This is a genomic window from Levilactobacillus humaensis (genome assembly GCF_024345185.1).
Taxonomy (GTDB): domain Bacteria; phylum Bacillota; class Bacilli; order Lactobacillales; family Lactobacillaceae; genus Levilactobacillus; species Levilactobacillus humaensis.
In genome coordinates this window covers 1-54,144 of record NZ_BROB01000004.1, presented here as the reverse complement: position 1 = coordinate 54,144, position 54,144 = coordinate 1, and the positions used below count along the sequence as shown (strand labels likewise).

Here is a 54,144-nt window from a genome sequence, read left to right as displayed (position 1 = left end):
TCCTGAAATAATTGGACCCACGGCTAATGCCGACCCCATGACGAGTCCGGCCATCCCCATCACCGCACCACGCTGATCTTCTGGGGTAATGCGCAACATGACTGTTTGATACGAGGGAAACATGATCCCCACGGCCATGGCCTCCATCACTCGGCCTAGCATCATCAGGCCAAAGCTAGGGGCAAGATAAATAATAAAGGTCCCGATATCGAATAAGGCCAAAACACTCACAAACATAACCGGAAAGCGAACATTGTTAAGCATCCACGGACTGATCGGCATCATCACCACCATCACCAGCATAAATCCTGTCGTTAGCCACTGAATCGTTGATGCTGGCACGTTAAAGTACCGCATCAGCGTCGGGTAGGCCGTCGACAAGGACGACTGACTAATCGACATGGTAAAGGTCCCCGCCAGCAACGTCCAAATAAACGCCAGGTGATTGTATGGCTTCCCCTGTAAATCAATTGCCTTCTCCATTCACTCACTCCCACTTCTCTACTTTAGAAACATTATCAACTAATAGTTATCGTAGTCCTTTTCTCATTCTCTGTAAACCAACGTGCCCCATGATCGGTCTAAGCAATCGAGTTACTTATGGGGTAAACTTTGGTACAATAAATGTAATTGGTGTTTGCGAACCTGTGAGCACAATCATGACACGATAAAGAGAGGGTAAAGTATGGACTTAGTAGCCTATTTACATGACGAAATTAATTTTCTAACCGAACAAATGAACCGCGCTAAAGACGAAAAGGACAACGCCATGAACTTCCTTTGTGACGCTCGAATCACGGAAGCTAAGCGAATCTTGACCCAAATTGATAACGGAACAATTGACCGGTTAACCGCTGAATAACGGTGACTTCCACCGGGAAGCACCTCACAAACGAGTTTGGGACAATTGTCTCAGACTCGTTTCTGCCGTCAACCCGATATGAAAGGAACTCCGAGCGTATGCGGACCATCATCGACGAACTGATCTTTATCGGCTTATTTGCCCTGCTGGCCTGGCTGGTCTATTGTTTCGTGACGGACTTCAAGTTCACCCTACTCGGCCTCTTAATCCTGGTCGCAGCCCGTTTGATTAAAACCCACTTCTTTGATAAGTAACCATAACGCTTTCCAGTATGACTGGGATCAAAGACTCGGTTCGCCTAAATAACAAATTAGGTGTAAATTAGTATTGTATGAAAATGTCTGGTTCCAAGTCGTCAGCTGACATTTACGGACTTATTCGCACGTCGGCAGCAACTTGATTTCAGTGAACACAGACGAAATTTTTGAGGAGGTAACACGTTGATAACCATTAAATCAGCACGTGAAATTGAAAAAATGGCGGAGTCCGGAGCCGTTTTAGCCGGTGTCCACAAGGGACTACGCGACATCATCAAACCCGGAATTTCCAGCTGGGAAATCGAACGGTTTGCCAACAAGTATATTGAAGAACACGGTGCCACCCCTTCCGAAAAGGGCTTTGAAGGCTACAAGTATGCCACCTGTGTCAGTGTCAACGACGAAGTGGCCCATGCCATTCCTCGTAAGGAACTCTTACTCAAGGAAGGCGACATTGTCGCAGTCGACATGACCGTCAACCTGGACGGCTTTGAAAGTGACTCTTGCTGGACCTACGCGGTTGGTAAGATCAGTCCAGAAGCCCAACACCTGATGGACGTCACCAAGAAGTCCCTGTACCTGGGGATTGACCAAGCCATTGTCGGCAACCGGATCGGTGACATTGGTCACGCTATTCAAGCCTACACGGAAGGTCAGGAACACATGGGAGATGTCCGTGAATTAATCGGTCACGGGATTCAACCTACAATGCACGAGCAACCAAACGTTCCTAACTACGGTGAAGCCGGTAAGGGACTGCGGTTACGGGCCGGAATGACCATCACCATTGAACCCATGATTAACCTGGGAACTTGGGAGATTGCCACTCGCCAAACCGCTGACAAGTCTTGGGATTACTACGTTACGGCCGATGGCTCTCTGTCCGCCCAATACGAACACACCTTGGTCATCACCGATGATGGTCCTAAGATCCTGACCTCTCAAGGCGATGAGATCGACAAGAAGTACCAACTTTAATCCTAAAATCTATTCAGACTTTCAATTAAGAGTGAGAATCAGTTTTGATTCTCACTCTTTTGTTTTACACTGAAGATAATCAAAACGAATCGTCTTAGCCAGGAGGTAACAACAAATGACCTTAACCAATCAAACATCGGAGGATACCGTTCAAACAATCTTCGACCACATCGCCCCACAGTATGACCAGATGAATGGCCTCATTAGCCTGGGAACCCATCGCATCTGGCGTAAACGCGTCATGGACCTGATGACTGTTCGACCCGGAGACTTTGCCCTCGATCTCTGTTGTGGCACGGGTGACTGGACATTGTCCCTCGCCCAAGCAGTCGGCCCTCGCGGCCAAGTCGTGGGCTTGGACTTCAGCTCGGTCATGCTGCAAGAAGCCACCCACAAGGTGCGATCAGCGGGTCTGCAAGACCGGATCACCCTGCGTCAGGGCGATGCCATGCATCTGCCCTATCCGGACAACAGTTTCAACGTCGTCACGATCGGTTTCGGTCTGCGTAACGTCCCCGACGCCAACCAAGTTCTCCGGGAAATGGCTCGGGTGGTCAAGCCTGGTGGCCAGGTGGTCTGCCTCGAAACCTCACAACCTGACAACCGATTGGTGCATGCCGGCTGGCAACTCTACTTTGGCCACGTCGTTCCCATGATGGGCCGTCTGGTTCATCACTACCAAGCCTACAACTACCTCCAAAGCTCGACACATCGTTTCGTTTCCGTGACCGAATTGGTAGCGATGTTTGAAACGGCTGGGCTGACACAGGTTCACTATGAACGCTTCAACCTAGGTGCCGCGGCGGTGCATTTTGGAACGAAACCTTATCGCTAAAAAAAACTCAGTAAAATAGGCTCGAATCTCTACTATCCCTCGAAAAAGGATGATAAAGATTCGAGCCTATTTTAAGTCCTACTTAGTCGTAGAAAATTTCATATATGACGCCTTAATGTACTCAGCCTCGCCATTCTGCTTATGAACGGCGATAAACCCATTATTATCTGGGTAATCAATTTTAAGTATTTTTTTGCCATCAACCTTGACTTCGTAAATATTAGAATCTAAAGTTGTGGCCCCTGCAGAATATTCAAAAGATGTAATTTCATCCATCATTATCAGCTCCCCTTGAAGAAAGCTTACCCCTCACAACCAGTTAGTTCAAGTTGAAAAATAGTCTTTCTTGCACCAACTCACTGGACGAAAAAGCTTAACTGTTTCCGGAGGTCGTTTGAAATGAAAGTCATTGATTATTTTTAGACGGAGGAGGACAGGGATGGAGCCAGCCGTGAGAGTACTGTTAGACCGAGTACTTTTCTCGGCCTAACAGTACTGGCGACTTTGAAGACGTGTGATCTTCGCGGCTTCAAATCGAGCAAGAAGCCCATGAGGCCGAAGTATCCCCACAGCAGCGTAATCCCTGGCATCCGTAGGCGGCTAACAACCAACAGCTCGCTTATTTCCAACCGTGTCCGTCGCGATCCCAGTCACGCTTGCGACTGCCGGAGACAAAGGGATTGCCGGCTACGGTAAAACGTAACGGGCGGTCCTGCCAACTCCCGGCGGATACGCCGACGCGCGACGTTGCCGCGACTTTCCGTGGAATACGGGTCGCGGTTGGCGTAATCGTCAGGTTCTGAGCCCCCAACATCGTGCGGTTCAGATCCTTGGACTGAATTCCCAAGGCGGCCATCAACTTACCGGGACCATTCGTCACATCTGGCACCGGCTTGTCACGGTTCTGTTGCATCAGATCGAGACCCTCGTGGGGTTCAATCCCACGGATCAGAATTCCTTGAGGCGTTCCCTCGGCTTGCGTGGCCACATCGAACATGTAATAGCCCCGCAGAATGTAAATGTAGATCGTTCCCGGTGCATCGTAGAGCGCCGCATTGGCCGCGGTGTATCGCCCGTTAAAAGCGTGGGCCGCCGTGTCCTGTTCCCCGAGATAAGCCTCGGCTTCCACAATCCACCCACTCATGGTTCCAGCTGGGGTTTGATAGACCAATTCATGCCCCAACAAGTCCTGGGCAATCTGGGGCGTTGGCCGTCCCGTATAGAAATCCGCTAATGCATCTGACATCATTTACCTCCCGTTTGCTATGTTAGAATGGGACCATGGAGATGATTCCTTATGGCAATTAAGTGTGAAAGAATTTATACGAAGCCCGCTGATCTCAACGGGTATCGGGTCTTGGTCGACCGGCTTTGGCCACGTGGCATCTCAAAGGCGAACGCGCAATTGGCCTCATGGGAAAAAGAAATGGGCCCCACGACCGACCTACGGAAATGGTTCAACCATGAACCCGAAAAGTTTCCAGAATTCAAAAAGCGCTACGTGGCGGAAATTGAAGCCAACGAAGCGCTACCGGCCTTCTTGGACTTGATTGCGGGACAACTCGCCGACCAGGATGTGATTTTATTATACGGCGCCAAAGATGAGGAACACAACCAAGCAATTATCCTAAAAGAATTCCTACTTAAACATCTGGCAGGTCGAGTGCCTGCCGCACGGCTGACAGACTAAGGTCGCTGGTACTGGCAACCATGACGGTCGCGCCGGCCAAGGGATTCTGATTAATCCCAACCACACGACAACCGGCGGCCACAGCCGACTGCACCCCGGTCACCGTGTCCTCAAATGCCACGCAGTCTTCGGGAGCGCGGTCAACCAATTTCACGGCGGCAAGATAAACATCCGGCGCGGGCTTGCTGGCCTTGAGTTGCCGGGCATCCACGATATGAGGGAAAAAGGGCCGCAGTCCCAAGTGGTCAATCTCACTGGCGGCATTGGTCGAGGCCGAAGCCACGGCCAGGGGATAGCCCGCCTGCTTCAACTCCTGCAGAAAGACTGTAATGCCTGGCAAACAATTGGCTGGGGTCAGAGCGGCCACATACTGCTTGTACAGCGTGTTTTCATGATCCGTGATCACTTGTCGCTGACTGGCATTAAAGTCCTCCTGTCGGCCCACAGAGGCCAATATAGCCCCCAGTGAGTCGTCCCGACTCATTCCTGGTAATTTAGCAGCTAATGCCGCCGTCCAAGGAATCGCCAATTCGGTGGCAATCGTCTGCCATGATCGCAGGTGATACTGCCACGAGTCGGCTAAGACCCCGTGGAGGTCGAATAGGAATCCTGGTCGTTGTGGTGTTGGCATGTGCTCTCCCCCTAACCGTTTTCTGACCTCATTATAACTGATTCTAAAATGGTTCACTGCCTAAAACGAGGCAGTGAACCATTATTTGTTTATCGAATGACAATAACTGAAACATCAGACTTTTTCGCCAAGCGTAACCCGATGGCACCGGGACGACCGTGACTAGCAAAGTCAACGTCGGCTCCTGAAACGATCAGGTCAGGCTTGAATTCTGGAACAATCTTTTGAAGAATGACGTCATCGACATCGCCACCCTCACCAACGATTGACCGAACATCTTCGACTCCAAAGGCTTTCGCTCTATTGGCGTAGTCTTGCACGATGGCCTTCAGGTGATCGCGCTTTTGGTTGAGTTTGTCGGGCATCAGTGACTCATAAATACTGATATCATTGTTCTCAAGCACGGAGGCAATCCCCAGATGAGCCTGATAGTCCCGGGCCATCGTCAACGCGAACCGGAAAGCCCGGCTCGTCGACGGCCGGTCGTCCTCGTCAATCGTGATTAATATCCGCCGGAAAAATAGTGGATTATTACTTTCGTCTGCCATAAAACCCCTCCTGCAATGATTGGTAACACGAGCCCATTGTATCATATCTGACAGGAAAGAAGCCGCCTGTCCCGTAAAATTTTAGCCAGGGAAATCTATGCAATAACTAAACCTTTTCATTCTAAACTAGCTAGTGTATGGTTAATTTAGATCAGCAATCACATCACGTTCCCACCCCATGGAGGTGCCCGCAATGCCAACCGAAACCGACTTCAAGTCAGCTGCTAGTATCACATCCATTCGGCTGAAATGGGACGCCTTCTACAATACCGATGACGAGAACGACAACAATTTTGCGAAAAACTTTGATACGACTTTGAAATTAAAGTAGCTTCCTCTTAACTAGCTTGAAACGAAAAGAGTCACCAGTAACCTTTCCTTTGCGGAGAGGTGCTGGTGACTCTTGGTTTTGTTAGATTTACTTTTAGATCGTGAGTTTGCCGAGAGTTGTCAGACGGAAGGGAGCGGCTCTCGCCGTCCAATCCCGGTACTGGCGGCCTCGGAAACGTGTTCGCTCGGGCTGCCCCCTCCGCTTAGCCCCGATCAGCACCCGTTCGGCTTCGCCAAACAGGCACCGGTCGACGCTAATGCTCAGGGTCAACCGCCCTCGCTCACACTCTACCTCGCGTGGTCCGGCGAAAGAATCATTGGTCCGCGAACCGCACGTGGCAATTCGACGGTAATCCGACGAACAACCACCGGTTGAGGCACGACCACCGGTGCCGTCTTTGGCTTGGCAGCCAACATGTGCCAGATTGAATGTAACAACAGCACACAGACAAACATCAGTGGAAATCCAGCAATCGTGGAGACCGTTTGAACGGTCTTAAAGCCCCCAACCATCACAATTCCGAAGGAGAAGAAGATGAAGACAACCACCCAGATCATCCGATTCCAACGACTTGGTTCTTCACCGTCATCCAAGTGAAGACTGGTAAAGGATGACACAATGAAAGCAGATGATGAAATCGTCGTGGCCAAGAAGATGAAACAAGAGATACAATACAACGCTAAGATAATCATCTTAAATGGCAATGTCGCAATCACCGTGGCAACCACGGCGGCTTGACCCTGCGTGTTTAAGATGTGGACCAAGTTAACGGCTCCGGTACGTTGTAACCACAGGGAGTAACCCCCAAAGATCGCGTAGAAGCTCATGCACCCTAAGGCCCCATACGTCAACATCCCCACGAGGACTTGACGAATCGTCCGGCCTTTAGAAATCCGGGCAATGAAGAGTCCCATGACGGGCATGTAGGAGAGCCACCAACCCCAGTAGAAAATAGTTTCCTGCTGAGCGGTACTGTCTCCCCCATTGGGTAAGGTGTTGGTCGACATGGCCACAAACTTCTGAGCCATTAAACCAATACTGTTCGTTTCAGAATTTAAAATATAAACTGTGGGTCCAATAATTAAAATAATCGCTAATAGCCCCAGCGCCGTCCAAATATGAGCGGAACTTAAGCGGTTGATCCCACCATTTAAACCATGGAAGACCGTGACCGCAAACAGAATAAATAGAATCACAAAGAGTTCAATTTTTAGCATCAAATTATCTTGAACACCGGTAAGCCGGCTTAAAACCTTGGAGATAATGGGGATTTCCATCCCAACGGATGAACCAATCCCGCCCATGATACCAAAAACCACCAAGAAGTCCACGACGTGCCGCGCAATGACCTTGCCCTTGCTGTCACCTTGAAGACTGGTGATAGCGGCACTAACTCGTTGAACCTTAGCGTGCTTGACGTACAACACGTAAGCAATCGCAATGGTGGCTGGCGCAAACATCATCCAAGCCATTGGACCCCAGTTGAACTGCCCCAACATGTGTGCTGCGCTGTAAGCTTCTCCGGAGAAAGGCTTCAGTCCAAACGCAGGGTGTTGTAAGTAGCGCAATGGGTCCACGATGGACAGCATCAAGATGCTGGCATCGATCGCCGTAGCGAAGACCATGGACCCCCACTGGAAGTTGCTGTAGTGAGGCTTGTCCTCTGGGTCACCAAGTTTTACTTTACCAAATTTACCAAATGCCAAATACATAAAAAATAAAAAGTTGACCACGTACACCATCATATAGGCCCATGACATGCGAGTATCAATCCAATTCAAGATGGAGCTCAGAGTGGCTTGTAATTGGCCACCGCCTAAAATGAATAACAATGACGCGAGTATAAATAACACGATGGTTGGTACGAATACTAACTTATCAATATTTTTACGCGCTAAAATAAATAATCCTCCTCATTTGATTCCTGAGAAATCCGGTGGACTCTCAGCGGCATCGATTCAGAAGAGATTGTACGAAAAAAGCGCTGTTCCCAGGTCGTCTTACGAGCCACCTGTACAGCGCCTAACGGTTGTATACAAATTGCCTTCGCAAATCTCTTAAAGCGATATCCACAATCCATTATACGCGGAAGCAATGATTAGTAAAATCTAGCACTACAATAAGATTTTTAAATAGAAGTTAAAGCGGTTACACGCCCTATCATGATAGGAATCTAAGAATTTGATTAGAATTTACGTCGAGGGCGATTTCGACTAGTCGCCGAGCTTATCTGCCCAACGTGCCTTCGCAGCGGCATTTCCAGCTTCACTGTTGTCAATTTTCTTAATCGCCCGAGCCGGATTACCCACGATGACCACGTTATCCCCGAAGGATTTCGTGACGACCGAACCGGCGCCGACGACCACATTATCTCCCAAGGTAACCCCAGGAAGAATCGTGACCCGACCGCCCAAACAGGCATTGTTGCCGATAGTAATGGGCGCACCCATCTCAACGTCATTCTTCCGCGCCATGGCGTTCAAGGGGTGAACTGGCGTGTAGAGGCCAATGTTTGGACCAAAGTAGCAGTTTTCCCCAATTGTAATCGGACAGGTATCTAGGAACGTCATATCATAGTTCCCGTAGAAATGATCCCCGATGTGGATGTTCCAGCCGTAATCAAACTTGAACCCCGCCTCAACGAAGAAGTCATCCCCGGTATCTTCGATTAATTTCCGATAACCGTCGTTTCTTTCTGCGTTGTCATCCAGCTGATTGACTGCCCGTAATTGCTTACGCGCCACCATCCGCCGTGCGATAAGTTCCTTGTCAAATTGTTCGTACGGTTGTCCCGCCGTCATCTTTTCTCGTTCCGTTGCCATATCTTGAATCACTCCTCTTGCGTTTCATGATAACACGCGAGTGGCCTGGCCCCCAAATCGGTTCGCAGTGGCGACCAGTGTCTGATACCCAAACGCGCTCACGACAAATAGCCTTTGGGTACCAATCTGTTGTCCTTGATTCTTCGCGAAACCTGTCGTTGCTCGCAGCTATTCATTTCAAAGTAGCATGCTTCGATTGTCCATCACTACCTCAGGCGGCCAATCCGCCTCTACAAATGCAAAGAATGGCCTGAGACTTTTGTCTCAGGCCATTCTTGCGCTCCGAACATCTACGGTCGAAACGTGTGACAAAAGGCAGTCAACTCCGCTTAACCCCGATAGACAAATAATCCAAGACCGGGATTATTCGCCTATCGACGTTAATGCTCATTGACTAACCGCCTTTTGTCACACTCTCTCACTAAAATTCTTTAATTATCCAATAACATCGGCTGTTCACGCAAAATCCAGGTAATCCCGTAGGCATCAACGACCTGTCCCATCTTGCCGCCAGCGGTCTGTGTCGTAAACGGACTGATAACCTTGACATCCGATTTAAGTAGATGTTGATACAGGTCGGTCAGAGCCTTAACGCCTTCGGAATCCTGTTCATCCACCGCAATCATTAAGGACACCAAGGTTGATGAAGTCGGTTGACCCATCAATGCATCAGCACACTGAATATCTAGGCCCATGACCCGAAAGCCCCCACTCATGGTCATTTCGGCCAAATTCATGGTTGGTTCCAGCCCAAATTGTTCAACCTCACCCGCTGTCGGACTAACCCGATAGGCATCGGTTGCACCAAACACCTGCTCATAGTAGGTGATGGCCTCTTTCGCGTTTTCAAATTCCAGATACGGAATTAATTTTGCTTGCATCATCGGTACCCCATTCATTGACTTAATTTTTTAAACCCATGACTAGGACTGGCAGACCAGTCTAGTCCCCCAAATTAGGTTATCCGCATGTAATCCTTAGGTCTCATTATACCCTTAATTATCAAGAAATGGAAAATCCTGTAAGCTACGGCTCAGATCGGCCACAGATTGGGCCGTCGTTTGGCCGTGTTTCGGCGTCGTTGTCGCCTTAGTCTGTGGCGTCACTGGGGCCTTCACTTGCGAGTGATTCCCGCCACTCATTCGATCCATCGTTTCATTCAACAAGTGATCGACAAAAACGTTTCCTTGGTTCGTCGCATGGCCCTTCGTCCACTGATAACTCAAGTGTGCGAATTGGGGTAACAACCGGTCAACCTCTTGCCATAATTCAGCATTGGCCAACGGCCCCGCACTCCGCTTCCAACCACGACGTTTCCAGCCGGCCAACCAGCCTTGCGTCACAGCATTTAGCACATAACGCGAGTCCAGAACAAAGCAAATCTTCTGATCGGCCACACCCAGATCAACCAGATGTTGCAGGGCGTTTTGAAAAGCCATGATTTCCATCCGATTGTTGGTCGCGCCGAACTCACCATCGGATCCCTTCTCCACGCGATCAGGTAACTCGATTCGATAGGCCCAAGCAGCCTTATCCTCAGCACGGACGTGTCCGCCGGCAACGTTGCCCGTGTTCCGCGACCCACCATCCGTGTACACAGTAATGTCCGCATCTGCCGGGCTCGTCGTTGGCTGTGTTGCCTGACGCCGCTTAGTGGTGGGCTTGGTTTCTGCCTGTCCCTTCATGAAGGCATTGGCCTCGGCCGCTGTTGCAAAACTCTTGTACTGAGCCCCGGAAAAGCCGCTCACCTGGCTCTGGGTCTCTGGCCAAGTTCGATAGATACCCGGCTTCTTTCCTTTGCGCACCGCATAGTATTTCTGTGCCACCTAAATCCCTCCGCTTTCAAACTAATCTAAGCTAGTTTACCATACTTTACCCACAATCCTGTAAATCCACAATTGCCAAGTTTATGGTGCCGTTACCATCCCCGGTGTCTTGCCTGAAAGTTTCTGAAAATTCAACGATCCTTAAAAAAGGTTAATTTAAAAGCTTAAATTGTTTTCATAACTTTTATATTATGATAACCTAGATAGTGTGAGTATTGGCCGGAGACTGTCAGTACCTGTATTTTTTTCAATTATTTAAGGGGGTTTTTGATGAAGAATCCAATCCACGCTTCACTTATCACCGTCGACCAAGCCCGCGCAATGCTCAAGGATCAGCGAGAACAACGTGACGAACGTTTTCCCAAGCTGTCCACCTCCGGCCAATACATTTTACCTGATTACCGGATGACCAGAAAACGCGAGGCTTTCAAGATTCGGCGTCACACGTTCCTGAAGAAACATTACCGTTCCTACGTTGCCTTTGATTCCGACAACGGCCAGACCCTTTGGATTCACAACTTTTCCAGTTTATCCGAAGCTTGTTTCTGGCTCAACATGGGCTTGAAGCCCAACGATACGGACTCTGCCAGTTCCTACAAGGAATGGAAGACCCATCACGTTGACGAACTTGAAGCTCTGAAGGCCGAATTACGCGACATGAATCAAGCCAAGCGTAAACCAGCGGCACCTGCCGAACCGGCCAGTGTCATTACTGTTAAAAAAACTAAACGCACTCGTAAATAGGTGCGACTCAGACAAGCGTTCCGGAATTTTTTCCGGAACGCCTTTTTTGACTAAAAAACGACCTTCCCCGCCGTCAGGCAGAGAAAGTCGTCATTAATTTAAGCTTAAAGGTCTAAGTGAACCTGCTTCGGGTCGGTCTTCACGATCACCTTACCATGGTGAATCGAGTAGAGGACTTCGGAACGTTGGTTCAAGGCGTTGTAGAAGTTATCATTGTTCATGATGACCAAGTTAGCTGGCTTGCCAACGGTGATGCCATAGTGGTCACCTACGTGCATGGCCTTAGCCCCGTTAGTTGTCACGAACTTGTATGATCCATTGATGTCATCGTAACCCATCATCTGGGTCACATGGATTCCCATGTGCAACGCATCCAGCATGTTCCCGTCACCCATTGGGTACCAAGGATCCTTGATATCATCTTCCCCAAAGGCCACGTTAACGCCGGCAGCGTTCAATTCCTTCACGCGGGTCAACCCACGACGCTTAGGATAGGTGTCGAAACGACCACCTAAGTGGGTGTTAATCAGTGGGTTAGAAATCATGTTGATGTGTGACATCTGTAAGAGACGCATCAGTTTGTAGGCATAGGCATTGTTATAAGACCCCATGGCCGTGGTGTGGCTGGCCGTCACTTGGTCACCCAAACCGGTTTCTAAGGCTAACGTGGCCAAAGTCTCCAGCCCACGAGAGGCCGGGTCATCAATTTCATCACAGTGGGCGTCGACCAACTTGCCATACTTTTGAGCGAGTTCAACGGCGAAGTGGAGGGATTCCACGCTGTATTCACGAGTGAATTCAAAATGCGGAATAGCCCCGATAACGTCGACACCCAACTTAGCAGACTGTTCCATCAGTTCTTTCCCATGTGGGAAGGAGAGAATCCCCTCTTGAGGGAAGGCCACTAATTGTAATTCAATAAAGTCTTTAACTTCATCACGAACCTCAATCAAGGCTTTTAATGCCGTGAGGTCAGGGTCGGTGACGTCCACATGAGACCGCACGAACTGCACCCCATGTGAGGCCTGAAGTTCCAACGCTTGGCGTGAACGGGTCTTGACGTCTTCAATACTGAGCGTCTTCTTCCGTTCTGACCAAATGCGGATACCGTCGAATAAGGTCCCGGATTGGTTCCATTCTGGGTCACCGGCCGTCATGGTACTATCCAAATGAACGTGAGGGTCAACAAATGGTGGCAAAATCAATTTACCGTGCGCATCAATCACCTGTTCGTGATCTTTTGCCGTTAAATGATCAGCAATTGCCGTAAACTTGCCATCCTCAATGCGAATATCTTGTGGTTGTGTTGCATTTTCGATAAGACCTTGTTGAATTAACATGGGCGTTAATCGACCTCCTACAATTCTATTTTCACCTAATAAAAACCTGGGATCGTCATGCCCAGCCCCAACAACGTGGCGTCCACCACCAGCCCCAGAATGAGGGCAATGGTGATCACCGTTGATGGAATGAGGCTCCAAGCGGACCCCCGCTTGGCGGCACGACTTAACCCTATTAAGCTTATCACAGTTAATCCGATCCCGATCGATAAAGTCACGGGTTCGCTGGAAAAAATTTGATATCCCGTCGTCACCGATCCCACGATCGCATACCAGCTGACAACGACCCCCATGACCCACCAAAAAGCCAACTGTCGCAGGGCTTTAGACATGGTCCTCACTCCTCATAGATTTATTTATAGAGGGACTTAATAGCGCGCTTACAATCACTTATGCTATGCTAGACCCATTCTTAAAACACTGGAGGTCTCACTCTTATGGTCAACTCATTTCCACAAGCCCTCACCATCGCTGGGTCTGATAGCGACGGTAGTGCCGGCATGCAAGCCGACCTACATACTTTCTTTGCCCGGCACGTCCACGGTGCCTCAGTCATCACCGCCTGTGTCGCCGGTAACTCCTATGGTATCCATGCTAGTATCCCCATGCCAACCGACTTCATTGACCAAGAATTTAAGGACCTCGCCGACGACTACCACATCAAGGCCGCTAAGACCGGGATGTTGGCTGATTCCGAGTTGATCCATAACGTTGTTAAGAATTACCAGGCCGCCGACTTCGGGCCCCTAGTCGTGGATCCCGTCATCATGACTAAGCATGGTAACCAACTCCTGGAAGAGAGTGCCTTTAACACGCTACGGACCGAGCTGTTGCCACTCGCTACGGTCCTCACGCCTAACTTCTACGAGGCTCAGAAGATTGCCGAAATGACGATCAACAACGATGCTGACATGGAAGAAGCTGCCCGTAAAATGCAAAAGATGGGCGCCAAGAATGTCATCGCCAAGGGTAGCCATGCTAAGGAAAACCAGACACACGTCAAGGACTTCGTGCTGTTAGATTCCGGCGAGAACTTCTGGTTGAGTGAACCTTACCATGAGACCGACCGCGTAAACGGTACTGGCGACTCCCTATCTGCTTGCATTACCGCAGAACTCGCCAAGGGGACTCTGATGAAGGATGCGATTATGATTGCCAAGCAATTCGTAAATACCGCCATCGGTAATCCCGTTGAAGTCGGCCACAAATTTGGCCCCATCAACCACTGGGCCGCGATGGAACAAAACCTTTAATAATGAACGCGCTACACTGGGTCACGACATCAGTCGTGGCTCTTTTATTTTATCATCATACCCTTTACCACTGATCGGGGCTCCAGGTGCGGCCATCGACCTCACCCCCGAGTTGGTCCGCTCGCCGGTCCTGCTCGGCAATGAGTTGTTTTAAGGCTAGCCAGAAGGCGCGATCGGTAAACTTTTCCTGTTGCTGGGCCAATTGATCAATTTGTTCGTTTAACCACGCTGCATTCTCAGTCATCACTCTGCTCCTTTATGAGTGCCAGGGTATCAGCCAACTGGTCCAGGTCGGCACTCTTCTGCTCGAAGACGCTGGCAATCAATTTGCCTTTGGCCTGCTGGTCTGCTGGTAACCGATCAATCATTTCCGGTAATCTTTCAGCAAACCAAGCCTGACGAGAGGTGAGGCTGTCTGGTTGGGCTTGCGTCAAATAACGCTGATAGCGAATCACCAGTTGAAGCTTTTCACTTTCATCGAGATACCCAAATTGATGAATAGCCAGGGTGGGCAACCAGATCATCTTAGCCCGCTGCGCTACCGCCGCGAGTGGCGCCAATGCGGCGTCCAGGGTAATCCCCTCAGCGCCACCCCGTTGAAAAGCCTTACCCGGCATTCCTGTCGTGACCACCACGCCGAGTTCCTTCCCCGCGAGTGGATACCGGTGATCGCCGTAAACAAACTTTCGGGTTAACACCGTGTCCTCCCATTGCTTGAGGCTGGCTGGAGCGGCAAACCAATAGAGGGGAAACTGCAGAATGACCCGATCGGCTTGACGAAGTCTCGTCTGTTCCTGGTCGACGTCAATGACTTGTTGGCCGTCCAACCACTCCCAATCGATCCCTGTGGCCGGTAGACTTTCCTTTAGAAACTGTTGACTACTCGAATCTGCCAGATGGGGATGAGCTACCAATACTAACGTCTTCATTGTCGTGCGAACGCCCTTTCTGTCGTGTACTTGATTGTAGCCCCACTTTATCACAAATCCTCTTTATTTAGGGACCTGAAGCCCGTCTCATCCAATAATCTAGCCATGCTAGTATGGGTAACTCTAGCCGCTTTCGTAAAACTGCGTATAAGAAAAGTGACCGGAATAATGAATCCAGTCACTGCTAAATGAAAATTTAGTTAAATCAAACGACGGTCAGAATCGTCAGGTAACTTGCTTCGGGTAGCGAGATGCTTACTATTCTTTCGGAATGCCTCTCGGTTGTTGAGATACAACTGACCACCTGCCGCTAAACCAATAATAAATAAAATAATAACTAGTGCACGCATAGCAATTCCCCCCGTCTACTTTTAGGTTACAGTTATATTATCGTAATGTTACAGGAACATTGCAAGCCGTTTTGCCCAAAAATTAAAAATTCTTGAGATTTTATCAGGCTAGTAAGTTAAGCCTGTAAACCTGACCAGGGGTTGGCCGTCAGAAGCAATTCCTAACAGTAATTGACAGGTTGGGTTGGCTTCTCTATAATTAAGAAGTTGTCGAGCAGACTTCCATTAGGTCGCAATAGCTCAGCTGGATAGAGCAACGGTCTTCTAAACCGTAGGTCGAGGGTTCGAATCTCTCTTGCGACAGTAAGTAGCATATTTACTGATTGCCATTGGCTGCAAAACACCGGTATATCAGCATTCTGTATTTTTACTAAGTCAGGTAAAAGCATATAAAATAGAAAAAAGTCGGTCAAATGTCGGTCAAAAAACCTGGGCGGGTAGAATACATAAAATTAAGAGACACTCACAAAGTTTGTGAATGTCTCTTTTTTTAGTGTAATCTTATCTAAACAATAATTGTATTTCTTTTAACAGTGCTCGTGTTCTGCTACATCATTAACGGCGGCCGAAATTAATCATCGACCTTTGCCAGCTGTGAATGGCATCGCCACAGTACCCCTATATCGATAAAATAAAAACGCTCACCATCACTGGTGGGCGCTATTTTTATTTGGCGTTCCGTTCTACCATCTTCAGGTATCTCTTATAGGCTTCAGGATTAGACTTCTTCAGTTCTGCCACTGATTTGGCCAGTGAGGCTTCCACTTCATCATCATGCTCGCTTAGATATTTCTCGTCTTCCTCTTTAGATTCTCTTTCAAACTGCTCTAATTTTTTATCGAAGTCATCCACACCGCTTTGAATGGCAATCAGATCATCTAGGACTGAACCGGGTGTTGCCCCCACCACTTCAGCCACAGCGAAAATAATGTTCATCTTAATCTCGCTAACGTCTGGCTTGTCAACCGCCCGATTGAGTTGGGTTTCACTCACGTCACTCGCCTGGGCGACCTGATAGCGCGTAGTCCCGTGGGCGTATAGATAGCTGTCTAGCACGCCTTTGTTGTCGGCCCAGTATGAGTCTAGCACATCGGATTCACTCATCCCTTTATCTGAAAAATAGGCCAGTGCCGCTTTCTTTGCATCGCCATCTCCGGCAAGTACATCCAGTGCCTTCAGTCTTGCTTCAATATCTTCCATCTAATATCGTTCCCTTCATTAAAAGTAGCAGCTTCCCGAATCGGGGTCTACCAGCATCTGAGCCTCAATCGCATACATCTTTTTTTCCAACTTCGTTCCTCGCATCCGGCCAGACACAGTATAGGCAACATTTTTCGGATAGCCGTGCCGGTACCACATATCGCTTGGATGAGTATCCAGCTCGTTCCCGTCCTTGTCCAGCATCACAATGTAGTGTCTGTCATAGTGATTGGCCGCGTATGTAATCTTTTTGGCCACATCTGAAATGACAACCTTATATTCATCGAAATAACGGAGTCTGTTTTCCCCTCGATGCAGGTCTTTACCTCTGCGAATAAAATAAACTGCTTTTCGTGCGGCCACCTCACGCTGAAGGCCAAACTCACTCCTATAAATCCGATAGCGTGGGGCTTTTCCTGAGTGTTTTTTCATCACTATTGCCATGACTGCACCTCTCTTCCATATCTACATACTACACCTAATGTGTAGTAATTACAACACGAAACGTGTACTAAAAAAAGATGCCACCTTTCGGTAGCACCTTTCCATTTCTAGTAGTATCCATTGGCCTCATCATCAATCATGTCTTGTGCTTGGCGGTAAGTCATGTGGCTACCTCTGTGCCCTACAACCGAGTAAATAGTACCTTCTGGTTCGTGGTGGCCATTGACGTACCACATGCCTGTTGGGTGGGTTCCTAAGCTGTGACCGTCCTTGTCAAACATGGTTGTGTATTCCTTCGGGGTGTCGTTAACCTCGCGGGCGATTCTACGTGCGGCGGTAGTAATTTCGGTGTTTTCGTTTGTCATGATGATTTCCTCTTTTCATTTATTTTTTTCTTTCTCTCTATGTCTACATACTACACCCTACGTGTAGTAATTGCAACACAAAATGTGTAGTATTTTAAAATAAATAAAAAAAGCCCCACGCCGTTAGACGTGAGGCCATACATTGTTGACTACTTCAATTTCTTTACTAGGCTCGCGTTAGCCGTGATATACATCCCGTTGGCCAGCTTCAGACGGGTAATCTTACCGTACTTCACCACCTTGGCGATATCGAACACCGTGCCCTTCTTATAGTGGTTTTCCTTACGTTTGAAAGCCGTATCGTAGTAGCGGTTGATGCCGGCCCGTGCCTGTACTTGCTTAGCGGCCTTTAGATAAGTTTTCTTCTTGGACTTAGCCTTAGACTTATCGCCAGTCTTAGCATACTTATCCCAGGTAGCCTTGCTACCATAAAAAACATTGAAGTCTAGGTTGCCACCCCATCCACTCAATTTTCCGGCGCTTGTGTACTGGAAAATAGCAATGGTTTTCCAATGCTTGACCGAACCATACATACTCCGGGGATGGTAGCCACTAACTCGGTTGTAATTATTGTATTGAGCGATCCACAGGCCGTAGTTTTTAGCTACTGGGGACCAGTTTAAGCGGTTTTCGTCAGCCAACCCCATATAGATTAGGGGCCGAACTCCGGTCTGCTGGTAGACGTAATCTAACCACGTTTTAGCCCAGGCCACACCTCGGTTGACCGCTGACCCTTCAAAATCTAGTACCAGAATAGCCTTACCAACGGACTTCTTAGCTTTCGATAAGAAATACTTGGCTTCAGCCACTGCACTACCACCCTGCGCGAAATGGTAGATCCCTAGCTTCTTACCCGCTGCTAGTGTCTGTTTGACTTGAGTACCATACTCCGGGTTTAAGTAGTTCGTTCCCTGGGTAGCCTTCACGATAACGAAACTGCCACCAGCCTTACCAACCTTATAACCAGCCTGATAGCTTGCTACATCAATACCATTGAGTGCCATTATTTTTCTTCCTTTCCTGTGTCTTTAGCCATTTTCTCGAATCGCTGTTTTAAAAAACTAGGGATGGGGAACCCCATTACCTGCAAGTTTTCCAGGATTGAAATAGCATATTCTGCGATATAAAAAAGTACCACAGCATTCGATACTGCATCGAACTGTAGCACATCTAAAATCGGATAAATTGTAATCACTAGTAAGATGATTAGTAGGTGTTTCGCTAGGCCACGTAGCCCGCGTGAGCTATCGGCCTTCACTTTGCTACGGTGAGTAAATGACTTGACGATCCCCGTGAGTAGGTCAGCCATGACCGCCCACAAGAAAACTTCAATGTAATAATTATTTACCATACTACTTGCGGCTGTGATTACTAGGTCCCAGCCGAACGGCGCTTGTGGGGGCATTATGATGCACCTTCTTCAACAAATTTATAGAACTCAATGGTAGCAATCTTAGCTTGCGTGTCACTAATCAGTTTGGCCACTTGTGCATCATAATCTTTAAAATCAGCATCGGTGCCACTGATATAGGCGGCAATCTTATCACCAAATGCTTTTACGTCAGAACTTAACTTCCCCATATTGGCATCGTTTAAATCCATCAATTTTTGAACCAGATCGTTGTAGGTGTCAATCTGTTCTTGTGACACATCGGAAACATCGCCAGAAATATCTTTGTAAACAAATAAATCTAGATTGCCAGTAGTGGTACGGTCACCACCCTTAGTGAGTGAAAAATACGCATTCTTATAACGGCCCCCAGCATTAGCCACTGACCCGCTGAAGGTGTACTTAAATTGGCCCGTAGTGGCGTTGGTGATCGTCACATGGGCATCGGTCACACTACTGCCATCCGAACTAATTCCCTCAAACGCCATAGAGTACCCAGTCAGGTCAAACGCCACGCCATCTTTTACGATTGTTCCCTCGATAGAATCGATATTGGCGTCGCCAACTCGAATGAAATTGATGGGGCCTGTGTTGGGTCGCTTGTTTAAATCTAGTTTTAAATTAATTGCCATTATTTTTCAGCCCTTTCTAATGCCTCGATGAGTTCCAAGTAAGCCGTGGCGGCTTCCCCAGTTAACTCCTCATCATAATTTTTCAAAATTTTCAGTAAGTCTTCCGTATGGTTGACGTAAGTACCGCCTTCAATCTCGGTGTCCTGAAGTAGCAGCCGAACACGCTCCCGCTGGTACTCACCTCGCTTAGATGCCCGGATAGCATATTGGCCATCGGCGTTAACGTGAACAGGGTTTTCCTTGCTTATTGGTTTCGTTAAGTCTTCAGGTTCACCATACTCGTTGACAAGATCCATCTCACTGTCACTGAGGGACTCACCAGCCTTGGTCAGTAACTTCACAAACTTCGATCGGGCGATAGAGTCAACACCCTTTAGTTTCAGTGATTGAAGCAAATTCATACTCGGTAACAAATACTCGTTCTTTAATGTAAGTTTCATAATTCCCTCCATTATTTAAGATTAACGGTTATCCATTCCTTGATTGAACCACTAGATCCAATTGAGGTGGGGATGCACAGCGTGTGGCCATACAGCTGGGTGCCAACGATCCTCACATGGCTATATGCTGAATACATCCCGTGATCTAACATATAGAGTTCATTGCCACCTAGTGCCATCCCAACATGGCCACCATCACGCCCAATGGAAGCATAGGTATAGTCATTAAAAGAAATGGGGATAAATTGGATGTGCGCCGCCACTCCGGGGACAACCAAATCACCATACATCGTAATTTGTTTTTGGAACTCTACATTATCACTAAATGTAAATCCGGCTGATATTCCTACTTTCGATGCCGCAGAACTCGTAAGCCATGTAAATACGGTATCAAACGTGCTACTAGAACTGCTCTGTTGATGGCCCCATGCCATGTAATCGCCATGTGGTAGCAAGTCGAATGTTAATCCGTCTACATCACTGTGGCCATCGTACGTATTTGCGTGTATAAAACCAACATTATCACCAGTCAGATCGTTAGAAACATACATTCCATCTGGCAAAATTTGCAATGAAAGTTTTCCACCCGTGTACATATTAATTGCGTTTCTTGAAAGTTGCATGCTATCCAGCTCGCCATTCAATCCCACCAAAATTGACCCAGCGGCAATCTTATCAGCAGTGATTGACCCGGCCTTAATTTCGTTAGCCGTGATAGAGTTGGCCACCAGCTTGTCAGCACTAATTGACCGGGACACGATACTGTTCCCGTTCAAATTAATTACGTTGACGTTCGCGGCGTTGAAAGTCCCATCTACTAAGCTGCTAGCATCATGGCCAGAAATATCGCTGGCAACCTCTTTCCACGCGCTGTCTGTCCACATCCACATGATGACATGACTACCCACTTGTTGGTACCACAAATCGCCTTCCTTGGCCCCCACAACGTCAGTTGGCGGGTTATCGGTTGACCAACCCACGGTGTTACTGTTGTTGGCCGCCTTCATAACCGTGGTTTTATCAATCACTGTGATCTGATTAGCGATGTTATCAATCTTGTGTTCAATATCCGTGCCGCCCCGTAAGGCCGCGCTCGAATAGTAAGACTGTGTGAGATACTCCTGCGTGCTAGGTCGCCATGTGTACCCAGTCATCCGGGCCTTGACGTGTAAGCCATCCTCATCGTGGATAAAGGTAGCCGTGTCGCCGGGGTATACTCGGCTGAAAATCCCGCGGCCCTTGTATTCCTCGGTGTCCTCCAACATCACGACGTTTAATTCATACTGCTCGCCCGGCTGGTCAATGTGGTTATCGCTAAACTCACGCGATGCCGCGGCCCGCAACGCATCTAACGCCTGATCCATCGGCAAGGCGTCAGCATCGGTTGTATCATCCCCATCGGCAGTCACTGAAGTGGTGTCAATCGCCTTGATATCTGAATATTCGATCTTGGCGATTCGGGGGGATGAATAATTATCAATTAGCGGGCTGTCCACATACAGCTCCGGTAAAAATAGCCCATTGTAGCCTTCAGGCATCACCCGGGTAACTGTGTCAGTGAGATCTGAAGTCGCTTTGTACCCCAGCAGATTCTTTCCGTTGCGGAAAACCACACCTCTATCTGCCCCCAGTTTGGCCACGTGGTTGAAATGGAAGTTGTCCCATTCGTACTCGCCGCCCCACCGGGACAGGATCGTATTGTCATCGGTACCAATCAGGGCCGCAATCACACTCATCCGCACAATACGCGCGTTAGCGGTATTACCCACCGTTGACTCGTAGGAAAATTCATGAGGAAACTGCGTCTGCGTCATGAGTTGAGCGATAGCACCATCGCCATTCTTCCCCACGATGTTGATATCTTCCACAAAATTCTGCATCAAATCCCAGAAAATGTGGTAGGCGTGCACGGTAAGCACACCCATCGACTTTTCAACTGAATTAATTCTGAAAGCCTGGTCATCGTAGCCAGGCACGGGGGCCGTCACAATCATTTCATTTTCAATGGATAACCCGTGCTTCGCAAATAGTGGGTAATCGAATTGAAGATCGTATTGACTGTTAACGGCCCAGGTAACCGTGTCGTTAGTAACGGCATCCAGTACCCGCCCATTGTGGCCTTGAAAGTCTCTCTCATCTCGTCCATACAGTTGAATCATAGCCATCGCCACCTCCCTTCAATTGTGATTTTACTTGCAGTTCCCAGGTCAATTTCATTATTGCCAGGTGGCAGTACCGGATAGGCTCCGTCTAGTTGTTCGTCGTAAATTGTGGCATCGTCACCATGCACAACAGTTTTCTCCCAGCTATCAACCGTCAGGAAGTCAGATACCTTTAGCAGTGTCAGCACCTCGCCATTGACGGTAAATTTAACTGTTCCCGAACCGTACACAGAAAGTAGCGGCTCGGCATCCACCGTCCCAGGGTTGAAAACTTGGTTGCTCGTACCAGTCAGTGTCACCGGGTCAGCATCGCGATACCAAAACGGGTCTAGTGTGAAAGTAACCGGAACGGTTCCCACCAGTTCGATATCCCCGGGGGATGCCGCATCCACACTGACCTGCTTCACCATTCGGTAGAAAGGCCGGTCATCAGAAAACTTCAGCCGCTTAGCGTTAAGCACCCAGGCATTCAAACGACGCAGAATATCATTGAATCCCTGTTGGCCAGTCAATCCATCGACTAGCAAAGGCACCACGGTAAAGGTGCACTTTACTTCCACGTCTTGCCAGCCTTGAAACTGCGTTAAGTTACCGTGAGTGCTCCCCGGTACCATCGTCGTGACTACATTTCGCTGGGCGGTCGGGATATCCGGTTTGCTGGCCAGAATAATTCCCTGCGATTCGTTGCCAATTTCATCTAAGAAAATTTGCATTAGAAACTTCGCCTCCCTTTGCTAAATCCGGCGGTCACGTCTTGCTGTTTCAGATAGCCACTCATATACGGGCCACTAATCTCGGCAAACGTCCTACCATCAATATTTAAGATAATCGGTTGTTGGGAACCACCGCCCATAGCGGCGGCGATACCCTTACCAATTCCGCCCAGTGTTTCGGCGTTAAGTGGTATTGCGGCTTCAGGGCCATCATCACCGGCACCTTTAAGCTGGCCACCGGAACTACCAAAGATTGTTGGCTGTGTGAAAATACCACCCTTTGCATACCAGTCAACTCCAATGTGTGGTACCGAAGGTGGCTTCAAACTAAATGATCCATTCAACCTAAAGTGAGGCATCGGCGGCATCTCAAATCTTGGAAAGCGTAGGTGCAACCCGCTAAACCAACCTTTAATCTTATTAATAATTCCAGAAATCGTATTGGCAGCGGCCTTGATTGGTGCTGTCATGGCAGACTTAATCCCATTCCAAACACGTGAGGTCACTGACTTAATGCCGTTGAAAACAGAACTGGTAACCGATTTAATCGAATTCCATACAGATTTAACGGTGTTTTTAATGCCGTTAACCACTTTCGTGATAGTGCTTTTAATCGAATTCCAGACACTTGAAACCACCGATTTAACAGCTTTGAAAACAGAACTAGTGGTACTCTTTACAGCATTCCAGGCAGTCTTAACCACGCTCTTAATTGAATTAAGAACCTTTGTAATAACACTCTTAATCGAATTCCAAACACTCGATACTACCGACTTAACAGCTTTGAAAACATTAGACGTTGTAGACTTTACGGCGTTCCAAGCGGTCTTAACAGCCGACTTAATCGGCTTTAAGACGCCATCAATTGTCCTCTTAATGGCATTCCACACGGTACTTACCACGCTTTTCACTGCGTTGAAAACTGTACTGGTTACTGATTTAATTGCATTCCATCCAGCAGATACACCAGATTTAATTGCATTAACCGCAGCCAATACTGGGGTCTTGATACCATCCCAAACAGTCAGGATGACACCTTTAATGATTGCCCAGGTTTCCCTAGTAATCCCCAAAATAACGTTCCAAGCAACCGTGATAATCCCTTGAATTACTGAAACTACGGTCATAATCACGACCTGAATTGCTTCAAAAACCGTTGTCACCACACCTTTAATTGCATTAAATACTGTGCTAGTGACTGTCTTAATAGCATTCCATGCTGTGGTGAAAATAGTTTTAAACAGGTTCAACGTTGCTTGGAAGTATGTTTTAATTCCGTCCCAGACGGCCGTAGCCACTCTGGCAATGCCTTTCCAAATACCTGAAAGAAAGTCCTTAATGCTATTCCAAACATTAGTAGTGACCTCTTTAATCTGTTTCCAGTGAGTCACAATGGCAACAACTAGGGCTACCACTGCGGCAATTGCAAAGACCCAAGGATTTGTCATAACGCCAGAAAGAACCGAAAATCCAGCTTTGACGGCAGCCAACGTCTCTGGAATCTTACCAATTGCAATCATTAACTTACCAACTGTAAGGATTACAGGCCCAATAGCTGCGGCCAATCCGGCAAAAACCAGAACCATCTTTTGCGTACCTTTATCTAAATTTGTAAATTTATCTACCAAATTACCAATGAAATCAGCGACTGACTTAATTGCTGGGGCCAGAACTTGTGTAATCTTAATAGCAGCAGATTCTAGAGAACCCATCATTGCATCAATTGATGCCTTGGAACCCTTGTTCATAGTGTCAGCCATCTTTTTGGCCGCACCATCAGAATTCTTAAAACTATTCGTGAGTTTATTCATCTTATCAGGGCCAGCATTGACTAAGGCCATCATCCCTGACATTGATTCCTTACCAAACAGCGTAGACATGGCTTGCGCCTGTTGTTCCTTAGTTAACCCCTTAAATCGTTCTTTCAGCATACCAACGATACTAGCTAATGGCTTCATCTTTCCTTGCGAATCGAAGAAACTCAAATTCAATTCGTCCATGACTCCACTCATTTTCTTTGTGGGGTCAGCTAATCGTGCCATTGAGCTTCGTAAAGTTGTCCCGGCCTGGCTACCTTTAATCCCAGAGTCTGACATGATACCAACGGCGGCCGCAGATTCCTCAATAGAAATACCCATTGCTTTAGCGACTGGTGCGACATACTTCATCGCTTCACCCATATCACCAACTTCTGCGTTGGTCTTAGCGGCGGCTTCGGCAAAGACGTTAGCGACGTGGCCAGACTGATTAGCATTTAATCCGAATCCACGTAAAGCACTAGCGGCATATTCTGAAGCTTTCCCAACGTCACCACCAGACACGGCGGCAAGGTTAAGAACCCCAGGCATGGCCCCCATAACTTCCTTAGCACTGAAACCAGCTGATGCTAGGTTTTCCATACCCTCGGCAGACTGCTTAGCATTAAATACGGTCTTGGCCCCTAAATCAACAGCCTGGTCGCTAAGTTGCTTCAGTTCTCCTGAAGTAGCACCCGAAATAGAACCAACTCGGTTCATCTGGGCTTCAAAATCACCACCAGTTTTCACTGCGGCAGTTCCTACCGCAACCAATGGAACTGTAAGACCCATAGTTAGTGACTTACCAACAGAACTTACCTTTTTACCGGAAGTTCCAATCCGTTCCATCTTTGAAGCCGTCTCGGTGGACAGTCCGCCTTGTTTCCGAATTGCTTCATTCGTGGATGCCAATTCATTTTTCAAGTTTGCTTCTGAAGTCTTGGCCTCATCAACCTTGGCCCGCATTTCATTAGCCTCCCGGGAATTAGTCCCGTAAGCGGCTTCGGTTTCCTTCAGTTGCTTCTCCAGATTATCGACTTGCTTAGCCGTTAATGCAGTCTGTTCAGTGAGCTTACGCTTAGCTAGGGCGTTCTTTTCGGCATTAGTGGCATCTTTACCCAGTTCGGCCTCTTGGCGTGTGTAGGACGCCGTTAACGCCTTTTCCTTGGCCTCTAAATCTCCAGCTTCATTCTGCAAACCAGACAGCTTTTCCTTAGCGGCCAGGGCGGCCTTACCTTGTTCAGTCAGCTGGCCATTAACCTTATCCAATTGAGAACGCAGTGAACTTTCAGCCCGTTCAGCATCGGCGATTTTACCTTTTTGCTTTTCCAACGCGGCTGTACTTGTGTCAGAACTCTTGGCCATCTTCTCGTATTGTTCTTTGAGAATCTTAGTCCGCTCACCAGCGGCTTCCAATTGGGTAGCCAATTTCTTCTGCGTGGCAGCCAACTTGTCAGCAGCTGAAGAATTGTCCTTCATAGCGGCGACTTGCGCTCGGTATTCCTTGGCCGCAGTATTCATGATGGCATTGATATCCTTCACAGTCTTATTGAAGGCTACCGCACCATCGGTTTTAAATTTCAAAACCACATTCGAAAGTGAATCACTCATAAATTTTTACCTCCTCTCTAAAAGAATGGAATCTGATCAATTGATACTTCTTTGACCTGTTCTGGTTGTTGCACGGCATCTGGGTTATTGACCTGAAGCCACAGAATATACGACTTCATCCAGTAGTTCGGTGTTGCATCCAGAAACTCTTCCTGTGTCCAATTGAGTAATCCAGCAACATACAAATAAAACTCCCAAGGATCGTCTTCGACCGGTTGGGAGTTCGTATGTTGCTTATTTATTTTTTTGCGCCTAACTTCTCCGCGTCTTCGGGCTGAAAAGCACTAGCGCTAAACACGTTCATGGCCTTTTCGTAAATAGGTTTCAAGTCGTCAAAACCAATTGCGTTCATCAATTCATCTGGGGTAGTCTCAGTACCACCGCTTCGAACCATGGCATAAATCAAGGCATTAACCAGCTTTAAACCAGCTGTATCTAGTGTCTGCGTTTTCTTCTTCAACATCTTATCGAAGTCGGATTGAAAACCAGCAAAACTCTTACCATAAGCTTCTTGGACATAATCCATTGACTTCATCGTAAAAGCGATTGGAATTTCCACACCTTGAATTGTGATAGTTTCTTGCTTGGAAACTTTAGGTAATAGATCTTTTAACTTGGCCATATATTAACCCTCCGATGCTGGTGTCGTAGCCGCGCTAACTGCCGCCGCCAATGATTCTTCATCAAAAATAACCTGCTTGAAAAAGTTCTCAATGCTAAAATCGGCCGCAGATTCCCGCATAGATGAATACTTAGTTGCGTAAACTTGACTGTTCCGCAAGCCAGCGGCATTCAACGTCATATCTAAGTCTGCTTCCTTGAATTCATCTTCACCGGTTTCCCATTCTTCATTCATAGCTGGGTCAAGGGTGACTGATGGCAACCAAATCCCGTCATGTTCCCCATCTTGCTTGTTGCCAATGAATCCGAAAGCAAATTCTGGGAGTGATTTAGGTGTGGTAGTAGTGAAAGTGACACCATTTTTTGCCACTTCTCCACGCATTAAGTCCAACAGTTCAATTGGGAAGCCTAAGTGAGATACACTGACTTCTACCCCTGTTTCTTGTGAAATAGTCGCGAATTTCTTGGAAGAACCATAGATATCCACAGACTTCCCATTGCCTTTAAATCCAACCTTCTTCAACGTTGGCAATCGCCATACTTGTGTGTCATACGTTGGGGCGCTATTACTAGTTTCGGATGCCGTCTTCATAACCAGGAAGGCATCGCTAACCCCCGTGACTAATTTAACCGTGTCATTTTTCGTGTCAGTCATTTAAATCATCCTTTCATTTTTGACATGATTTTTCGTGTCATAATTTCTTCAATTCGGGAACGGTTCTGTTGAAACGTTCCCCGTGCATAGTGAGTTGCCCGCTGGTAGATCGTCCCATTTTCAGGGAAGATCCAATACCAACCCTTGTCGTCAAACGCAACGTTAACTTCGTTATTTTCGACCTTTACATGAATATGGTCACGGGCATGTTCTTTATTGAGCACCGATTCAGGAATCCGTGGAATTAGTTGTTCCAAATAAAAATCCGCAGCTTCTTCAAGTGCAGAAATAGCAACCGTTTCACCGATATGGATATTAGAAAGCTTCTCGGCTAAGTCTTCAAAACCATTCCCATCACTCATCGATTAACACCCTTACATACGTAAAAAAGTTTGTCACCGTACCATCGTTTTCATCGCCCTGTTGCGACACCCACGGCCGGTGAGGGATGTTGCTCAATAGGCGATTAATTGGCAATAGTTCTTGCTCAGTTCCCATGGTAAAAAGTGAAACTTGATACTCACACAAGGTACTTTGAGACCTAGAACTTCCCCAAACTTCCGAAACTCCGGTACTGGAATAGATCAGATAAGGTAACGGTTCTCCCTTCGGGGCCTCGTCACGAAATAACGGTAAACCGCTCTCTTTCAAACGGCCCCTAAATTCGTCAAAATTAATTAACATACGCTAAACTCAGCTCCATTCTGTTCTTATTCCGCTCCGTATAAATTCGAACAATTTTATATGGGGTGCCATCAATCATCACGCGGCTAGCTTTTTGAGTAATTCTTTTGTCGTATCGAATTAAAATCCGTAGTACAACATCAGTCTTAGCCTGCTTGGCCTGAAACTGCTCAGTGCTAGTAATTCCAATCTCCTCATAGCGCAAGCTACGCACAACCGGCCACGTTTGCACCGAACGATCATACTCATCCAAACTATCTTTTAATGCTAACAGCTGGGCAACCCACTTTAATTCATTCGTTAGCTCCGCCATCAGTCAACACCTCCAACGCAAAAATCGGCTCTAGTGAATTGAGGGCCTCCGAAAGTTCCTCAGTAGCGCTCCGGTTGTCATACATGACAGTTGCCACCATGATGGTTAAGTAGTCCTCACTGTGACCAATTTTCTTAACCACATACTTGTCGGCAGCTGTCTGATAAAAAGACAACATAGAGTCATCCATGCCATCTTCCCAACGAATGTGCGACTTCAAGTCAGCTAGCAAATCTTTCTCAGCCATTGCGACCCCTCCTATTCAGTGGGAACTAACGCCAGTAAATCGGCCTTCAGCGTCACACCGTCATGTTTGATACCAGCGGCATCTAGCCACGCTGTAATCTCGGAAACGGTATTAGCGGTAGTCGGCACGGTAGTTAGTCCATCACTTTGAGGGGCTAGGCTTTTGGGGCGGTAGTTAATAAGGCAAAGCCCTTAGTGGTAAGTAACCCGAAGTCAACGATAGCGTAAGCACCATAATCCGTCTTGCGGGACTTGACGTGGTCTTCCATGGCAACACTCATACCCTCGTTTGTGTTCATAACACCAGTGCCTGCTGCGTTACCGATTAAGATTTCACCGTCCGCTAACCCAGCATCGGCCTTAATTGCACGACCAAAAATGTTACCAACTCCGCCAGCATTCGTATCAGGAACAAAAATTGGGCGATTATTAGTGTCAACAACGTTGGCTAATTGATTCCAAATAGTCGCGTTGTTAGCATAAATTACCGTGCCATTAGCAAGCGTAGAATGGATCAAGGCCATTGCGCCGGTTAAGTCTTGGTACGTGACTTGATTCGTATACGTCTTAATTTGTGGCTTATCAGTTTCTTCATTCAGTAAAGTGATGACTCCCTTGGCTTGCTTAACACCAGTACCGTGGCTAGCACCCACACCCAAGGCAACCCCGATCCGATCGGCAAGTTCCTGCGTTAAGAAGGTGATAAAGTCATTTTCACTCATACTCTTCATCTTCCAGGTAACCGTGGCGACCTTATTCACTTCAAACCCATCCAATACCAACTGACCAAACTTGTTTTCTTCGTCGTCGGCTTGGCCGTCTTCATCAACCCACTGTGCATCCCCGGAAACAATTCCATCGTGCTTGTTGAAAGTTAGCTTCCCGGTTACCGCAAACTTACGAAAATCAGCAAATAATGGATATTCTTCTTCAGCTAACTTCCAGATACCATTAACCACAGTTTGTGGGATCAAGGTTGGCGTATTAGTCGTTTGGTGAGTGAATTCAGCATTGTAAGCTTGGTTTACAGAGTCCAGCACATTTAAATCGTCTGCATCCATTGGCTTGCCCATAGCGAATTTGGCCCAAGCACTCTTATACCGTGGATCTTCTTCGTCACTATCAACCGGCTTGGTAGGAGCAGTAGTAGTTACCGGCGTTAATGATTCACTCGTGGCTTGCACATCCATCGTTGTTGGTGCGACATCAGTCAAGGCATTAAAGTTTGCCTGTGCCTTAGATACTTCTTCGTGTTCGGAATCCATCTTTGTTACTTGGCCCATCAAGTCGTTTGCCTTATCAACATCACCTGAAGTTAAGGCCGCTTGAACCTCTGCCATTAATTGTGCGCGGCTATTCTTATAATCATTTTTAGTCATGTGTGTTTCCTCCTAATTTTAAGTAATTAAATTGAGCATTCAAAAAAGCCAACTGCTCGGATTTATCCAGAGCGATTGACTTCTTTAGGTGTTGCTTTAATTTTTCAATGTTGCGAATCCCACCAAAACTTGCAACAGCAGGAAGTGGTTCCTTTGAATCTTCAAACATCATTCTGTCAGCGAAGCCCTTTCCAATTGCTTCTTGTGGGGTAATCCAATAGGTTGAATCCATCAAGCCAAGGATTTCATCATGATCCATGCCTGTCTTTTCAGCATAGGCATTAGCCAGAGAATCATCAATCGCGGCCAACATATTCTGTGCATTTTCTAAATCGTTGATATTACCAGCCGCAACCGTTGATGCCTTATGAATCATCATGGTAGCCGCAGGACTCATCTCAACAACATCCCCAGCCATGGCAATCAGACTAGCGGCACTAGCCGCCATCCCTACAACTTGGGTAGTAACTTTACCTGAATACTTGCGTAGCATGGTATAGATTTCTGTACCCGCGGTAACTACCCCACCACCGGAATTAATTTCCACTGTAACGGGATCGCCATTTGCATCACCTAAACCGTTTCGGATTAATTCCGGGCTAGCATAATCAATCCCCAAATAATCATAAATCCAGGCTTCATTGTCTGTGACAATATCGCCATTAACTTTCAGTGCTTTCATCGTTCTCCTCACCCCCCTTCAATGGGTCGTTGGCTGTCCCTGTATCTTTCCGAAGTAATAACTCATCCCCGCCAGCAACCGGCGGTAAATTGAAGTAGCCCCGAACCTCGTTGGGTGACATAATCGCCCGATCGACAAATTGAACCAGCTGTAACTTAGTTTGCATGGAAGCATAGCTTAGATCGTTCGATTCAAACACAATTGAGTTACCGAAAGACCGTTGACGCCGGTTAAAAAGCACCCGTGTCCACTGCTCTGACATCTGTCGTAAGAATGGTTCAATCTGTGACTCATAGTAACTAATCCACTGATTTTCCGTATAACTGGCTTGAATAATTGGCTTACTAATGTGAAAAATTGAATAGATTCGTTCGGTAGTAGCCTCCATTTGTTTCTCATTTGGTACGTAGTCATCCGGATGGATTTGTACTGCATCAACTGAACTATCAATCCCAGCGGCACCAATACCGCCATCTGTACTAGCTAGGTAGTTGGCCACGAACTCTTCAGTATTTTTCTTAACGTCTTCCGGTCGCAAAGATTGCTGGTATTTAAGTAGCCACCGGATAACCCCAGATGATTTAATTGCGCTCACAATTCCTTGGTCCGTAGTGTTAACAATCTCCATCAGTGGGGCCAACGTATTCCCATTAGACTCCCCAAAAATATCGTTTTCGTTAAAGTCCTTACGTAAGTGAATGATTTGCGAATAAGGGAAAGTGTAAATCTGACCACTCCGTAAATAGAACCGTAGGAAAAGCGTTCCTTTTGCGTTCTGAAGGGCCTCCACACTATTAGGGGTAATTGGCCAGATAGCATTAGGAAAGCCGTTAGCGTCCTGCTGAACGTATGCAAACGCGTTGTTATTGAGTTCCAACTGCGTAATCAATTTTTCCTGCAACATTTGGCCGGTCATGATTGGATTTGGGTCAGTTAATAGAAACTTGATATAAACGTCTGGGTTCTCGGTAAAACTGTCAGCAGCCCCCGCGCGAATATGTTTGGCCACGGCCTTACCAATTGCGTTTGCCTTGACTTCGATAGCTGACCGTACAATATCCGATTCATAAACTTTACCGTTCCATGAAAAGAAGTTATTTCCAAGCGTGGTCACCATCTTGTAATTTGGCGATACTTGAACACCATGGTCTTCCCGATTAAATAGATTTTTCCAAAATCCCAATAATTTCACCTCCCTTCCCTTAAATTACATTCAAATACTCATCAAGGTATCTGTCGCGCACCACATAGGCATCTAACAGCGCGGCCAGACCATCAATCCGCTTGCGGCGATTATGGCCTTTGTCCGGCTGGATATTCCCGTTTCGATCCACATCTACTGTGGTATTCGACAGGCACCATTTCATGATTGGGTCGTTCCCATAATTTACGCGTTTAGCCTTTAAGTCGGCCGCCAGTGAGTGCATCGGGCTAGACAACGTTTTCTTCCCTTGAATAACCGGCTCAAACGTTTTTTCGCCGTACCGATGCTGTAAATCTTTCACGTAGTACGTTGCTGACCAACTATCGTAGCCGCCTTTAAACAGATAAATATCGTACTTATCTTCAATTTCCTGAAACCAATCTAAAATATCGCGGTAGTAGACTTTGTTTCCTTGGCTAGTCCGCAGTCGGCCCTGGTCTCGCCATAAGACATAGGGGATATTATCTTCCTCGGCCCGCTGTTGCAGTGTATCCTCTGGTAACCAGTACATTGTCTTCACATAAATAACCGGGTCATCTGGCACTTGGAAAATTACAGTAGCCGCGGTCAAGTCGGTGGTTTGTGACAAGTCGGAACCTGCAATTCCGTAACGTGGCTTCAGCTTTGAAATGTCGAACGTGGATTCATTATTCAATTCGTCGAAAGTCAACCATGATTCCGTTGAGGTTTCTCTGATATTAAATTCCTTACACACCAGGTTTTTAACCAATCGATGATTTTTTTTGGCCTTAGCAACCTTTTCGGCCAGCGTCTGCTTGTTTTTGATAGTTCCCAGTCCAGGATTAGCCTTGATCCACATTTCAGAATCTTTCCACTCGTTTCGCTTATCCAACTCGTAAATAAAGAAAATTGAACGGTCATCACGGTAGCCATTCTTTTGACTGTAACCGTTGATAGTCATAACTGCTTCATCATAAATTTGGTCATAAATATCTTCTCGGATTGTACCGGCCGTTGACGTGATCAGCAGTAGTGGCTGGTCTCGCGCTGTGACACCATCCGCCATGATGTTATAAAGGTCTTCACCATTCTTCCACTGGTGAATTTCATCCATCAAAATACAGTTTGGGTTCAAACCGTCCAATGTGTCGGTGTCAGATGCAACAGGTTTAAAATCACCATCGTTATATTCTTCGGAGCTTAGATCGGCCACGCGCCCTCGAATCCGCTTAGCTAACGCCGGCGACTTACGTACCATCCGCTTGGCCTCATTCCAGATAATCTTGGCTTGGTCTTTTTTGGTGGCGACCGCGTAAACTTCTGGGCCAGCCTCACCATCAGCGATTAACATATAAAGACCGATTGCGGAAGCCAGTAAAGACTTCCCATTCTTTTTTCCAACGATTAATACGGCCCGCTGGTATTGCCGGTTGCCATCAATATCGATGAAACCAAAAATGGCCGCAACCATGGCTTTTTCCCATAGTTCCAGCTTGATATGCTGGCCACCCATCTTTCCTTTAGAGTGGCGGCAATAATTCTCAATGAATTCCATTGCGTGATTGGCGCGGCGATTGGAGTAGTAAAACATCAGCGCGTTATTTTTCATGTTCTGAATCAATCGTTGGTATGTGGATAAAATCTTTTTACTAACCACAATATCGCCGCCATTATTTTTGAAGGCATTCCAATACTCAGTAATCGGGTCGTAATCGTCTGGGTAGTGAACCTTCTTATCTTGATATTCGGCCACAGCTAATCACCTCGGCCCTCAACAAAATCATCAAACCCATCCCCCGTATCAACCGGTCGTGCATTCTCATCCTTCGGTAGTAAGCTGAATAACTTATCGTAAGTGGCCGTGTACCGATTAATCATTGTGTTATAAGACTTTTGGGCTGGGTTCTCAACTTTCATCTGTTGTTTCCCATTTTTAAAATCAATCACTGGCCCATCATATTTAACCTGATTTTCTAAGATTTGCAAGGTTATGGCCATAAATGCCGCTCTTTGAAGTAAACTGTCGGCCGCTGCTAATTTTTTCGCGGGGATGCCAGCGAATACTTTTTTGAGCCGCTCGTATTCTTTTTTAATTGCCGCGTCCTGCTTTTTTTCTGGAAACTGAACCGTCATTAGTTAACCCCCCTCATCTGTATTTTTGACCTGCGTGTTACGCGAAAGTTCATGCCCGTTCCTTTCGGCGTTTCCGGCACCGCTACCCACGGGGGGAGTCAGCGACCGGGATCAAGTTTCCGTGCGAATCAAATTTCAATCCATCGCGCGTCACCTCGGCAGAACCAAAATGTTCTTCTTGATGACATGCAAAACATAGGTATTCTAAGTTATTCCAACTCAATGTGACATTAGGATCGTTGATGTTATCCTCAGTAATGTAATGCTTGTGGTGCACAATGTAACCTGGCTTGATGATACCCTTAGCCAGACAACGCTCACACAATCCACCAACCGATTTAATGTAAGCCGCACGCGTATGTTGCCACGCTCGTCCATGATAGAATGGCTCGCTAATCTTCCGTGGCACCAATGCCATCACCTCCATACTATACGTATAAAGTAAATACTTTTGTACGTATAAAGTAAATATGTTTTATAAAAGCCCTAGCATTAATCTGCTAAGGCTTTATCTGCAAACTATATCGCGGGTAAGGAATCGAACCTCACAACACCAAAATCAGTTTGAGTCAGGAGAAACATTGATGGACTCAAACTGATCCACGCTACCCACTGCGCCACCGCGATACATTTCATTCTTTCGATATTACCAATATAGCACCCTCATAGTCGGCATTCTAGTGACATTGAGGTGACATTTGGGTGACATCTAAGTGCCATGGTTAACGGCGTTAACCTTATTGACAGCATCACCATACAACCGTTTTACCTGTCGAATAGAGTAACCAATCTGATCGGCAATCTTATCCAATTGAACATCTTCGATAAAGTATTGCTCTAAAACATTAGCTTCCAGTGAGTTGTCCATGTGGTCAATGGCTTCTAGTATCTCTGCCTTGATTGGCCGTGACTCATGGATAATCCGATTAATACGTTCCTCAATTTCTTCACGCCGAATCAAGTCATCTGCTAACTCACGGCGCTGTCCACCGCTAGGCATGCCAGTTATTGCGGGTGAGTGAGTTGACTCAATCCGATCGTCAATCAGATATAGCTTGGCTTCCAACCGTTTAATTTGCCGCTGGTAAGGTCGGTAACGCCTTAGGAATGTTTTATTTTTCTCGAACTGATTCTCACACACCTAATCATCACTCCCTCTTACGCCGTCCATTCTGCATGGCCTTTGCCTCGTTCATGAGTTCCCCCACCATATCACCGAACCCTAGACCGCTCTTATCGGCCAACCCTACATACGCATCTAAGATAATTCTTCGCCGGTCAGGCTCTGGCAAATTAGAATCGACTTGAAAATCAATAGGAATTAGATCATCGTCCAGTGTGAGCGTCAGCGTCGTTTTAGCTTGCTTGGTCAATCTTTAACACCTCCCCAATAACTTTGTTTCTTTCCTGAGAACCCATCTCACGAAACGCAGTTCTGAAATAATTTGGAAGTTTGTCATAGTGTCGCGACATCCAGTTAAGCGCTCGAATCATATCATAGCGCTGGTCAATGTAAGCCTCAATTAAAAACTTTCTAAAAATATCGCTATTCGTCATCGGCTTCCACCTGGGCTTTCCACGCAACGGCATACGGCGCAAACTCCTCACGTGATTGGTTTAGCTTCACAATTAAATCGCTAGTGGTCAGCTTCATCTTATCGGCCACTTCATCCATGCCATAGCCTTCAGCAATCATCGCCAGTGGTTGAGCTGGCTTAAACTTGGCTTTCGGGTCAAGCGGGTACTTTTGTGTGAGTAAGAAAGTATCTACCACATCGGCGGTCACATCTTTTTGGTTTTCCACTGTCGTATCGACGCCATCTAAATCAAGTGTGCTGTCTGAGGTGACGGCCTGCCATACACCTTCTTCGTCTTGGTCGTACTCTACCAGACTGGCCCCGGTCTCTACATCGGTTGTCTCGAAATAGTGAACCTTGGCTGACTCCACCACAATCCGAACCACTGAATCATTTTTCAGCTCACGTAGCTTGTCCAGTGAGTGATCCAGGCTACCACCTTGGGCTTTAAGCGTGATAGACGTGTTGTCCTTGCTATCGTTTTTGAAAGAATCAATCTCTGCATAAAAATTTAAACTCATTTGGTTTCCTCTTGTAATTTACGGCCACACATCGGGCAATAGTGGATAGTGAACGTTACTGAACCAGCTTCCTGGGTTTCGTCGCACACGTCCAAACAATTCGTACCGTCACTATCTTTCCATAGCGTCATCGTTCCCCACGGGCCAGACACTTCCCGAACCGGGTGGCTACCATGGCAAAACGGGCATTCTTCCATATCCACACCTCCTAGTATTCGTCTTTCTTATGAAATTCGACAGCTTCAGCTTCATCTTCACCGCCACTTCCTAAAAACTCATCTTGTGAGCTAAACAGCGCGTAGTGGATGCCATCCGCTGCTAGGATCACTGTTTGTTTTAGATCATTATCAGTAGTGCTTTCCACAAAGGTATAGCCACCCGCATCATGGCCTTGCGTCAGCTGAATCGCGTCAGCCTTCGGTAATTTAATCTGCATTGAGTGTCACCTCACGCTTGCCTAGTTCGGCAATCTTGGCATAGGTAGCACCATTGGTTAATGATTTTAGATGATCGATCAGAACGTTAAATTCTGAATCGGTGAAAACAAAATCGTCATCGTTTAGTAATTCTACGGCAGTGGCGGTCGCTGTTGTTGTGTAAGCGCCGTCGTCTTTACGCCAAGCGACATAACAATCATAGTCATAGCCCAAAACCACATTCCAGATCTTTTCGTTTTCGCGCTTTTCAATTGGCGTATAGGCATATTCAACAACCACATTTGTTACGGAAAGTGGCAAACCATATACGCTAAATCTTCTAGCATCTACCTTACTAACCATTGCAACACCACGGTTAGCACTGAATGAATAATAATCACTTTCTTCGGTCACTGAGTAACCTGCATCTTCAATACGTTGTTTAAATTCACTAGTTTTCATGCTGTGCCTCCTATAAAATTTCTTTAACCGGAAAATTAATCTTTTCGTTTCGTGGGCTGGCTTTCCAAACCTCGTTATTCTTTTCCAATAGCCAGTGTTCCATTTCTTCATGGCTATCGAATTCTTTAGTAAAAACTGGCTTCCCACTACCAACTGGGGCTTTAATTAGATATTTCACTTTTCTCCCTCCTGAATATGCTTTTCTACGATGCTATTCATGAATAGCGCATATCCCACCATATCTTCTTCATCAAATCTGGGGATGAGTCCTTTTGCCAGTTCTATACAGTCTCTAATTTCGCTGGGATTAATACGTTTACTTTGCATGCTTTCCCTCCTCAAATTGAATCAATCTATCCACGTACGTCCGGGCTTTCACTAAATCCTGTGTCCCGTTCTTCGCCGTGTACCTCACCACGTACTTAATTACGTTCCCCACCATGAATCCTCTGAACCATTGACTGGGGAACATCTCCGCGAAATGGTCAAACAAATCCCTGCCATCTTTGCGGTAGTAATCTGGTCTGATATCCTTCATAATTTGCTCCTCATCTCACGAATCCAACCGATACGGTGTTTAGTCATCCGTGCGATCTCGTCGTTACTACATCCACGGGCAACTAACTCTTGCAGTTCACTTCTCTCGATTAAACTCATCACAAATTTAATGTTCTTGGGACGGCGATACCCTACCCATGCCGGGCTAAACCCAATTTCGTCGGCAATCGCCTTGTTGATAAACCAATGCCAAAACATCCAATCCATCTTGTCCGTTCTTTGTTTCATCTCTTCGTGATAGGTATCTCCCCGCCACGATAAGTCTGCCAGCTGGTCGCAAACATCCTCCGGCCAGGCATCGGCCTTCATACCATATTCTGCTTCGGTCTTGCGTACACACCGAAGTAATTCTCGATTAAGTGTCATCGTACTCACTCCATCCATATCCAACTAATCCCAGCTTCACAATTTTTAGAGCGTCTTCGGGCGATCGGGCGATACCATGGATAACTCCCAGTTGCATCATTCTCTGATGGAACCGTTTCTGATCTTCACGTGGCTTGCCTTTCTCATTTTTGACTTCGATATAGAAAACCTGAAGATCGCTGTGGCGAAATCCTGACAAGTCTGGAAAGCCTCGCGGTAACCCGGTATCAAACATTCTGCCATTAGCCATCCTTACTTTTCCCACATTCTCCCGGAAAATTGTGCAATCTGCTTTTGAGACGGCTACCCGAATCTTATTCTGTATAATTTGTTCTTTCGTAGTTGCTACACCTCAATTCTACTGAATCGCTAAATCGCTTGGCGCTCTATGCGTTTCGTCGTTTGTAGTGCTGTAGTCTGTAATTTTTAACTTTGTCACCCATACTAGCTGTATACCCTATATCACTATTACTATATAAAAAATAATAATAATAATATTTATGTAGTAGTATCTACATATCTATATACACCTTGGGGCCGTAGGGGCCAGCCGTAGTCTCTAATCCAACTACACACCGCTTACAGCTACTACTTTCGCCGGTACCCCCGTCGCGGAACACCCATCACTCTTTGTTGGCCAGCCTCCCAGCCGGGGTGATTATCCATCACATACTTAATTTTCTTTGCCAGTTTGCGATTCTTTACCAGGTCTTGTACACCCATCTGAAACGCGATATCACTGCTAATCACGAAATCTTTCTTCATCGCTCCTAGTGCGGCTTCAATCGCATCTTCCTCGGCATCGATATACTTAAACTGCTCGCGATTTTCGTTCATCAGCTTCTCCTGCTCCTGCGTGAGTCCGAAATCGAACCCTTCAGCGTAGTAGGTTGCGAACTCGCCCCATAGCTGGTCAATGGTCGTTTGGTCAAGGTCAGTCACGGGAGACTTCTCCTGCAATTCCGGGTGTACCAGTACCGGCATAAATCGCCGCTCACCGGTCTTATCCTTCAAGTAAGTAATCTCGTTGGTAGTCCGGGCAATCACGAAATTCTTGTATCGTCGTACGGTGTAACGCCCATACGCCGGCCGATATTCTAATTGCTCACCCGAAATGAACTTCTTCAGAATCTCGAAACTGCTGTTATTCGTGGCGGTCATCTCGTCATCGTTGACAATCAAGGCACGCACCATATTCCCGAAATTATCCTTGTTCTCAAAATCCGTAAACTGATCGGTATACCAGCCGTTAGCCATCATTTTTAGCAGCGTGGTTTTCCCAGTTCCTTGGCCACCCACCAAATCTAAGACGTAATCGAATTTGGTTTCTGGCTTGAACGTCTTGGCCACGGCCCCCACGAAAAATAACTTCGTCTCTAACGTGGTAGTTTCGGATGGTTCTACGCCCAGATACATTGGGAGAAAGTCGGCCGCGCGTTTGGTGCCATCCCACTCTTTGCGCACCCGCTGAAAATACTCAATCACGGGATTGAAAACATTCCGTCGCGAAACCTCGGTTACTGAGTCTTCAATAATCTTTTTCGGAAACATGACATGGTACTTCTTCTCCATGTATCGCTGTAAGGCTGGTGTGAACTCATCTTGCAACGGGCCATGTTCTAGCATGAGTGTGGGGCTATCCTTCTTGAATTCCGTTTCGTATGAAAATTCGTTGTAAGCAAACTCGCCTTTCAGTTCCGAATCGTGCTCTAAAATCAAGCACACATTTTCGATTGAATTGGCCTTGATGTTGCCGTTAGCATTTTTCATGAAATCGATCTTGCTATCAAACGGGATAATTTTTTTCGCGTTTAGCTCGCGTAATTTCTTTGCGTCTTCTTCAAAACTCAACTCTGCGCCTCCCTTCGTCTAATTTCTTTTCGTACCATACTTTCTACGGTTCTAATCAGTTCTTTTTCACTAAGCTGGTCAGGTGTCCTAGCATTGGCTATCCTTGCTAGGTCTAGGACACTTTCAGGGTCAACGCCCCTAATGAGTAGGCCACCAGAGAAACTCGCTAAGGCGTTGTTTCTGCCCCCTGTATCGCCTAGTCCTTTGCTGATAGTTTCAAACAATTCCGCTGTGGCCGTCTTGCCATCATAATCGATACTGAGGCTACTGGGTTTGTAGTCGGGCCGCTGGTTGATGGATGCCACCAGTTCGGGGGAAGCCGTCACAATCGGATTATTGTTTTCCCACTTGTACTGATGGCCATCCCGTTCTGATGGGGCTACTACCACGTAGTTATTCACGTGCGCCTTGATATCGATACCCGGTCGCCACCCAATGTTCTGTTGGATTGCGGCATCGTCTCGCTTCAGGTAAAAAAGTTGGCGGCCCCCACCGGCGGTAGTCTGCGATAGGGTGTTGCGGAACCACTCCGGGTGGTCAAACTCACGAAACGTCTTGAAACCGTCTGCCCCGTCCGGATGCTCGTCAATATCGACTACGAAAAAGTTAGTCGTACGTAAGGCTATCTGGGCGTATGGGTGAGTCAGCCAAAACTGCTCTATCTGCTCTACGGTGAGTGGCGGCCGGTCAGCGAACTTCATCAGTGGTTGCTTCCCCACCATCGGCAACACTGCAAAGCCTGCCTTGGCGTAGGCCACCGCAAACTTGACTAGGTTACGCATCTTCAACCTCCAATCTAGGGCCTTACACCCATCTGGTGGATACCGTCACTGCGGCTAATCAATTTAGAACGGAGATTTTTGTGCCCCGGTGACTGGTGGCAAATCATCATCTGTTGGCGTTGGTGCCGGTTGGGTCATGGCATCGGGTAACTGGCCATCGGTAACATCAATAATCTCTGGCTGTTCAGCCTCGCCTAGTTCATAGTTCACGTACGGGTTCGACGGGTCCTTTTTATTTGGCGTGTGCTTAACCTTCAGTACCACGGCCTTACCCTTTTCGGGGGCTAGGGCGGCTACCAGTGCCTCGTGTACTTCGGTTTCAGTTGGTCCGGCGAAATGCTGTGGTGTAATCTGCACACCCATCAAGGCACCTAGTTTCGTGATAAACCGGATGTTATTGCTCAAAACAAAATCGGGCATTGGCTTACCGGTGGTAGTCTTCTCGGCAAAACTGAGGTTGTCGTATTCCTTTTCGCCAGCGTGCTCGCCGTCCAAAACGCCAAACACCAGCTTCACGCATTCCCAACCTGAATCGTAAGTGGCATGTGAAATATCTTCTACGTCCACGTTGTACTCGCCATCGGGCAACCCCTGATTACCAGCGGCCACCGTGTCCTTCTTTGCGTCAAAATTATCCAGGGTATCTGATGCTAAACTTAGTAAACTCATTATTTATTACCTGCCTTTACAGTTTTAGTTTCCGGGGTTAAGGCCCCCGGGATAGCCTTTAGGATTGGAAGTAACTGCGGATCGTCAATCTGGCTTTCATGGTAGTGGCGGCGAATCTCCGTTACGTTTCGCAAATAATTCTTGCCAACGTGTTGTGTGTGGATCACCAGGTCGCAGTTTCCGTTCACCACGTTGTAGTACTTGGTTTTCAGTGATGGGATTTTAGTCGTGACATTATTATCGTCAGTTACTTCACCCTCACGACTGATGTAAACCACGTTGAGTGGTAGGGCCTTCAAATCCATTACCAGCCCTTGCAAGGCCGAATTAAACATCGCGTAACCCTTGCCATAACCAATATCTGCCAGGGCTTCTACTCCTGCTTTCAGGCATACAGCTTGCTCAATCAGGCCACAAATATCATCGATTACATCCAGTGTTACCGTCTCGTAGGTGTTGGCCTCGGTACCCAGGGCTAAAATGATCTCGTCCAGTTGCTTGATACAGCTCTGGTCTAGGCTCCCATCAGCTTTCCGGGTGTTGCGAATCTGAATGCTGGGGGCTGTCCCCATTGCTGAGTTGCCATCGGTATTTAGTACCAGCGTGTTTGGGAAGTGCTCCGCTAGGAAACTCTTGCCGCTCATGGTAGCGCCCCAAATAAAGAAGTTGCGTGGGGTTCCCGCTGGCTTATGTGGTTCATTTTTAGGTAAAACTGACATTATTTTCATCACTCCTCTTCACTAAATAATCGATAGTTACGTGAAATAAATCGGCTAGTTTAATTAGGTTCTGAACATTTGGTTCACGGGTACCAATCTCATACAAGCTAACAGCTTGTTTGGTCCTACCGATGACAGACGCCACGCTTTCCTGTGTCATCCCTGATGCCTCTCTTAACTCTCGAAGTCTGGTTTTCACTTTCTAATCAGTCCTTTCAGTTTGGCTTGGAAGTAGGCCCAACCGGGCTTATATCCATGCAGTTTTCCGTACGCTTTAATCTCCGCGTAAGTTTTCAACTCTGCCGGTGACTTATCGGCCACCGCATCCATGGCCCGATCTTCTGCTAGCCGTTTGGCCAGAGCCACTCGCTTATCGGCCTCCACCTTTTTTAGTTTGGCGTTCGGGTCAACCGCAATGGTTTCTTCTTCGGTGAGTAAGGCCCCACAAAACGGGCACTCATCCCCGTGGCGATAAAACGTCGCAAAACACATCGGGCACACGGTTACTGACTTGATTGGCTCGCCATTACTAGACTTGCTGTGTTTGTCACGGCCACCTAGTGTCCATACCCGGTCTATGGTAGGCAATCCGAATCTTTCCACGTTATTTACGTGGTCAATAATCACGGCTGTCTTGCCTTCACGTGGGTTCATTGACCGCATCGCGAATTGCAGATACAGCGATAGTGACTGAGTGGGCCGTAGCATGATGACACAATCGACGTTGGGAAGGTCTAAGCCTTCGGTAAAGAGTTCCGCGTTGGTCACCACTTGAATCTTGCCTGCTCGGTAGGCCGCTACTATCCGCTCGCGGTCTTTCTTCTTCGTCTTACCTGATACGGACCGTGCCGTTATCCCGGCGGCATTAAACGCATCGGCCAGACGCTTCGCGCTCGCAACGTTGTACGCATAGGCGATCGCTTGCTTACCCGCTGCTAGTTTTTGGTAGTGAGCGACGGTATCCCCGTATATCTTCGGCTTCATAGCTTGCTCAATCGAATTTTCATCGAATTCACCGTTTCGCTTCGTCTTTAGCTGGGAGTTATCCAGGCCAGACGGTGCGTAGTAGTCTACCGGAGCTAGGAACCCGTTATTCATCAACCAGCTAATTGGCTTGCCTTGGATAAGGGTGTCGGCTACTCCATCAAGTCCCTTGCCGTCCATACGCCATGGGGTGGCCGTGAACAGCAGCTTCACCGATTGAGGGAAGTTATCCAGTATCTTCCGATAAGACCGTGACAGCGCGTGGTGAGCCTCATCTACGATGATTATCGTGGGTGTCTTCAGTTCGTCCACGTGGCGGGTGATAGTCTGCACCATCCCCATCTGACAAAATCGCATGTTGACTCCATCGGTACGGAAAGTTTCACGGGCCTGGGCCAGTATCTCGGCGCGATGCACGATAAACAAAACCCGGTTGCATTGCTTGGTGGCACTCCTCGCGATATCGGCCATGATGACTGTCTTCCCAGTCCGTGGTGGCGATTGGATGACTATCCCCCGGTGGCCAGCAGTAACGGCATCTCGTGCCGATTTAACTGCCTCTTCCTGGTAACTACGGAGTTGGTACATCCGTCTTCACCACCAGCGAAATGTGTTCTGGTTTCTCGATGGCCCCCTTTAATTCCTGGCCGTCGGCATTGAGATAGTGGCCACCTACAAAACTAAATGCCTTCTTGATAGCCTTCTTATCTGGTTCTTTCTTGATTCGGATAAAGTCAGTGAGACTCTGGTCTTCCAGGCTAGCCAGTACATTTTTTTCATTCCACTGTACACTGGCCGGCGTTTTCCGTGTGGAAACCGTCCCATACGGTGTTTTAATTCTGGCCTTCGGGTCATCTTCCCGGAGCTTGTCCAGGTAGGCCCCTAAATATCCCTCTAAAAAGCCGCGATTAACATCGTTATCGGCCAATTGTTGGTCTCGCCAGCCTTGAATAGCTTGAATTTGGTCATCCGCTGTGACATTAATTTCAGAATCATTGGCGTCCAGTGCCCGGAGTTTGCGCATCACCCACGTGGCTGAACTTAGGTCTTTCACTTGAAACTTGGGCTTACTAATCTCACTATCGTTTTCTAAATCGTATTTTTCTAACGCGTCCATTCTGGTTCACCATCCTCAATATCGAAATTGAATCCTTCTGGGACTTCTCTCAATCGCAAAATAATTTCTTTCCACAAGGTTGACCGGCGAATAACTTTACGGAAAAATTCGTCACCGTCTTGGTATTTTTCGATTAGAGAAACATCATGGCATCCAAGCCAGTAGTAATCACTGTATTTATCGACAACCCCGTTTCTTTTGCAATCTCGCCAACACTTAAATTTTTAAGCGCCATTCCTACGCGTAAATTTTCAGCTATAATCTCGTTTAGCTTCATCGTTTGTGCTTCCTTTCGTGTTTCTTCTCGTAAATCACTCGTAGTGCCCCACCGATGCCGAACACCGCGATAAAAATAATTAATGATTCCATAGTTCATTACCCGCCTAGGTATTATTCTGTAATTTGTTGATTCTTCATCAGCCACTCACTCACGGCTGGCAAATAATATTTCCGCTTGCCGTTCTGTTCCATATAAGGAAAGCCCGGCTGGTACAAATAGAATTGGTCTGCTGTGTTGGGGGCTACGTGTAGTACACGCTTGCTAATTTCTTTTCTGTCCAGCAATTCCGGCGTTACAGTCGCTTCCTTGCGGCCGTCTTCCAGCCCTTGCTGGTAGGCTTGCTTGAAAAGGTTTGACAACCCTACAATTAAATTGTCCATCGCTTTGCCTCCTAGTCGAATACGTGATCCCAACCGTAGCGGCCAACTAGCCAACTAAATACTGAAGCTGAAATTAAAAGTACCATGATTACTGACCTGCTTTCTCAATATTGAAGTAGTAAGTTAGACTATCATCTTCAGACTGCTCGATTCGCGCGGTGATGCCGTAATCTCCTAGGGCTTCTAAGACCGCAACAGGGATAAGCCCATCTGGGATAACCTTGGCTTCATCGTCACCCATTACTGCGGCGTAACTGATTGCAGACTTGATAGAATTTAAATCCGCTTGTAACTTCTTTTGAACTGCTAGCGCCATTACTTCCTGCGCGAAATAATCAAAATCCATAATTCTTGCCCTCCTATTTCTTGGCTAGCTCCTGAAGCTTGTTCTTACGGAACCGAACGTATTCCACTGCATCAGTCCATCGTTGCTTGTCTAGCTCGGATGCAGTAAGTCCTTTCCCAATAATCATTTTTCTTACTAGGTGGGACATCTGGCTTTTACTCAAGCCTAAAACCTTTCCAACATCTTCTTGGATTAAATGGGCCCGTTTCAGTTCTGCTTCCCATTCCCACTTGTCTGCCATCTTCTGGCCTCCTTTGTACATAACTAGTACAAAGTTGTTAAACTTTGTTGACTTAATACCATATTAGTACTAAAATTACATACATAAATAAGCGTAATAAACGCCTTTAAATGGTAATTCTGATAGCCTGCCAGCTGATAAATTACTAATTTGGTTTTTGTGTACGCTGTTTAACAACTTGGTACAAGTATTAATATAATACCAATCTAGTACTTTGTCAATGAATTCTAGTACTTTTTTAGTACAATATTAAGAAAGCACCGTTAGGAGTGTTGACATGACACTATTCGAACGGGTTAAAACCACTGCAAAGAATAACGGATTTTCCATAGCTGAAGTTGCGCGACGTGCTGGGATAGGTGAAAAGAGCATCTACACTTGGAAACCATCCAAAACATATCCTAACGGCGTAAAGCCTAGCCGGGAAGTGCTTGAAAAAGTCAGTGCGGTGCTAAATGTTTCTGTTGACTACCTTTTAGGCAATCCTGAGACCCTATCTAGATCGGATGAGCCGAAACAGATCGATCTTAAAGAAGCAATTGATAATGAGGAAATCATTAAGACGTACGATGGTAAGCCGATCCCACCTGAGGATCTGGCACTTATCAAGCGTCTGATGAGGGGTGAGTAGGATTGAATAATCCCGTTTTATATGAGCTTCAGAAAAAGGCAGTAAAAGATGGTATCGAAATAATTTGGACAGACGGCCTGGGGAAAACTACCCCACCCGCCGCATCGGTCAAGCGACGCAGAATTATCATGAATTTAAAATGGATTAAGCAGGATGAGTTAACTTTTCAGCTGGCCCACGAAATGGCCCACATCTATCACGATGATCCCCATGATGAGTATCTCTACTACTCTAACCGATATACTAAGTCTGAAATTGAAAATAGCGCCAATCAGGGGGCATTGCGTCTTATCATGCCCTTCTACATGCACGACCGGGAAGGCGATATGGCTAGTCCAGTTGACTTTATGGAAGCATTCGATGTTCCCGATTACTTATCTGAAAGTGTGGATAAGTGTATGAGGGGTTTTATCTACCAACACTGAAACCGCCATCACAAAATCTCTGGTAATTCCCGAAATCTTTGATATGCTTAACCTATAAAGGGAGGCAACATTCATGAAAAAAATAATTACCGTTTCCACAATCATTTTAGCCGGCCTGTCATTGGCCGCCTGCTCGAATAGCTCTAGCGTAACGACTGGCAATCCAGATAACTATGGTTCTGGCAAGAAAATTAAGTCTTCCAGTTCTGCATCCTCATCAAAAACAAAGGCGGCCAGCTCTACAAATGAAAGAATTGCTAAGTCGCTCACAAAGGAATTCGGAGCAGATACCGTTGATGTCAAGGTTCAAACTGATGTGGTAGACGATCAATCTAAAACCGATAAAAATGGGAATCAAGTCCCTCATCAAGAAATTAGAGTCTTGGTAACCGATAAAAAGATCCTTGATAAGGTAAAGAAAGATAAAGAGGCTATCGAAAGCAATAAAGCTAATAATAATCAGAAACTTTATATTTTAGGAATTCAAGAAACTGTGGCCAAACAAGCTAAAAAGCTGTCAGGTAATGACACTATTTTCTTCGGCTACGAAATTGACACCAATCAATATGAGGGTGTGGCTCTAGCCAACAAGGATAAAAATATTATCCATGAGGTTGAAATTTAATTGGGAAAATAAACTATCCCTGTCGCACCGGCGTTTCCGCCGTTTATGTATTTACTGAGAAAACAAAAAAAGACGCATCCCCCACCGTCCAAAGTTTGGGATACGTCATCACAGTATTAGGGGCAGAGTGCACCCTTTTACGTCACTAATAATACCTGAAAGAAGGTGATACCACAAGCCCTAGTAAAATTCTACCCGCCTAGGTTTAATTTAACTAAGGAGAAAATAAAAAATGGCAAGTTTTAGAAAACGCGGTAAGACCTGGCAAGCTCGTGTGAGCTACCTTGTCGGGGGCGAAAAAAAAGAAGAAACTAAGGGTGGCTTTGAAAAGAAGTCATTGGCCATTGAATGGGCCAACGGTATGGAAAATCGCAAGCTATCTGGCAAGGGCCTTGACCGTAGTAATATCACTTTACCTGATTACTTCAGGCAGTGGTACGAAGCCTACAAGAAGCCGCTGGTAGCAGCTTCCACTAAGAATCGGTATGAGTATGCCATAAATTTGATAGAAAAAGAGTTTGCTGGTCAAGTTATGAGTAAGATTACCCGGATGCAGTACCAGCGATTCCTTAATCGATATGGTAAGGCCCACGCACTAGCTAGTTCTAAAAAGGTTAACACACAGATCCGCGCGGCCGTTCGGAGTGCAATGGAAGACGGCATCATCCCTATTGACTTCACCTCCCACACCTCTATCAGTGGCCACGCTAGCAAGGATCGTCGTTTAAAGTTCCTTGATGTTGGCCAGATGCAGGCCCTCATCGCTTACCTGAAGACTGATATTTCTGCGGCCAGGCCCACTAAGATGATGGCCCTGGTAGCACTCTTCACTGGGGCCCGTTTCGCTGAAGTAGCTGGCTTGACGTGGGATGATATCGCAATGGATGATGGCACCATATCCATCTCAAAATCGTGGGACACACTAGCGGGTAACCGCTTTAAGCCCACAAAAAATAAGCAATCTAACCGTACCATTACAGTCAGCCCGGAGTTACTAGCGATGCTGAAGGTATACCATCATAGCCAGAAACTGATGGTACTAAAATACGGCATCCAAAATGACAAGCATCTGCTTTTCCTTACGCCAACTGGCCAAGTCCCGTCATCGACTGCCGCTAACAAAACGCTGAAGCATTCTCTAGTGGCCGTGGGTAGTAAAAAAATAATCACCTTCCATGGATTGCGGCACACGCACGCCTCATATCTCATCTACAAAGATATCTCGATTTACTTTATTTCCGAACGATTGGGGCACGCCAACTATAATATTACCATGCAGATTTATTCGCACATTGTGAAAGAAAAAGAAGAACTAGAAAATACTAAGATGTTGGACGCTCTTTCGCAGATTGCTAACTAAATTTAGTCGGTCAAATGTCGGTCAAATGGTTTTCACCCCTTACAAACGCCGGTATATCAACGTTTAAAACCGGGTTACATGTCCTCTTGCGACATCGTTCAGAAGTAATCGAATACGTTAAAGAAGGCGTCGTGAGCAGATTATGCTCGCGACGCCTATTTTTCATCTCTATTACCGACCACTAAACGTTAGTCTTGATACTTACCGACTACAGGAAGTTTTGCCAAAACCTTGCGACCATGGGGAGATTGGCCATCAATGACACTGGTGAGCTCGTTCCCCGCCAAATTGCCATGATGCTTGCCACCCTTCCAAGCTTCAACACCGGACACATCGTAGACCACGCCATCAACTGCCACATAGGCTGGTTGCCCATCTTGACCGTTGAACTTAGCCAACTCTGTTCGGTTAAAAACCGTTTCACTCATTCAAAATCACCGCCTAATTTTATTAGTCTTATCGTAAACTGACTAATCAAACTTTACAAGTAATTCGCCTTTCACCCGATAACTCTATAGACGAAAAAAAACCACTAACCGAAGTTAGTGGTTTTTTTACGACACGATTTAGGCTAATGTAAATTAGTCGACAACCGATACGTTAGCAGCTTGTGGGCCACGGTCGCCTTGTTCTACATCAAGGGATACGTGTTGGCCTTCTTCAAGCGTCTTGAAGCCTTCACTGTTGATAGCTGAGAAGTGAACAAACACGTCTGAGCCGTTTTCCAAAGTGATGAAGCCGTAACCTTTATCAGCGTTAAACCATTTAACAGTACCTTGTTCCATAAGAATGAAACCTCCGTGTGCGCATTGCGCAATATTATTTGCATTTGAAAGCTGGGGTAAAAAGGAGCCATTCTTATAAGAACGTCGAGCCTTTAAAACTTCCGAACCATAAATACATTATCAATAGAATAACAGGTATTCTCCAAAATAGCAAATGAGAAGTGCTCGTTTTTCAAAACTTTTTTAGCGTACTCCCTTAATCGTTTTCATCCAACCAGTCTTTCGCGGCACTCACTTCTTGTGGTGTCAGCATGTGGCTCCCACCGGTCTGGTAAAGGGTTACCGCGGCTTTTGTACGCCGACAATCAGCCGCTACTTTTTGCACCGTAGCCACCGTTACCAACGGGTCACGTTGCCCAGCAGACAGCCAAATATTTAATTTTGGCCGCTCAATAATTTGGGGTGTTGCGAGCCATAATGGGTGAAATAGAACCGCCGTCGTCCCCGGCAAATCTCCGGTACGCAAGCCATAAGATCCCATTGCCGCCCCATTAGAATAACCCACCGTAATTAAGTGGTCAACATCCCACCGATGGTTCTGACAAATCTGGCGGACACTGGCCCCCAGCCAAGCTGATTCAGTAGCGATCTGTTGGGGATCGACGGGCCCCGCTGCTGTCTGTTGGAAATACTGCCGTTGTGCCCCTTCGCCCAGTCGACCACCAATCGTCAGCAACGGGCTCTGCGGGGCCAGACGCCGACCGAAAGTCAGCATTTCTTCATTAGTTCCACCCGTGCCCTGCAATAACAGGACTGGTGGGGCGGTATTCGCTCCGGGAGCTGTTTCAATTAACTCGTCCGTCATACGATCCCTCCTAACGCCGAACAATCAGCTCAATCTGAGCCTTCTGCGGGGCGAAATTCAGGCCATAACATGGTTCCGTTAGAATCTTACTGTACTCACTTAAAACGTCGTCAGGAAGTGGCGTATGGCTTCTCAGCTGTTCGATTAATACCGGCGCAGTTGCCATCTCTTTTAGTGAAACAAAGAGTAACGCATTATTGATCAAATCGTGAAGCAGGTCAGTCAATAAGCCATTGGGTTTACCTTTCGGATCGGTCACAACCACCTGATGGCTTTCGACTTCCTGATGATTCACGGATACTGATTTGAGAACATCAAACACGGTTTGCATGATTAAGTACCCCCTCGTAACGGCCGGAAATTCAAATTTTTTCGGCCATCTAACCGACTGCTAATTAAAAACGCTATTGCGATCACCGGTCAAAACCATTGACCGCGCCGCATCATTGATTACTTCGATGATACTGCAACTTTGCTCGAAGCGAAACTAATTTTCTTTGAACACCGCGTGGCCAACCTGTTGTTCGTAACGGGCCATCATCTTCTCCTGAACTTTAGGAAGAGGCAAAGCCGTCACGTGATCAGCAGTCACCCACTGCCCCGGCAAAAAATCTAACGACGGTGTCGTCGTGAGTTCTGCCACCAGTAATTTAACTTGCCACCGCTGGTGCGTATAGGTATGGCTAACCTGGCGACCGCCCAGCGGCTGAAGGGTTAGCGTCAATTGATTTTCGCGCGCCCACTTCTCCTCTAAAACGGCCAGGTCCATCTCTTCAGTCGCCTCGTCGGATTGCTTCTCATCTCGCAGATCGGCCTGTTTGACGAGTGGAAAACTCCAATAACCCGATAACATTTCCTGACTTCCCCGTTGGACCAGCAGATAGCCCGCTGGTGAATGAACGATGAGGCCGTAGTACGGGATTAATTTGGGGCGAGGTGCCTTGGTCTTCACGGGAAAATCAAGAACCCGGCCCGCGCGATACGAGGCATCGAAGCGGCGAACTGGCGAGTGCTCCGGGTCCGGATTCTTAGCTGTCATGTAACTCGACCCCAGGTCCATAATGGCCTGATTAAAAGCCCCCGGCCGCTGTGGATCCACGATTGGCTGAATAATATCGGTGAAAATTTGGCGGGTCTTAGGTTTGGCAATGTCGGCATCAATCATGAGTAACCGGGCAAACACCCGAAAAGCATTGCCATCCACCGCGGGAACCACCTGATCGAAAGCAATACTGGCAATCGCGCTAGCCGTATAGGGGCCAACGCCAATCAGGTCTTCGAGCTCGGCCGCCGTTTCCGGCCACTGACCATGATAGTCGGTGACAAGCTGTTGTGCTGCCCGCTGAAGGTTACGCGCACGCGAATAATATCCCAGTCCCTGCCAAGCCTTCAGTAACGTGGCTTCGGGTGCTTGAGCGAGATCGGCAACTGTTGGAAAGGCTGCGATAAAATTTTCATAATAAGGAATGACCGTCTGGACCTGTGTCTGTTGCAGCATGACCTCGCTGATCCAAGTATGATAAGGATTCCGTCCATGCCGCCATGGTAAATCGCGGCCCTCGGCGTCGTACCACCCCAGTAAGGTGCGGCGAAAATCGACAATCGTTTCGTTAGACCACTGTTCCATCCGTTTCGCTCCTCTGCTTGTTTTCCCCATTCTAGCGAATTCCCTGCGGTGCCACAAGTCACCCGACCAAATCAGCTTGACGCCACCGCCTCGCTCACCTATTATCAGAGAAGAATACAGTTCACTATCGGAGGGGTAAACGTGAAACATTGGCGAATCTTAGGGATTCTGATGCTAGGCGTCATCTTGACTGGTTGTTCCACAAGCCACGAAACAGATACGACTAGCGATAGTCAGGGCGTCATGACGAAGAATCAAGACTTAACCCTCACAACAACTCATCCCATCACCAGTTTAGACACGGATAAGCTTTCTCAATTTGGGCGTTTAAACAACACGATCGAAGGCCTCTATTCGGCAATGGGCGACAGCGATACGGAGCTGGCCCTGGCCAAGAAGGTGAAGATCAATGCGAGTCGAACCACTTACACCTTCACATTATGGAAAGATTCTTACTGGAGTAACGGTGACTTAATCACGGCCAGCGACTTCGTTTTCGCTTGGCAACGTGCCTTACAACCACGCACGAAGGCCCCTAATGCGGACTTATTTGACGGCATTAAAAATGCCCGCCAAATCTTAAATGGCAAGTTACCAGCCAGCCAATTAGGCGTCAGTGCCCCGGACAAATTCACTTTAGTCGTCCACCTAGACCACCCGATGGCCGAACTACCGCAACGACTGGCCTTCCCCTTATTTGGGCCACAGAACGAAAAGTTTGCGAAAAAGATGGGCAAGCGCTATGGCACCAAGCCCCAGTACCAGGTCTATGCGGGACCCTTCATGGTCTCCAGCCACAAATTTAGCATTCAACACTGGCACATGGTCCCGAACCCCCATTACTGGGATCGCAAGCACGTCTACCTCCGCCAAATTGACGTTCGGATGTACCCAAGCCAACGTGCTGCATGGAATGCATACGAAGACGGAACACTTGATGAAATCCGCCTCGTCAATAAAACCAACCTCAAGAGTTTCGAAAAGAGCGCGGACTATACGGCCCGGCCCTATTCAAAGATGGTTAACTTGGTCTACCGCCAACGTGGACACGCGACTAATACTCACCTGATGCGCCAGAAGCTGGCACGTCTAGCTATCTCCCATGCCATTAATCGCCAGGTGCTCACACAGGCCTCCTATGGGTCCACCTCATTGCCAGCCAAGGGTATCGTTCCAGCTGGTCTCAGTCGCGGCGTCCGCGGAACCTCAGACTTTGCGGCCGCGCAACCAGAACAGAAGACACTGTCCTTCCTGCCCAAGACCGCCCAAGCCGAATGGCTGGCCGCACTCAAGGCCACCCATCAAAAGGGGGTCACCCTGACGCTCGGTTACTCAGACCTCGGTTCCGGAGAAAAGGTTGCCAAAGTTCTTAAACAACAACTCATTGAAACGTTGCCAGGACTTTCAATCACGCTAAAGCCTCGACGAGAAGGCCTCAACCGAGACTACGCGCCCGTAACGGCGGACATGACGGTGGTCACCCAGCGGGCCCAATACGCCGATCCATTAGCCATGCTGGATCTCTTCACCAGCGACAACGCCGCTAACTTCGGGCACTGGTCCAATGAAACCTACGATGACCTGATTGATCAGGCCAGCAATGCCCCTAGTTTCAATTCTCAGCGCTGGCAGACGCTTCTCAAGGCCGAGGGCGTGCTCATGCAAGAACAGGGTGCCACGCCGCTGATACAGCCAGCCAGCACCTACCTGATCAATCCTAAATTGAACGGGGTCGTCTACAATACGGTCGGCACGCAGTCCAATTTCAAGAGTGCCTATTTTGTCCACTAGGATTAGTATCAAACTGGCCATTGCCATTAATTAGATAAAACTGGGGCGCCGACGGCACCCAGGGATTCCGCCTGCTGTGGGGACGCTTCAGCCCTATGGGCTTCTCGCTCGATTTGAAGCCGCGAAAAACCCGCGTCTTCAAAGTCGCCCGTGGCGTAAGGCCGAGACAGACCACTCGGTCTAACGCCACCACCACGGCCGGCTCCATCCCCGGTTGCCAACGGCTAAGGTTGTCTTCTAACGGCAACATCGCTTTAGCCCAAGACCAAATTCAAATTACCGAAAACTAGACCTAATGGTATTCGTCAATTCAGATACATCCTAAAAATAATAAAATCCTGACCTAAAGTGTTCAATACTTTCGGCTCTTTGTCAACGGGTGTTGATGAGAGAGTAAGGGGTTCAATTCACTTACGAATTGGGCTCCTTTTTTCTATCCTAATTTTAAATTCAATTTGAATTCGATATACGAAGTTTTTCCAGTTTCGAAAACCATATGCAGTGCGTTTTATCTGTTTGATTTTTCTATTTACACCTTCTATGGGACCGTTTGAGAGCCGACAGTTTGTCATATTCTCAATGAGTTTTTTATTACGAATGAGAGTTTTAATAGTTGAAAACAACTGAGGACTCACGTCCTCAACGGATTTTAGCGTTTCTAAAAAGGTTTCGTAGGTACGAGATCTAAATGACTCGACCAAACTATGCGCAATAAAGTAAGTATTCTCAAATTCTTTATCTAGACCAAGCCCCCGCCATACCAAGGATTCTTGGGTTATTCGATCTCTAAGGTGAGGAA

At 47.2% G+C, this 54,144-nt stretch carries 77 protein-coding genes and 1 tRNA gene (1 of these 78 only partly in view); 14 read left to right on the top strand and 64 right to left on the bottom strand.

The window, feature by feature from the left end:
• Positions 1-483, bottom strand: the 5' portion of a protein-coding gene (locus OCU14_RS02125) for an MFS transporter (protein ID WP_261809581.1). It extends 933 nt beyond the left edge of the window; only the first 483 of its 1,416 coding nucleotides appear in the window; the start codon lies at positions 481-483; its stop codon lies beyond the left edge, outside the window.
• A gap of 202 nt (positions 484-685) precedes the next feature.
• Between OCU14_RS02125 and OCU14_RS02120 the strand changes: the two genes are divergently transcribed.
• From OCU14_RS02120 to OCU14_RS02105, 4 genes are all read left to right on the top strand, one after another.
• Positions 686-862 (top strand): hypothetical protein, encoded by a 177-nt coding sequence (locus OCU14_RS02120; RefSeq protein WP_164478999.1) that lies wholly within the window; start codon positions 686-688, stop codon positions 860-862.
• Between the two features lie 98 nt (positions 863-960).
• Entirely contained in the window at positions 961-1,116 is a 156-nt protein-coding gene (locus OCU14_RS02115) for a hypothetical protein (protein WP_261809580.1), read from the top strand.
• 186 nt (positions 1,117-1,302) lie between these two features.
• Positions 1,303-2,097 (top strand): type I methionyl aminopeptidase, encoded by a 795-nt coding sequence (gene map / locus OCU14_RS02110; RefSeq protein ID WP_125574353.1) that lies wholly within the window; start codon positions 1,303-1,305, stop codon positions 2,095-2,097.
• A 115-nt stretch (positions 2,098-2,212) separates the two neighbouring features.
• Entirely contained in the window at positions 2,213-2,932 is a 720-nt protein-coding gene (locus OCU14_RS02105) for a demethylmenaquinone methyltransferase (RefSeq protein ID WP_261809579.1), read from the top strand.
• 78 nt (positions 2,933-3,010) lie between these two features.
• Here the strand turns inward: OCU14_RS02105 and OCU14_RS02100 are convergent, their stop codons facing one another.
• Positions 3,011-3,208, bottom strand: a complete 198-nt coding sequence (locus tag OCU14_RS02100; protein ID WP_261809578.1) for a hypothetical protein — start codon at positions 3,206-3,208, stop codon at positions 3,011-3,013.
• A 343-nt stretch (positions 3,209-3,551) separates the two neighbouring features.
• Positions 3,552-4,178, bottom strand: a complete 627-nt coding sequence (locus OCU14_RS02095) for a DNA-3-methyladenine glycosylase (RefSeq protein ID WP_261809577.1) — start codon at positions 4,176-4,178, stop codon at positions 3,552-3,554.
• 51 nt (positions 4,179-4,229) lie between these two features.
• On the opposite strand from OCU14_RS02095, the gene OCU14_RS02090 reads away from it, so the two are divergent.
• Entirely contained in the window at positions 4,230-4,622 is a 393-nt protein-coding gene (locus tag OCU14_RS02090) for a DUF488 domain-containing protein (RefSeq protein ID WP_261809576.1), read from the top strand.
• Here the strand turns inward: OCU14_RS02090 and OCU14_RS02085 are convergent.
• Positions 4,576-5,253, bottom strand: a complete 678-nt coding sequence (locus OCU14_RS02085; protein WP_261809575.1) for an HAD family hydrolase — start codon at positions 5,251-5,253, stop codon at positions 4,576-4,578. The two genes, OCU14_RS02090 and OCU14_RS02085, sit on opposite strands and share 47 nt — an antisense overlap.
• An 89-nt stretch (positions 5,254-5,342) precedes the next feature.
• Positions 5,343-5,801 carry a universal stress protein gene (locus tag OCU14_RS02080; protein ID WP_125544679.1) on the bottom strand — a complete coding sequence of 153 codons (459 nt, stop codon included), beginning with the start codon at positions 5,799-5,801 and terminating at the stop codon, positions 5,343-5,345.
• 193 nt (positions 5,802-5,994) lie between these two features.
• On the opposite strand from OCU14_RS02080, the gene OCU14_RS02075 reads away from it, so the two are divergent.
• Positions 5,995-6,132 (top strand): hypothetical protein, encoded by a 138-nt coding sequence (locus tag OCU14_RS02075; RefSeq protein ID WP_261809574.1) that lies wholly within the window; start codon positions 5,995-5,997, stop codon positions 6,130-6,132.
• A gap of 287 nt (positions 6,133-6,419) precedes the next feature.
• Here the strand turns inward: OCU14_RS02075 and OCU14_RS02070 are convergent, their stop codons facing one another.
• The 4 genes from OCU14_RS02070 to OCU14_RS02055 all read right to left on the bottom strand — a co-directional run bounded on the left by OCU14_RS02070 (position 6,420) and on the right by OCU14_RS02055 (position 10,780).
• Positions 6,420-8,033, bottom strand: coding sequence for a BCCT family transporter (locus tag OCU14_RS02070; RefSeq protein WP_309296914.1), 1,614 nt, complete (start codon positions 8,031-8,033; stop codon positions 6,420-6,422).
• 312 nt (positions 8,034-8,345) lie between these two features.
• Positions 8,346-8,954: a sugar O-acetyltransferase gene (locus OCU14_RS02065; protein ID WP_261809573.1), complete on the bottom strand. Its 609-nt coding sequence runs from the start codon at positions 8,952-8,954 to the stop codon at positions 8,346-8,348.
• Positions 8,955-9,385: 431 nt separating this feature from the next.
• Positions 9,386-9,835, bottom strand: a complete 450-nt coding sequence (locus tag OCU14_RS02060; RefSeq protein ID WP_261809572.1) for a VOC family protein — start codon at positions 9,833-9,835, stop codon at positions 9,386-9,388.
• Between the two features lie 114 nt (positions 9,836-9,949).
• Positions 9,950-10,780 carry a ribonuclease H family protein gene (locus OCU14_RS02055; RefSeq protein WP_261809571.1) on the bottom strand — a complete coding sequence of 277 codons (831 nt, stop codon included), beginning with the start codon at positions 10,778-10,780 and terminating at the stop codon, positions 9,950-9,952.
• Positions 10,781-11,050: 270 nt separating this feature from the next.
• Between OCU14_RS02055 and OCU14_RS02050 the strand changes: the two genes are divergently transcribed.
• Positions 11,051-11,524, top strand: coding sequence for a hypothetical protein (locus tag OCU14_RS02050; protein WP_261809570.1), 474 nt, complete (start codon positions 11,051-11,053; stop codon positions 11,522-11,524).
• 104 nt (positions 11,525-11,628) lie between these two features.
• Here OCU14_RS02050 and codA read toward each other — a convergent pair whose 3' ends face one another.
• Complete coding sequence (codA, locus tag OCU14_RS02045) at positions 11,629-12,864, bottom strand: cytosine deaminase (RefSeq protein WP_057879337.1); 1,236 nt, start codon at positions 12,862-12,864, stop codon at positions 11,629-11,631.
• A gap of 35 nt (positions 12,865-12,899) precedes the next feature.
• Positions 12,900-13,196: a hypothetical protein gene (locus OCU14_RS02040; protein WP_261809569.1), complete on the bottom strand. Its 297-nt coding sequence runs from the start codon at positions 13,194-13,196 to the stop codon at positions 12,900-12,902.
• A 105-nt stretch (positions 13,197-13,301) separates the two neighbouring features.
• On the opposite strand from OCU14_RS02040, the gene thiD reads away from it, so the two are divergent.
• Positions 13,302-14,117, top strand: a complete 816-nt coding sequence (gene thiD / locus OCU14_RS02035; protein WP_261809568.1) for a bifunctional hydroxymethylpyrimidine kinase/phosphomethylpyrimidine kinase — start codon at positions 13,302-13,304, stop codon at positions 14,115-14,117.
• A 64-nt stretch (positions 14,118-14,181) separates the two neighbouring features.
• Here the strand turns inward: thiD and OCU14_RS02030 are convergent, their stop codons facing one another.
• The 3 genes from OCU14_RS02030 to OCU14_RS02020 form a co-directional block, all read right to left on the bottom strand.
• The gene (locus OCU14_RS02030; RefSeq protein ID WP_261809567.1) at positions 14,182-14,361 is read right to left on the bottom strand and encodes a hypothetical protein; all 180 of its coding nucleotides are present in this window, start codon (positions 14,359-14,361) and stop codon (positions 14,182-14,184) included.
• The gene (locus OCU14_RS02025; protein WP_261809566.1) at positions 14,354-15,046 is read right to left on the bottom strand and encodes an NAD(P)H-dependent oxidoreductase; all 693 of its coding nucleotides are present in this window, start codon (positions 15,044-15,046) and stop codon (positions 14,354-14,356) included. The genes OCU14_RS02030 and OCU14_RS02025 overlap by 8 nt, the downstream gene beginning before the upstream one ends.
• A 200-nt stretch (positions 15,047-15,246) precedes the next feature.
• Positions 15,247-15,396, bottom strand: coding sequence for a hypothetical protein (locus OCU14_RS02020; RefSeq protein WP_261809565.1), 150 nt, complete (start codon positions 15,394-15,396; stop codon positions 15,247-15,249).
• Positions 15,397-15,625: 229 nt separating this feature from the next.
• Between OCU14_RS02020 and OCU14_RS02015 the strand changes: the two genes are divergently transcribed.
• Positions 15,626-15,699 (top strand) — tRNA-Arg (locus OCU14_RS02015).
• Between the two features lie 363 nt (positions 15,700-16,062).
• On the opposite strand, the gene OCU14_RS02010 is transcribed toward OCU14_RS02015, so the two are convergent.
• The 44 genes from OCU14_RS02010 to OCU14_RS01800 form a co-directional block, all read right to left on the bottom strand.
• Positions 16,063-16,596, bottom strand: coding sequence for a hypothetical protein (locus tag OCU14_RS02010; protein ID WP_261809564.1), 534 nt, complete (start codon positions 16,594-16,596; stop codon positions 16,063-16,065).
• A gap of 18 nt (positions 16,597-16,614) precedes the next feature.
• A complete protein-coding gene (locus tag OCU14_RS02005) occupies positions 16,615-17,040 on the bottom strand; it encodes a hypothetical protein (RefSeq protein WP_261809563.1) in 426 nt (141 codons plus the stop codon).
• A 107-nt stretch (positions 17,041-17,147) separates the two neighbouring features.
• Positions 17,148-17,405 carry a hypothetical protein gene (locus OCU14_RS02000; RefSeq protein ID WP_261809562.1) on the bottom strand — a complete coding sequence of 86 codons (258 nt, stop codon included), beginning with the start codon at positions 17,403-17,405 and terminating at the stop codon, positions 17,148-17,150.
• Between the two features lie 149 nt (positions 17,406-17,554).
• Positions 17,555-18,409 carry a GH25 family lysozyme gene (locus OCU14_RS01995; protein ID WP_261809561.1) on the bottom strand — a complete coding sequence of 285 codons (855 nt, stop codon included), beginning with the start codon at positions 18,407-18,409 and terminating at the stop codon, positions 17,555-17,557.
• Complete coding sequence (locus OCU14_RS01990) at positions 18,409-18,810, bottom strand: phage holin family protein (protein ID WP_261809560.1); 402 nt, start codon at positions 18,808-18,810, stop codon at positions 18,409-18,411. Before OCU14_RS01990 ends, OCU14_RS01995 begins: the two co-directional genes overlap by 1 nt.
• The gene (locus OCU14_RS01985) at positions 18,810-19,427 is read right to left on the bottom strand and encodes a BppU family phage baseplate upper protein (protein ID WP_261809559.1); all 618 of its coding nucleotides are present in this window, start codon (positions 19,425-19,427) and stop codon (positions 18,810-18,812) included. Before OCU14_RS01985 ends, OCU14_RS01990 begins: the two co-directional genes overlap by 1 nt.
• On the bottom strand, positions 19,427-19,867 hold the full coding sequence (locus OCU14_RS01980; protein ID WP_261809558.1) for a hypothetical protein: 441 nt from the start codon (positions 19,865-19,867) through the stop codon (positions 19,427-19,429). Before OCU14_RS01980 ends, OCU14_RS01985 begins: the two co-directional genes overlap by 1 nt.
• An 11-nt stretch (positions 19,868-19,878) precedes the next feature.
• Positions 19,879-22,032, bottom strand: coding sequence for a phage tail spike protein (locus tag OCU14_RS01975; protein ID WP_261809557.1), 2,154 nt, complete (start codon positions 22,030-22,032; stop codon positions 19,879-19,881).
• On the bottom strand, positions 22,023-22,742 hold the full coding sequence (locus OCU14_RS01970) for a hypothetical protein (RefSeq protein ID WP_261809556.1): 720 nt from the start codon (positions 22,740-22,742) through the stop codon (positions 22,023-22,025). Before OCU14_RS01970 ends, OCU14_RS01975 begins: the two co-directional genes overlap by 10 nt.
• Positions 22,742-26,149 carry a phage tail tape measure protein gene (locus OCU14_RS01965; protein WP_261809555.1) on the bottom strand — a complete coding sequence of 1,136 codons (3,408 nt, stop codon included), beginning with the start codon at positions 26,147-26,149 and terminating at the stop codon, positions 22,742-22,744. Before OCU14_RS01965 ends, OCU14_RS01970 begins: the two co-directional genes overlap by 1 nt.
• Positions 26,150-26,166: 17 nt before the next feature.
• Entirely contained in the window at positions 26,167-26,334 is a 168-nt protein-coding gene (locus OCU14_RS01960; protein WP_261809554.1) for a hypothetical protein, read from the bottom strand.
• Positions 26,335-26,387: 53 nt separating this feature from the next.
• Positions 26,388-26,771: a hypothetical protein gene (locus OCU14_RS01955; RefSeq protein ID WP_261809553.1), complete on the bottom strand. Its 384-nt coding sequence runs from the start codon at positions 26,769-26,771 to the stop codon at positions 26,388-26,390.
• Positions 26,772-26,774: 3 nt separating this feature from the next.
• Entirely contained in the window at positions 26,775-27,425 is a 651-nt protein-coding gene (locus tag OCU14_RS01950) for a major tail protein (protein WP_261809552.1), read from the bottom strand.
• 5 nt (positions 27,426-27,430) lie between these two features.
• A complete protein-coding gene (locus OCU14_RS01945; RefSeq protein WP_261809551.1) occupies positions 27,431-27,787 on the bottom strand; it encodes an HK97-gp10 family putative phage morphogenesis protein in 357 nt (118 codons plus the stop codon).
• Positions 27,788-28,098: 311 nt separating this feature from the next.
• On the bottom strand, positions 28,099-28,422 hold the full coding sequence (locus tag OCU14_RS01940; protein ID WP_261809550.1) for a phage head closure protein: 324 nt from the start codon (positions 28,420-28,422) through the stop codon (positions 28,099-28,101).
• Positions 28,403-28,669, bottom strand: a complete 267-nt coding sequence (locus tag OCU14_RS01935) for a head-tail connector protein (RefSeq protein WP_261809549.1) — start codon at positions 28,667-28,669, stop codon at positions 28,403-28,405. The genes OCU14_RS01940 and OCU14_RS01935 overlap by 20 nt, the downstream gene beginning before the upstream one ends.
• 154 nt (positions 28,670-28,823) lie before the next feature.
• Positions 28,824-30,047, bottom strand: coding sequence for a phage major capsid protein (locus OCU14_RS01930; RefSeq protein WP_261809548.1), 1,224 nt, complete (start codon positions 30,045-30,047; stop codon positions 28,824-28,826).
• Positions 30,040-30,729 (bottom strand): head maturation protease, ClpP-related, encoded by a 690-nt coding sequence (locus tag OCU14_RS01925; protein WP_261809547.1) that lies wholly within the window; start codon positions 30,727-30,729, stop codon positions 30,040-30,042. The genes OCU14_RS01930 and OCU14_RS01925 overlap by 8 nt, the downstream gene beginning before the upstream one ends.
• The gene (locus OCU14_RS01920) at positions 30,710-31,921 is read right to left on the bottom strand and encodes a phage portal protein (protein ID WP_373875060.1); all 1,212 of its coding nucleotides are present in this window, start codon (positions 31,919-31,921) and stop codon (positions 30,710-30,712) included. Before OCU14_RS01920 ends, OCU14_RS01925 begins: the two co-directional genes overlap by 20 nt.
• Positions 31,922-31,931: 10 nt before the next feature.
• Complete coding sequence (locus tag OCU14_RS01915; protein WP_261809545.1) at positions 31,932-33,647, bottom strand: terminase large subunit; 1,716 nt, start codon at positions 33,645-33,647, stop codon at positions 31,932-31,934.
• A 2-nt stretch (positions 33,648-33,649) separates the two neighbouring features.
• Positions 33,650-34,027 carry a hypothetical protein gene (locus OCU14_RS01910; RefSeq protein ID WP_261809544.1) on the bottom strand — a complete coding sequence of 126 codons (378 nt, stop codon included), beginning with the start codon at positions 34,025-34,027 and terminating at the stop codon, positions 33,650-33,652.
• 82 nt (positions 34,028-34,109) lie between these two features.
• A complete protein-coding gene (locus tag OCU14_RS01905) occupies positions 34,110-34,445 on the bottom strand; it encodes an HNH endonuclease (RefSeq protein WP_261809543.1) in 336 nt (111 codons plus the stop codon).
• A gap of 291 nt (positions 34,446-34,736) precedes the next feature.
• Positions 34,737-35,168, bottom strand: a complete 432-nt coding sequence (locus OCU14_RS01900) for a hypothetical protein (protein WP_261809542.1) — start codon at positions 35,166-35,168, stop codon at positions 34,737-34,739.
• A gap of 7 nt (positions 35,169-35,175) precedes the next feature.
• The gene (locus tag OCU14_RS01895; protein WP_261809541.1) at positions 35,176-35,400 is read right to left on the bottom strand and encodes a hypothetical protein; all 225 of its coding nucleotides are present in this window, start codon (positions 35,398-35,400) and stop codon (positions 35,176-35,178) included.
• Positions 35,384-35,584, bottom strand: coding sequence for a hypothetical protein (locus OCU14_RS01890; RefSeq protein WP_261809540.1), 201 nt, complete (start codon positions 35,582-35,584; stop codon positions 35,384-35,386). Before OCU14_RS01890 ends, OCU14_RS01895 begins: the two co-directional genes overlap by 17 nt.
• Positions 35,574-36,125 carry a DNA primase gene (locus tag OCU14_RS01885; protein ID WP_261809539.1) on the bottom strand — a complete coding sequence of 184 codons (552 nt, stop codon included), beginning with the start codon at positions 36,123-36,125 and terminating at the stop codon, positions 35,574-35,576. The genes OCU14_RS01890 and OCU14_RS01885 overlap by 11 nt, the downstream gene beginning before the upstream one ends.
• A gap of 208 nt (positions 36,126-36,333) precedes the next feature.
• Positions 36,334-36,561, bottom strand: a complete 228-nt coding sequence (locus OCU14_RS01880; RefSeq protein WP_261809538.1) for a hypothetical protein — start codon at positions 36,559-36,561, stop codon at positions 36,334-36,336.
• A complete protein-coding gene (locus OCU14_RS01875; RefSeq protein WP_261809537.1) occupies positions 36,551-37,003 on the bottom strand; it encodes a hypothetical protein in 453 nt (150 codons plus the stop codon). The genes OCU14_RS01880 and OCU14_RS01875 overlap by 11 nt, the downstream gene beginning before the upstream one ends.
• 10 nt (positions 37,004-37,013) lie before the next feature.
• On the bottom strand, positions 37,014-37,181 hold the full coding sequence (locus OCU14_RS01870) for a hypothetical protein (RefSeq protein ID WP_261809536.1): 168 nt from the start codon (positions 37,179-37,181) through the stop codon (positions 37,014-37,016).
• Positions 37,178-37,330 carry a hypothetical protein gene (locus OCU14_RS01865; RefSeq protein WP_261809535.1) on the bottom strand — a complete coding sequence of 51 codons (153 nt, stop codon included), beginning with the start codon at positions 37,328-37,330 and terminating at the stop codon, positions 37,178-37,180. The genes OCU14_RS01870 and OCU14_RS01865 overlap by 4 nt, the downstream gene beginning before the upstream one ends.
• Positions 37,320-37,541 carry a DUF3310 domain-containing protein gene (locus tag OCU14_RS01860; RefSeq protein WP_261809534.1) on the bottom strand — a complete coding sequence of 74 codons (222 nt, stop codon included), beginning with the start codon at positions 37,539-37,541 and terminating at the stop codon, positions 37,320-37,322. The genes OCU14_RS01865 and OCU14_RS01860 overlap by 11 nt, the downstream gene beginning before the upstream one ends.
• Entirely contained in the window at positions 37,538-37,927 is a 390-nt protein-coding gene (locus OCU14_RS01855) for a hypothetical protein (RefSeq protein ID WP_261809533.1), read from the bottom strand. The genes OCU14_RS01860 and OCU14_RS01855 overlap by 4 nt, the downstream gene beginning before the upstream one ends.
• Positions 37,917-38,255: a VRR-NUC domain-containing protein gene (locus OCU14_RS01850; protein ID WP_261809632.1), complete on the bottom strand. Its 339-nt coding sequence runs from the start codon at positions 38,253-38,255 to the stop codon at positions 37,917-37,919. The genes OCU14_RS01855 and OCU14_RS01850 overlap by 11 nt, the downstream gene beginning before the upstream one ends.
• A 260-nt stretch (positions 38,256-38,515) precedes the next feature.
• Positions 38,516-39,778, bottom strand: a complete 1,263-nt coding sequence (locus tag OCU14_RS01845) for a virulence-associated E family protein (RefSeq protein ID WP_261809532.1) — start codon at positions 39,776-39,778, stop codon at positions 38,516-38,518.
• On the bottom strand, positions 39,775-40,560 hold the full coding sequence (locus tag OCU14_RS01840; RefSeq protein WP_261809531.1) for a bifunctional DNA primase/polymerase: 786 nt from the start codon (positions 40,558-40,560) through the stop codon (positions 39,775-39,777). Before OCU14_RS01840 ends, OCU14_RS01845 begins: the two co-directional genes overlap by 4 nt.
• A gap of 63 nt (positions 40,561-40,623) precedes the next feature.
• Entirely contained in the window at positions 40,624-41,229 is a 606-nt protein-coding gene (locus tag OCU14_RS01835; RefSeq protein ID WP_261809530.1) for a DUF669 domain-containing protein, read from the bottom strand.
• Entirely contained in the window at positions 41,229-41,948 is a 720-nt protein-coding gene (locus tag OCU14_RS01830; RefSeq protein WP_261809529.1) for an AAA family ATPase, read from the bottom strand. Before OCU14_RS01830 ends, OCU14_RS01835 begins: the two co-directional genes overlap by 1 nt.
• The gene (locus OCU14_RS11260; RefSeq protein WP_373875059.1) at positions 41,932-42,147 is read right to left on the bottom strand and encodes a helix-turn-helix domain-containing protein; all 216 of its coding nucleotides are present in this window, start codon (positions 42,145-42,147) and stop codon (positions 41,932-41,934) included. Before OCU14_RS11260 ends, OCU14_RS01830 begins: the two co-directional genes overlap by 17 nt.
• Positions 42,144-43,520, bottom strand: a complete 1,377-nt coding sequence (locus OCU14_RS01825) for a DEAD/DEAH box helicase (RefSeq protein WP_261809528.1) — start codon at positions 43,518-43,520, stop codon at positions 42,144-42,146. The genes OCU14_RS11260 and OCU14_RS01825 overlap by 4 nt, the downstream gene beginning before the upstream one ends.
• Positions 43,504-44,049, bottom strand: a complete 546-nt coding sequence (locus OCU14_RS01820; RefSeq protein ID WP_261809527.1) for a host-nuclease inhibitor Gam family protein — start codon at positions 44,047-44,049, stop codon at positions 43,504-43,506. The genes OCU14_RS01825 and OCU14_RS01820 overlap by 17 nt, the downstream gene beginning before the upstream one ends.
• Before the next feature lie 133 nt (positions 44,050-44,182).
• Positions 44,183-44,326, bottom strand: a complete 144-nt coding sequence (locus OCU14_RS01815; RefSeq protein ID WP_261809526.1) for a hypothetical protein — start codon at positions 44,324-44,326, stop codon at positions 44,183-44,185.
• Between the two features lie 113 nt (positions 44,327-44,439).
• Positions 44,440-44,709, bottom strand: a complete 270-nt coding sequence (locus OCU14_RS01810; RefSeq protein ID WP_261809525.1) for a hypothetical protein — start codon at positions 44,707-44,709, stop codon at positions 44,440-44,442.
• Between the two features lie 88 nt (positions 44,710-44,797).
• On the bottom strand, positions 44,798-45,055 hold the full coding sequence (locus OCU14_RS01805) for a hypothetical protein (RefSeq protein WP_261809524.1): 258 nt from the start codon (positions 45,053-45,055) through the stop codon (positions 44,798-44,800).
• A 13-nt stretch (positions 45,056-45,068) separates the two neighbouring features.
• Positions 45,069-45,296: a hypothetical protein gene (locus OCU14_RS01800; RefSeq protein ID WP_261809523.1), complete on the bottom strand. Its 228-nt coding sequence runs from the start codon at positions 45,294-45,296 to the stop codon at positions 45,069-45,071.
• Between the two features lie 277 nt (positions 45,297-45,573).
• Between OCU14_RS01800 and OCU14_RS01795 the strand changes: the two genes are divergently transcribed.
• From OCU14_RS01795 to OCU14_RS01780, 4 genes are all read left to right on the top strand, one after another.
• The gene (locus OCU14_RS01795; protein ID WP_261809522.1) at positions 45,574-45,927 is read left to right on the top strand and encodes a helix-turn-helix domain-containing protein; all 354 of its coding nucleotides are present in this window, start codon (positions 45,574-45,576) and stop codon (positions 45,925-45,927) included.
• 2 nt (positions 45,928-45,929) lie between these two features.
• Positions 45,930-46,352 (top strand): ImmA/IrrE family metallo-endopeptidase, encoded by a 423-nt coding sequence (locus tag OCU14_RS01790; protein ID WP_261809521.1) that lies wholly within the window; start codon positions 45,930-45,932, stop codon positions 46,350-46,352.
• Between the two features lie 73 nt (positions 46,353-46,425).
• Positions 46,426-46,977: a hypothetical protein gene (locus OCU14_RS01785; RefSeq protein ID WP_261809520.1), complete on the top strand. Its 552-nt coding sequence runs from the start codon at positions 46,426-46,428 to the stop codon at positions 46,975-46,977.
• Between the two features lie 232 nt (positions 46,978-47,209).
• Positions 47,210-48,337: a tyrosine-type recombinase/integrase gene (locus OCU14_RS01780; RefSeq protein ID WP_261809519.1), complete on the top strand. Its 1,128-nt coding sequence runs from the start codon at positions 47,210-47,212 to the stop codon at positions 48,335-48,337.
• 188 nt (positions 48,338-48,525) lie between these two features.
• On the opposite strand, the gene OCU14_RS01775 is transcribed toward OCU14_RS01780, so the two are convergent.
• The 5 genes from OCU14_RS01775 to OCU14_RS01755 all read right to left on the bottom strand — a co-directional run bounded on the left by OCU14_RS01775 (position 48,526) and on the right by OCU14_RS01755 (position 51,554).
• Positions 48,526-48,765 carry a cytochrome b5 domain-containing protein gene (locus tag OCU14_RS01775; RefSeq protein WP_261809518.1) on the bottom strand — a complete coding sequence of 80 codons (240 nt, stop codon included), beginning with the start codon at positions 48,763-48,765 and terminating at the stop codon, positions 48,526-48,528.
• A gap of 153 nt (positions 48,766-48,918) precedes the next feature.
• Complete coding sequence (locus OCU14_RS01770) at positions 48,919-49,122, bottom strand: cold-shock protein (RefSeq protein WP_011668621.1); 204 nt, start codon at positions 49,120-49,122, stop codon at positions 48,919-48,921.
• Between the two features lie 196 nt (positions 49,123-49,318).
• Complete coding sequence (locus OCU14_RS01765; protein ID WP_261809517.1) at positions 49,319-49,927, bottom strand: alpha/beta hydrolase; 609 nt, start codon at positions 49,925-49,927, stop codon at positions 49,319-49,321.
• A gap of 10 nt (positions 49,928-49,937) precedes the next feature.
• On the bottom strand, positions 49,938-50,258 hold the full coding sequence (locus OCU14_RS01760) for a hypothetical protein (RefSeq protein ID WP_261809516.1): 321 nt from the start codon (positions 50,256-50,258) through the stop codon (positions 49,938-49,940).
• Positions 50,259-50,414: 156 nt separating this feature from the next.
• Positions 50,415-51,554 (bottom strand): A/G-specific adenine glycosylase, encoded by a 1,140-nt coding sequence (locus OCU14_RS01755; RefSeq protein ID WP_261809515.1) that lies wholly within the window; start codon positions 51,552-51,554, stop codon positions 50,415-50,417.
• A 141-nt stretch (positions 51,555-51,695) separates the two neighbouring features.
• On the opposite strand from OCU14_RS01755, the gene OCU14_RS01750 reads away from it, so the two are divergent.
• A complete protein-coding gene (locus OCU14_RS01750; RefSeq protein WP_261809514.1) occupies positions 51,696-53,345 on the top strand; it encodes a peptide ABC transporter substrate-binding protein in 1,650 nt (549 codons plus the stop codon).
• Between the two features lie 407 nt (positions 53,346-53,752).
• On the opposite strand, the gene OCU14_RS01745 is transcribed toward OCU14_RS01750, so the two are convergent.
• Positions 53,753-54,144: transposase (locus OCU14_RS01745; protein WP_261809513.1), on the bottom strand; the 392-nt coding region annotated here is incomplete at its 5' end.

Coding starts and splice junctions, on each gene's coding strand:
- OCU14_RS02120 (WP_164478999.1), top strand. CDS start 686: ATGGACTTAGTAGCCTATTTACATGACGAAATTAATTTTCTAACCGAA.
- OCU14_RS02115 (WP_261809580.1), top strand. CDS start 961: ATGCGGACCATCATCGACGAACTGATCTTTATCGGCTTATTTGCCCTG.
- OCU14_RS02105 (WP_261809579.1), top strand. CDS start 2,213: ATGACCTTAACCAATCAAACATCGGAGGATACCGTTCAAACAATCTTC.
- OCU14_RS02100 (WP_261809578.1), bottom strand. CDS start 3,208: ATGGATGAAATTACATCTTTTGAATATTCTGCAGGGGCCACAACTTTA.
- OCU14_RS02095 (WP_261809577.1), bottom strand. CDS start 4,178: ATGTCAGATGCATTAGCGGATTTCTATACGGGACGGCCAACGCCCCAG.
- OCU14_RS02090 (WP_261809576.1), top strand. CDS start 4,230: ATGGCAATTAAGTGTGAAAGAATTTATACGAAGCCCGCTGATCTCAAC.
- OCU14_RS02085 (WP_261809575.1), bottom strand. CDS start 5,253: ATGCCAACACCACAACGACCAGGATTCCTATTCGACCTCCACGGGGTC.
- OCU14_RS02080 (WP_125544679.1), bottom strand. CDS start 5,801: ATGGCAGACGAAAGTAATAATCCACTATTTTTCCGGCGGATATTAATC.
- OCU14_RS02075 (WP_261809574.1), top strand. CDS start 5,995: ATGCCAACCGAAACCGACTTCAAGTCAGCTGCTAGTATCACATCCATT.
- OCU14_RS02065 (WP_261809573.1), bottom strand. CDS start 8,954: ATGGCAACGGAACGAGAAAAGATGACGGCGGGACAACCGTACGAACAA.
- OCU14_RS02060 (WP_261809572.1), bottom strand. CDS start 9,835: ATGCAAGCAAAATTAATTCCGTATCTGGAATTTGAAAACGCGAAAGAG.
- OCU14_RS02050 (WP_261809570.1), top strand. CDS start 11,051: ATGAAGAATCCAATCCACGCTTCACTTATCACCGTCGACCAAGCCCGC.
- codA (WP_057879337.1), bottom strand. CDS start 12,864: ATGTTAATTCAACAAGGTCTTATCGAAAATGCAACACAACCACAAGAT.
- OCU14_RS02040 (WP_261809569.1), bottom strand. CDS start 13,196: ATGTCTAAAGCCCTGCGACAGTTGGCTTTTTGGTGGGTCATGGGGGTC.
- thiD (WP_261809568.1), top strand. CDS start 13,302: ATGGTCAACTCATTTCCACAAGCCCTCACCATCGCTGGGTCTGATAGC.
- OCU14_RS02030 (WP_261809567.1), bottom strand. CDS start 14,361: ATGACTGAGAATGCAGCGTGGTTAAACGAACAAATTGATCAATTGGCC.
- OCU14_RS02025 (WP_261809566.1), bottom strand. CDS start 15,046: ATGAAGACGTTAGTATTGGTAGCTCATCCCCATCTGGCAGATTCGAGT.
- OCU14_RS02020 (WP_261809565.1), bottom strand. CDS start 15,396: ATGCGTGCACTAGTTATTATTTTATTTATTATTGGTTTAGCGGCAGGT.
- OCU14_RS02010 (WP_261809564.1), bottom strand. CDS start 16,596: ATGGAAGATATTGAAGCAAGACTGAAGGCACTGGATGTACTTGCCGGA.
- OCU14_RS02005 (WP_261809563.1), bottom strand. CDS start 17,040: ATGGCAATAGTGATGAAAAAACACTCAGGAAAAGCCCCACGCTATCGG.
- OCU14_RS02000 (WP_261809562.1), bottom strand. CDS start 17,405: ATGACAAACGAAAACACCGAAATTACTACCGCCGCACGTAGAATCGCC.
- OCU14_RS01995 (WP_261809561.1), bottom strand. CDS start 18,409: ATGGCACTCAATGGTATTGATGTAGCAAGCTATCAGGCTGGTTATAAG.
- OCU14_RS01990 (WP_261809560.1), bottom strand. CDS start 18,810: ATGCCCCCACAAGCGCCGTTCGGCTGGGACCTAGTAATCACAGCCGCA.
- OCU14_RS01985 (WP_261809559.1), bottom strand. CDS start 19,427: ATGGCAATTAATTTAAAACTAGATTTAAACAAGCGACCCAACACAGGC.
- OCU14_RS01980 (WP_261809558.1), bottom strand. CDS start 19,867: ATGAAACTTACATTAAAGAACGAGTATTTGTTACCGAGTATGAATTTG.
- OCU14_RS01975 (WP_261809557.1), bottom strand. CDS start 22,032: ATGGCTATGATTCAACTGTATGGACGAGATGAGAGAGACTTTCAAGGC.
- OCU14_RS01970 (WP_261809556.1), bottom strand. CDS start 22,742: ATGCAAATTTTCTTAGATGAAATTGGCAACGAATCGCAGGGAATTATT.
- OCU14_RS01965 (WP_261809555.1), bottom strand. CDS start 26,149: ATGAGTGATTCACTTTCGAATGTGGTTTTGAAATTTAAAACCGATGGT.
- OCU14_RS01955 (WP_261809553.1), bottom strand. CDS start 26,771: ATGGCCAAGTTAAAAGATCTATTACCTAAAGTTTCCAAGCAAGAAACT.
- OCU14_RS01950 (WP_261809552.1), bottom strand. CDS start 27,425: ATGACTGACACGAAAAATGACACGGTTAAATTAGTCACGGGGGTTAGC.
- OCU14_RS01945 (WP_261809551.1), bottom strand. CDS start 27,787: ATGAGTGATGGGAATGGTTTTGAAGACTTAGCCGAGAAGCTTTCTAAT.
- OCU14_RS01940 (WP_261809550.1), bottom strand. CDS start 28,422: ATGGCGGAGCTAACGAATGAATTAAAGTGGGTTGCCCAGCTGTTAGCA.
- OCU14_RS01935 (WP_261809549.1), bottom strand. CDS start 28,669: ATGGCTGAGAAAGATTTGCTAGCTGACTTGAAGTCGCACATTCGTTGG.
- OCU14_RS01930 (WP_261809548.1), bottom strand. CDS start 30,047: ATGACTAAAAATGATTATAAGAATAGCCGCGCACAATTAATGGCAGAG.
- OCU14_RS01925 (WP_261809547.1), bottom strand. CDS start 30,729: ATGAAAGCACTGAAAGTTAATGGCGATATTGTCACAGACAATGAAGCC.
- OCU14_RS01910 (WP_261809544.1), bottom strand. CDS start 34,027: ATGACGGTTCAGTTTCCAGAAAAAAAGCAGGACGCGGCAATTAAAAAA.
- OCU14_RS01905 (WP_261809543.1), bottom strand. CDS start 34,445: ATGGCATTGGTGCCACGGAAGATTAGCGAGCCATTCTATCATGGACGA.
- OCU14_RS01890 (WP_261809540.1), bottom strand. CDS start 35,584: ATGACGAATAGCGATATTTTTAGAAAGTTTTTAATTGAGGCTTACATT.
- OCU14_RS01885 (WP_261809539.1), bottom strand. CDS start 36,125: ATGAGTTTAAATTTTTATGCAGAGATTGATTCTTTCAAAAACGATAGC.
- OCU14_RS01880 (WP_261809538.1), bottom strand. CDS start 36,561: ATGCAGATTAAATTACCGAAGGCTGACGCGATTCAGCTGACGCAAGGC.
- OCU14_RS01875 (WP_261809537.1), bottom strand. CDS start 37,003: ATGAAAACTAGTGAATTTAAACAACGTATTGAAGATGCAGGTTACTCA.
- OCU14_RS01865 (WP_261809535.1), bottom strand. CDS start 37,330: ATGCAAAGTAAACGTATTAATCCCAGCGAAATTAGAGACTGTATAGAA.
- OCU14_RS01860 (WP_261809534.1), bottom strand. CDS start 37,541: ATGAAGGATATCAGACCAGATTACTACCGCAAAGATGGCAGGGATTTG.
- OCU14_RS01855 (WP_261809533.1), bottom strand. CDS start 37,927: ATGACACTTAATCGAGAATTACTTCGGTGTGTACGCAAGACCGAAGCA.
- OCU14_RS01840 (WP_261809531.1), bottom strand. CDS start 40,560: ATGCGTAACCTAGTCAAGTTTGCGGTGGCCTACGCCAAGGCAGGCTTT.
- OCU14_RS01835 (WP_261809530.1), bottom strand. CDS start 41,229: ATGAGTTTACTAAGTTTAGCATCAGATACCCTGGATAATTTTGACGCA.
- OCU14_RS01830 (WP_261809529.1), bottom strand. CDS start 41,948: ATGTCAGTTTTACCTAAAAATGAACCACATAAGCCAGCGGGAACCCCA.
- OCU14_RS01825 (WP_261809528.1), bottom strand. CDS start 43,520: ATGTACCAACTCCGTAGTTACCAGGAAGAGGCAGTTAAATCGGCACGA.
- OCU14_RS01820 (WP_261809527.1), bottom strand. CDS start 44,049: ATGGACGCGTTAGAAAAATACGATTTAGAAAACGATAGTGAGATTAGT.
- OCU14_RS01815 (WP_261809526.1), bottom strand. CDS start 44,326: ATGAAGCTAAACGAGATTATAGCTGAAAATTTACGCGTAGGAATGGCG.
- OCU14_RS01810 (WP_261809525.1), bottom strand. CDS start 44,709: ATGGACAATTTAATTGTAGGGTTGTCAAACCTTTTCAAGCAAGCCTAC.
- OCU14_RS01805 (WP_261809524.1), bottom strand. CDS start 45,055: ATGGATTTTGATTATTTCGCGCAGGAAGTAATGGCGCTAGCAGTTCAA.
- OCU14_RS01800 (WP_261809523.1), bottom strand. CDS start 45,296: ATGGCAGACAAGTGGGAATGGGAAGCAGAACTGAAACGGGCCCATTTA.
- OCU14_RS01795 (WP_261809522.1), top strand. CDS start 45,574: ATGACACTATTCGAACGGGTTAAAACCACTGCAAAGAATAACGGATTT.
- OCU14_RS01785 (WP_261809520.1), top strand. CDS start 46,426: ATGAAAAAAATAATTACCGTTTCCACAATCATTTTAGCCGGCCTGTCA.
- OCU14_RS01780 (WP_261809519.1), top strand. CDS start 47,210: ATGGCAAGTTTTAGAAAACGCGGTAAGACCTGGCAAGCTCGTGTGAGC.
- OCU14_RS01775 (WP_261809518.1), bottom strand. CDS start 48,765: ATGAGTGAAACGGTTTTTAACCGAACAGAGTTGGCTAAGTTCAACGGT.
- OCU14_RS01770 (WP_011668621.1), bottom strand. CDS start 49,122: ATGGAACAAGGTACTGTTAAATGGTTTAACGCTGATAAAGGTTACGGC.
- OCU14_RS01765 (WP_261809517.1), bottom strand. CDS start 49,927: ATGACGGACGAGTTAATTGAAACAGCTCCCGGAGCGAATACCGCCCCA.
- OCU14_RS01760 (WP_261809516.1), bottom strand. CDS start 50,258: ATGCAAACCGTGTTTGATGTTCTCAAATCAGTATCCGTGAATCATCAG.
- OCU14_RS01755 (WP_261809515.1), bottom strand. CDS start 51,554: ATGGAACAGTGGTCTAACGAAACGATTGTCGATTTTCGCCGCACCTTA.